Source organism: Fodinicurvata halophila, from assembly GCF_042651425.1.
Taxonomy (GTDB): domain Bacteria; phylum Pseudomonadota; class Alphaproteobacteria; order Kiloniellales; family DSM-21159; genus Fodinicurvata; species Fodinicurvata halophila.
This window is the reverse complement of the sequence record NZ_JBHSCW010000001.1, coordinates 1-53,369: the sequence shown is the minus strand read 5'-3', so window position 1 is coordinate 53,369 and position 53,369 is coordinate 1. Positions and strand designations below refer to the sequence as shown.

The 53,369-nt window shown below is 63.9% G+C and carries 56 protein-coding genes, 3 tRNA genes and 1 pseudogene (1 of these 60 running past the window's edge); 27 read left to right on the top strand and 33 right to left on the bottom strand.

Going from position 1 to position 53,369, the window contains the following annotated elements; all coding sequences use genetic code 11:
- The 3 genes from aroQ to ACFOW6_RS00290 all read right to left on the bottom strand — a co-directional run.
- Positions 1-384, bottom strand: partial view of a type II 3-dehydroquinate dehydratase gene (gene aroQ / locus ACFOW6_RS00300; protein WP_382419970.1) — the 5' portion only. The gene continues 63 nt to the left of window position 1, outside the view; 384 of the gene's 447 nt are visible here — the first part of the coding sequence; its start codon is at positions 382-384; the stop codon falls past the left edge of the window.
- An 86-nt stretch (positions 385-470) separates the two neighbouring features.
- Positions 471-1,106, bottom strand: coding sequence for a DsbA family protein (locus ACFOW6_RS00295; protein WP_382419968.1), 636 nt, complete (start codon positions 1,104-1,106; stop codon positions 471-473).
- A gap of 152 nt (positions 1,107-1,258) precedes the next feature.
- Entirely contained in the window at positions 1,259-2,641 is a 1,383-nt protein-coding gene (locus ACFOW6_RS00290; RefSeq protein WP_382419966.1) for a M48 family metalloprotease, read from the bottom strand.
- Here ACFOW6_RS00290 and ACFOW6_RS00285 point away from each other — a divergent pair.
- The gene (locus ACFOW6_RS00285; RefSeq protein ID WP_382419964.1) at positions 2,595-3,953 is read left to right on the top strand and encodes a gamma-glutamyltransferase; all 1,359 of its coding nucleotides are present in this window, start codon (positions 2,595-2,597) and stop codon (positions 3,951-3,953) included. The two genes, ACFOW6_RS00290 and ACFOW6_RS00285, sit on opposite strands and share 47 nt — an antisense overlap.
- A gap of 53 nt (positions 3,954-4,006) precedes the next feature.
- Here the strand turns inward: ACFOW6_RS00285 and ACFOW6_RS00280 are convergent, their stop codons facing one another.
- A complete protein-coding gene (locus tag ACFOW6_RS00280) occupies positions 4,007-4,618 on the bottom strand; it encodes a DUF938 domain-containing protein (protein WP_382419962.1) in 612 nt (203 codons plus the stop codon).
- 213 nt (positions 4,619-4,831) lie between these two features.
- Between ACFOW6_RS00280 and fdxA the strand changes: the two genes are divergently transcribed.
- From fdxA to ACFOW6_RS00260, 4 genes are all read left to right on the top strand, one after another.
- A complete protein-coding gene (gene fdxA, locus ACFOW6_RS00275; protein ID WP_382419960.1) occupies positions 4,832-5,170 on the top strand; it encodes a ferredoxin FdxA in 339 nt (112 codons plus the stop codon).
- 298 nt (positions 5,171-5,468) lie between these two features.
- Complete coding sequence (locus ACFOW6_RS00270; RefSeq protein ID WP_382419958.1) at positions 5,469-5,966, top strand: CarD family transcriptional regulator; 498 nt, start codon at positions 5,469-5,471, stop codon at positions 5,964-5,966.
- 141 nt (positions 5,967-6,107) lie between these two features.
- On the top strand, positions 6,108-6,929 hold the full coding sequence (locus ACFOW6_RS00265) for a hypothetical protein (RefSeq protein WP_382419956.1): 822 nt from the start codon (positions 6,108-6,110) through the stop codon (positions 6,927-6,929).
- A 124-nt stretch (positions 6,930-7,053) separates the two neighbouring features.
- A complete protein-coding gene (locus ACFOW6_RS00260) occupies positions 7,054-7,944 on the top strand; it encodes an RNA polymerase factor sigma-32 (RefSeq protein WP_382419954.1) in 891 nt (296 codons plus the stop codon).
- An 8-nt stretch (positions 7,945-7,952) separates the two neighbouring features.
- Here ACFOW6_RS00260 and ACFOW6_RS00255 read toward each other — a convergent pair whose 3' ends face one another.
- The 3 genes from ACFOW6_RS00255 to ACFOW6_RS00245 form a co-directional block, all read right to left on the bottom strand.
- Complete coding sequence (locus ACFOW6_RS00255; protein WP_382419952.1) at positions 7,953-9,170, bottom strand: YbfB/YjiJ family MFS transporter; 1,218 nt, start codon at positions 9,168-9,170, stop codon at positions 7,953-7,955.
- A 131-nt stretch (positions 9,171-9,301) separates the two neighbouring features.
- Entirely contained in the window at positions 9,302-10,786 is a 1,485-nt protein-coding gene (locus ACFOW6_RS00250) for a M48 family metalloprotease (RefSeq protein ID WP_382419950.1), read from the bottom strand.
- Positions 10,783-11,559, bottom strand: coding sequence for a thermonuclease family protein (locus tag ACFOW6_RS00245; RefSeq protein ID WP_382419948.1), 777 nt, complete (start codon positions 11,557-11,559; stop codon positions 10,783-10,785). Before ACFOW6_RS00245 ends, ACFOW6_RS00250 begins: the two co-directional genes overlap by 4 nt.
- A 195-nt stretch (positions 11,560-11,754) precedes the next feature.
- Here ACFOW6_RS00245 and pip point away from each other — a divergent pair, with 195 nt between their 5' ends.
- Entirely contained in the window at positions 11,755-12,705 is a 951-nt protein-coding gene (pip, locus tag ACFOW6_RS00240; protein ID WP_382419946.1) for a prolyl aminopeptidase, read from the top strand.
- 70 nt (positions 12,706-12,775) lie between these two features.
- A tRNA-Arg gene (locus tag ACFOW6_RS00235) sits at positions 12,776-12,852 on the top strand.
- A gap of 71 nt (positions 12,853-12,923) precedes the next feature.
- Here ACFOW6_RS00235 and ACFOW6_RS00230 read toward each other — a convergent pair.
- Positions 12,924-13,292: a cupin domain-containing protein gene (locus ACFOW6_RS00230; protein ID WP_382419944.1), complete on the bottom strand. Its 369-nt coding sequence runs from the start codon at positions 13,290-13,292 to the stop codon at positions 12,924-12,926.
- 60 nt (positions 13,293-13,352) lie between these two features.
- Positions 13,353-14,219 (bottom strand): polysaccharide deacetylase family protein, encoded by an 867-nt coding sequence (locus ACFOW6_RS00225; protein ID WP_382419942.1) that lies wholly within the window; start codon positions 14,217-14,219, stop codon positions 13,353-13,355.
- Between the two features lie 322 nt (positions 14,220-14,541).
- On the opposite strand from ACFOW6_RS00225, the gene ACFOW6_RS00220 reads away from it, so the two are divergent.
- On the top strand, positions 14,542-15,879 hold the full coding sequence (locus tag ACFOW6_RS00220) for a glycine cleavage T C-terminal barrel domain-containing protein (RefSeq protein WP_382419940.1): 1,338 nt from the start codon (positions 14,542-14,544) through the stop codon (positions 15,877-15,879).
- A gap of 20 nt (positions 15,880-15,899) precedes the next feature.
- Here the strand turns inward: ACFOW6_RS00220 and ACFOW6_RS00215 are convergent, their stop codons facing one another.
- Complete coding sequence (locus ACFOW6_RS00215; RefSeq protein WP_382419938.1) at positions 15,900-16,418, bottom strand: GNAT family N-acetyltransferase; 519 nt, start codon at positions 16,416-16,418, stop codon at positions 15,900-15,902.
- Positions 16,419-16,465: 47 nt separating this feature from the next.
- Here ACFOW6_RS00215 and arfB point away from each other — a divergent pair, with 47 nt between their 5' ends.
- The 3 genes from arfB to ACFOW6_RS00200 all read left to right on the top strand — a co-directional run bounded on the left by arfB (position 16,466) and on the right by ACFOW6_RS00200 (position 17,982).
- Positions 16,466-16,891, top strand: a complete 426-nt coding sequence (gene arfB / locus ACFOW6_RS00210; RefSeq protein WP_382419936.1) for an alternative ribosome rescue aminoacyl-tRNA hydrolase ArfB — start codon at positions 16,466-16,468, stop codon at positions 16,889-16,891.
- 90 nt (positions 16,892-16,981) lie between these two features.
- On the top strand, positions 16,982-17,605 hold the full coding sequence (locus tag ACFOW6_RS00205) for a class I SAM-dependent DNA methyltransferase (RefSeq protein ID WP_382419934.1): 624 nt from the start codon (positions 16,982-16,984) through the stop codon (positions 17,603-17,605).
- A gap of 89 nt (positions 17,606-17,694) precedes the next feature.
- Positions 17,695-17,982, top strand: coding sequence for a DUF2218 domain-containing protein (locus ACFOW6_RS00200; protein ID WP_382419932.1), 288 nt, complete (start codon positions 17,695-17,697; stop codon positions 17,980-17,982).
- 8 nt (positions 17,983-17,990) lie between these two features.
- Here ACFOW6_RS00200 and ACFOW6_RS00195 read toward each other — a convergent pair whose 3' ends face one another.
- The 3 genes and pseudogenes from ACFOW6_RS00195 to ACFOW6_RS00185 form a co-directional block, all read right to left on the bottom strand.
- Entirely contained in the window at positions 17,991-18,770 is a 780-nt protein-coding gene (locus tag ACFOW6_RS00195) for an ABC transporter ATP-binding protein (protein WP_382420998.1), read from the bottom strand.
- Positions 18,767-19,321 (bottom strand): FecCD family ABC transporter permease, encoded by a 555-nt coding sequence (locus ACFOW6_RS00190; RefSeq protein ID WP_382420997.1) that lies wholly within the window; start codon positions 19,319-19,321, stop codon positions 18,767-18,769. Before ACFOW6_RS00190 ends, ACFOW6_RS00195 begins: the two co-directional genes overlap by 4 nt.
- Positions 19,322-19,400: 79 nt before the next feature.
- Positions 19,401-19,670, bottom strand: a pseudogene (locus ACFOW6_RS00185) (iron chelate uptake ABC transporter family permease subunit); the annotation flags it as partial.
- Between ACFOW6_RS00185 and ACFOW6_RS00180 the strand changes: the two are divergent.
- Positions 19,626-19,805 carry a hypothetical protein gene (locus tag ACFOW6_RS00180; protein ID WP_382421013.1) on the top strand — a complete coding sequence of 60 codons (180 nt, stop codon included), beginning with the start codon at positions 19,626-19,628 and terminating at the stop codon, positions 19,803-19,805. The pseudogene ACFOW6_RS00185 and the gene ACFOW6_RS00180 sit on opposite strands and share 45 nt — an antisense overlap.
- Positions 19,806-19,809: 4 nt before the next feature.
- On the opposite strand, the gene ACFOW6_RS00175 is transcribed toward ACFOW6_RS00180, so the two are convergent.
- The 6 genes from ACFOW6_RS00175 to ACFOW6_RS00150 all read right to left on the bottom strand — a co-directional run bounded on the left by ACFOW6_RS00175 (position 19,810) and on the right by ACFOW6_RS00150 (position 27,417).
- Complete coding sequence (locus ACFOW6_RS00175; RefSeq protein ID WP_382419930.1) at positions 19,810-20,925, bottom strand: ABC transporter substrate-binding protein; 1,116 nt, start codon at positions 20,923-20,925, stop codon at positions 19,810-19,812.
- A 56-nt stretch (positions 20,926-20,981) separates the two neighbouring features.
- On the bottom strand, positions 20,982-23,111 hold the full coding sequence (locus ACFOW6_RS00170; RefSeq protein WP_382419928.1) for a TonB-dependent receptor: 2,130 nt from the start codon (positions 23,109-23,111) through the stop codon (positions 20,982-20,984).
- Positions 23,112-23,392: 281 nt separating this feature from the next.
- Positions 23,393-24,340 carry a FecR family protein gene (locus ACFOW6_RS00165; protein WP_382419926.1) on the bottom strand — a complete coding sequence of 316 codons (948 nt, stop codon included), beginning with the start codon at positions 24,338-24,340 and terminating at the stop codon, positions 23,393-23,395.
- 121 nt (positions 24,341-24,461) lie between these two features.
- Positions 24,462-25,064, bottom strand: a complete 603-nt coding sequence (locus ACFOW6_RS00160; protein ID WP_382419924.1) for a sigma-70 family RNA polymerase sigma factor — start codon at positions 25,062-25,064, stop codon at positions 24,462-24,464.
- A 135-nt stretch (positions 25,065-25,199) separates the two neighbouring features.
- Positions 25,200-26,444, bottom strand: a complete 1,245-nt coding sequence (locus ACFOW6_RS00155) for a CaiB/BaiF CoA transferase family protein (RefSeq protein ID WP_382419922.1) — start codon at positions 26,442-26,444, stop codon at positions 25,200-25,202.
- Positions 26,437-27,417: a hydroxymethylglutaryl-CoA lyase gene (locus tag ACFOW6_RS00150; RefSeq protein WP_382419920.1), complete on the bottom strand. Its 981-nt coding sequence runs from the start codon at positions 27,415-27,417 to the stop codon at positions 26,437-26,439. The genes ACFOW6_RS00155 and ACFOW6_RS00150 overlap by 8 nt, the downstream gene beginning before the upstream one ends.
- A 62-nt stretch (positions 27,418-27,479) precedes the next feature.
- On the opposite strand from ACFOW6_RS00150, the gene ACFOW6_RS00145 reads away from it, so the two are divergent.
- The 4 genes from ACFOW6_RS00145 to ACFOW6_RS00130 all read left to right on the top strand — a co-directional run bounded on the left by ACFOW6_RS00145 (position 27,480) and on the right by ACFOW6_RS00130 (position 31,235).
- Positions 27,480-28,217, top strand: a complete 738-nt coding sequence (locus ACFOW6_RS00145; RefSeq protein ID WP_382419918.1) for a GntR family transcriptional regulator — start codon at positions 27,480-27,482, stop codon at positions 28,215-28,217.
- 103 nt (positions 28,218-28,320) lie between these two features.
- The gene (locus tag ACFOW6_RS00140) at positions 28,321-29,289 is read left to right on the top strand and encodes a Bug family tripartite tricarboxylate transporter substrate binding protein (RefSeq protein WP_382419916.1); all 969 of its coding nucleotides are present in this window, start codon (positions 28,321-28,323) and stop codon (positions 29,287-29,289) included.
- A complete protein-coding gene (locus tag ACFOW6_RS00135) occupies positions 29,286-29,717 on the top strand; it encodes a tripartite tricarboxylate transporter TctB family protein (protein WP_382419914.1) in 432 nt (143 codons plus the stop codon). The genes ACFOW6_RS00140 and ACFOW6_RS00135 overlap by 4 nt, the downstream gene beginning before the upstream one ends.
- Positions 29,718-29,720: 3 nt before the next feature.
- A complete protein-coding gene (locus tag ACFOW6_RS00130) occupies positions 29,721-31,235 on the top strand; it encodes a tripartite tricarboxylate transporter permease (RefSeq protein WP_382419912.1) in 1,515 nt (504 codons plus the stop codon).
- Positions 31,236-31,244: 9 nt separating this feature from the next.
- Here the strand turns inward: ACFOW6_RS00130 and ACFOW6_RS00125 are convergent, their stop codons facing one another.
- The 3 genes from ACFOW6_RS00125 to ACFOW6_RS00115 form a co-directional block, all read right to left on the bottom strand.
- Complete coding sequence (locus ACFOW6_RS00125) at positions 31,245-33,011, bottom strand: TRAP transporter permease (RefSeq protein ID WP_382419910.1); 1,767 nt, start codon at positions 33,009-33,011, stop codon at positions 31,245-31,247.
- 188 nt (positions 33,012-33,199) lie between these two features.
- The gene (locus tag ACFOW6_RS00120) at positions 33,200-34,183 is read right to left on the bottom strand and encodes a TAXI family TRAP transporter solute-binding subunit (RefSeq protein ID WP_382419908.1); all 984 of its coding nucleotides are present in this window, start codon (positions 34,181-34,183) and stop codon (positions 33,200-33,202) included.
- Between the two features lie 165 nt (positions 34,184-34,348).
- Positions 34,349-35,074, bottom strand: coding sequence for a GNAT family N-acetyltransferase (locus ACFOW6_RS00115; RefSeq protein ID WP_382419907.1), 726 nt, complete (start codon positions 35,072-35,074; stop codon positions 34,349-34,351).
- Positions 35,075-35,367: 293 nt separating this feature from the next.
- Here ACFOW6_RS00115 and ACFOW6_RS00110 point away from each other — a divergent pair, with 293 nt between their 5' ends.
- Positions 35,368-35,694, top strand: a complete 327-nt coding sequence (locus ACFOW6_RS00110) for a hypothetical protein (RefSeq protein WP_382419905.1) — start codon at positions 35,368-35,370, stop codon at positions 35,692-35,694.
- Positions 35,695-35,713: 19 nt separating this feature from the next.
- Here the strand turns inward: ACFOW6_RS00110 and ACFOW6_RS00105 are convergent, their stop codons facing one another.
- Together ACFOW6_RS00105 and gluQRS are read right to left on the bottom strand one after the other, a co-directional pair.
- Complete coding sequence (locus ACFOW6_RS00105) at positions 35,714-36,340, bottom strand: PAS domain-containing protein (RefSeq protein WP_382419903.1); 627 nt, start codon at positions 36,338-36,340, stop codon at positions 35,714-35,716.
- 148 nt (positions 36,341-36,488) lie between these two features.
- On the bottom strand, positions 36,489-37,343 hold the full coding sequence (gene gluQRS, locus ACFOW6_RS00100) for a tRNA glutamyl-Q(34) synthetase GluQRS (RefSeq protein ID WP_382419901.1): 855 nt from the start codon (positions 37,341-37,343) through the stop codon (positions 36,489-36,491).
- A gap of 30 nt (positions 37,344-37,373) precedes the next feature.
- Here gluQRS and ACFOW6_RS00095 point away from each other — a divergent pair, with 30 nt between their 5' ends.
- The 3 genes from ACFOW6_RS00095 to ACFOW6_RS00085 all read left to right on the top strand — a co-directional run bounded on the left by ACFOW6_RS00095 (position 37,374) and on the right by ACFOW6_RS00085 (position 39,500).
- The gene (locus tag ACFOW6_RS00095; RefSeq protein WP_382419899.1) at positions 37,374-38,030 is read left to right on the top strand and encodes a DNA-3-methyladenine glycosylase family protein; all 657 of its coding nucleotides are present in this window, start codon (positions 37,374-37,376) and stop codon (positions 38,028-38,030) included.
- Between the two features lie 61 nt (positions 38,031-38,091).
- Positions 38,092-38,769 (top strand): alpha/beta hydrolase, encoded by a 678-nt coding sequence (locus tag ACFOW6_RS00090; protein ID WP_382419897.1) that lies wholly within the window; start codon positions 38,092-38,094, stop codon positions 38,767-38,769.
- Positions 38,770-38,942: 173 nt separating this feature from the next.
- Complete coding sequence (locus ACFOW6_RS00085) at positions 38,943-39,500, top strand: HNH endonuclease (RefSeq protein WP_382419895.1); 558 nt, start codon at positions 38,943-38,945, stop codon at positions 39,498-39,500.
- A 9-nt stretch (positions 39,501-39,509) separates the two neighbouring features.
- Here ACFOW6_RS00085 and ACFOW6_RS00080 read toward each other — a convergent pair whose 3' ends face one another.
- Genes ACFOW6_RS00080 through ACFOW6_RS00070 form a run of 3 tightly spaced genes read right to left on the bottom strand, consistent with a single transcriptional unit; the run spans position 39,510 to position 41,202 of the window.
- Positions 39,510-40,082: a demethoxyubiquinone hydroxylase family protein gene (locus tag ACFOW6_RS00080; RefSeq protein ID WP_382419893.1), complete on the bottom strand. Its 573-nt coding sequence runs from the start codon at positions 40,080-40,082 to the stop codon at positions 39,510-39,512.
- The gene (locus tag ACFOW6_RS00075) at positions 40,079-40,585 is read right to left on the bottom strand and encodes a disulfide bond formation protein B (protein WP_382419891.1); all 507 of its coding nucleotides are present in this window, start codon (positions 40,583-40,585) and stop codon (positions 40,079-40,081) included. The genes ACFOW6_RS00080 and ACFOW6_RS00075 overlap by 4 nt, the downstream gene beginning before the upstream one ends.
- A 29-nt stretch (positions 40,586-40,614) precedes the next feature.
- Positions 40,615-41,202 carry a YqaA family protein gene (locus ACFOW6_RS00070; RefSeq protein WP_382419889.1) on the bottom strand — a complete coding sequence of 196 codons (588 nt, stop codon included), beginning with the start codon at positions 41,200-41,202 and terminating at the stop codon, positions 40,615-40,617.
- A gap of 167 nt (positions 41,203-41,369) precedes the next feature.
- On the opposite strand from ACFOW6_RS00070, the gene ACFOW6_RS00065 reads away from it, so the two are divergent.
- Entirely contained in the window at positions 41,370-41,786 is a 417-nt protein-coding gene (locus ACFOW6_RS00065; protein WP_382419887.1) for a nuclear transport factor 2 family protein, read from the top strand.
- A gap of 16 nt (positions 41,787-41,802) precedes the next feature.
- On the opposite strand, the gene ACFOW6_RS00060 is transcribed toward ACFOW6_RS00065, so the two are convergent.
- Entirely contained in the window at positions 41,803-43,188 is a 1,386-nt protein-coding gene (locus tag ACFOW6_RS00060) for an aspartate aminotransferase family protein (protein WP_382419885.1), read from the bottom strand.
- A 204-nt stretch (positions 43,189-43,392) separates the two neighbouring features.
- Positions 43,393-44,367, bottom strand: a complete 975-nt coding sequence (locus tag ACFOW6_RS00055; RefSeq protein WP_382419883.1) for a threonine dehydratase — start codon at positions 44,365-44,367, stop codon at positions 43,393-43,395.
- Positions 44,368-44,454: 87 nt separating this feature from the next.
- Between ACFOW6_RS00055 and ACFOW6_RS00050 the strand changes: the two genes are divergently transcribed.
- Entirely contained in the window at positions 44,455-45,795 is a 1,341-nt protein-coding gene (locus ACFOW6_RS00050) for an aminotransferase-like domain-containing protein (RefSeq protein WP_382419881.1), read from the top strand.
- Positions 45,796-45,801: 6 nt separating this feature from the next.
- On the opposite strand, the gene ACFOW6_RS00045 is transcribed toward ACFOW6_RS00050, so the two are convergent.
- Positions 45,802-47,145, bottom strand: a complete 1,344-nt coding sequence (locus ACFOW6_RS00045; RefSeq protein ID WP_382419879.1) for a glutamine synthetase family protein — start codon at positions 47,143-47,145, stop codon at positions 45,802-45,804.
- A 115-nt stretch (positions 47,146-47,260) separates the two neighbouring features.
- Here ACFOW6_RS00045 and ACFOW6_RS00040 point away from each other — a divergent pair, with 115 nt between their 5' ends.
- Entirely contained in the window at positions 47,261-48,550 is a 1,290-nt protein-coding gene (locus tag ACFOW6_RS00040; RefSeq protein ID WP_382419877.1) for an NAD(P)/FAD-dependent oxidoreductase, read from the top strand.
- 56 nt (positions 48,551-48,606) lie between these two features.
- On the opposite strand, the gene ald is transcribed toward ACFOW6_RS00040, so the two are convergent.
- The gene (gene ald / locus ACFOW6_RS00035; protein ID WP_382419875.1) at positions 48,607-49,725 is read right to left on the bottom strand and encodes an alanine dehydrogenase; all 1,119 of its coding nucleotides are present in this window, start codon (positions 49,723-49,725) and stop codon (positions 48,607-48,609) included.
- A gap of 88 nt (positions 49,726-49,813) precedes the next feature.
- Positions 49,814-51,166 (bottom strand): aspartate aminotransferase family protein, encoded by a 1,353-nt coding sequence (locus ACFOW6_RS00030; RefSeq protein ID WP_382419873.1) that lies wholly within the window; start codon positions 51,164-51,166, stop codon positions 49,814-49,816.
- Between the two features lie 144 nt (positions 51,167-51,310).
- On the opposite strand from ACFOW6_RS00030, the gene ACFOW6_RS00025 reads away from it, so the two are divergent.
- On the top strand, positions 51,311-51,877 hold the full coding sequence (locus ACFOW6_RS00025) for a cupin domain-containing protein (RefSeq protein ID WP_382419871.1): 567 nt from the start codon (positions 51,311-51,313) through the stop codon (positions 51,875-51,877).
- Here ACFOW6_RS00025 and ACFOW6_RS00020 read toward each other — a convergent pair.
- The gene (locus ACFOW6_RS00020; RefSeq protein WP_382419869.1) at positions 51,874-52,767 is read right to left on the bottom strand and encodes a TrmH family RNA methyltransferase; all 894 of its coding nucleotides are present in this window, start codon (positions 52,765-52,767) and stop codon (positions 51,874-51,876) included. The two genes, ACFOW6_RS00025 and ACFOW6_RS00020, sit on opposite strands and share 4 nt — an antisense overlap.
- Before the next feature lie 161 nt (positions 52,768-52,928).
- Here ACFOW6_RS00020 and ACFOW6_RS00015 point away from each other — a divergent pair.
- From ACFOW6_RS00015 to ACFOW6_RS00005, 3 genes are all read left to right on the top strand, one after another.
- Positions 52,929-53,013 (top strand) — tRNA-Tyr (locus ACFOW6_RS00015).
- 45 nt (positions 53,014-53,058) lie between these two features.
- Positions 53,059-53,132, top strand: a tRNA-Gly gene (locus ACFOW6_RS00010).
- A 111-nt stretch (positions 53,133-53,243) separates the two neighbouring features.
- The coding region (locus tag ACFOW6_RS00005; RefSeq protein ID WP_382420996.1) for a GTP-binding protein at positions 53,244-53,369 on the top strand (126 nt) is incomplete at its 3' end.

Here is a 53,369-nt window from a genome sequence, read left to right as displayed (position 1 = left end):
GCAGATCACGCCTTCGGCCACCGCACTGATGTAGGAGTGGTGACGGAAGCTTTCGCGCCTATGGATATTCGAGAGATGAACCTCGATCAACGGCAAGCCCACCGCCGAGACGGCATCGCGAAGAGCGACGGAGGTATGGCTGTAGCCTGCCGGATTGAGAACGAGCCCCTGGGCCGAGTCGCGAGCTTCCTGGACCCAATCCACCAGTTCGCCTTCGCGGTTGGACTGTCGGCAGTCCACCGACAGGCCCAGGGCTTCGCCGCTGGTGCGGCAGAATTCCTCCAGCTCGGCCAGTGTCGTGCGCCCGTAGACTTCCGGTTCGCGCGTGCCAAGCAGATTGAGGTTGGGGCCATTCAGGACCAGGATATGCGGCAAGCGTGCCAAGAAGCTCTCCCACCCGAAAAATAGAGCGCGCAAGCGTTATCACGACCGCGCGGGCAGGGCAACTCTGACGCGTCGGGGCCGGCGACTCAGTCGGCCTGGTCCTCCAGCATGGATTCCAGCCGGTCCGCCGGCAGGGCACCGGGGATCACGGCTGAGGGCGTGACGAAGGTCGGCGTGGAATTGATGTTCAGATTCTCCGCCAGTGCATAGTTCCTGCGAAGTTCCTCGTCGATATGCGGGCTGCCCATGTCCTCGCGCAGTTGTTCCGTGTCCAGGCCGGCCTCTTCGGCGATGTCCATGATCCGGTTCTCATCGAGCTGCCCGCGATGCGCCATCAGGGCCCAGTGCAGCTCCTCGTAGCGATCCTGTTCGCGGGCCGCCAGGGCAGCGCGTGCGGCGGTCATCGAGGCCTGACCGAGAATGGGGAACTCCTTCATCACCAACCGCACCTCGGCGTTGCGTTCCAGCAGCTGCTGCAGGCCTGGCGAGGCTTCCTTGCAGTAGCCGCACTGGTAGTCGAAGAATTCCACCAGGGTCAGCTGGCCGTCCGGGTTGCCAAGCACCGGTGTGGTTTGATCGCGGAACAGCGCGTCCCGATTCTCCTCAAGTGCCTGCTGCCGGCTCCGCTGTGCTTCCTCCTGCTTTCGCGTCTCCAGAACCTCCAGGGCGCGCAGGATGATCTCCGGGTTCTCCAGAATGTAGTTCTCCACCACACGTTCCATGGCACTGCGTTCGGCCTCCGACAGCGGCGTGGAACTGTCCTGGGCAAGGCCGGAAGCGGGCAGGCAGAAAGCGAAAAGACCGGCGCTCAGCAGCGCGGGAATGGCTCTGAAAATGGTTTTTCTCCCGATGACTTTCCGTGGGGTCGGTTGGTTCAGTTCTGCTCGTCGGCGCGCCGTGAGGCCGCCTCGGACAGGTCGCTGGCACGCAGCCATGCCGGAGTGCTGTTGTCCAGGAGTTTCTTTGCGCGCTCGGCCTGGCCGACGGCTTCACGCCACTCGGCGCGGGCGTAGTTCATCTCGGCCAGGGCCAGGGCGGCGCGGCCCTTGTCACCCTGGCGCCCGCGAGCGATGGCCGTCAGGCGCCAGGCCGTGGGATTGTCGTCTTCCCTGGCCCTGACCTTTGCCAGGTTCTCGAGGGCGGCCTCATTCATCTCGGGGCGATCCAGGTGAACCTGGACCTGGGCCAGGGACAGCCGGATAAGCGGCTCCTCGGGCAGCAGTTCCGTGGCGGTGCGGTAGTCGGGCAGAGCTTCCTCAAGCCGCCCATGCTCCATCAGCATCTGGCCGCGCATCTCGTGAAAGAAGGCGTCGTTGGGATGCTCCTCGATCAGGGCGCCCATGCCATCAAGGGCACGCTCCAGTCGGCCGTTGCGGTAGTCGGAGATGGCCCGGGCATAGCGCGCCGGCACGGAGGTGTCGCTCTCGGGATAACGGCGCTGGACCCGGCGCTCGGATTCCAGAAAGCCGGACAGCTTGGCCCGCATGCGGGCATGCATCCGGGCCAGTTCGGGCTCGATGTCGCCGGCTTCGCCGGAGTATTCCCGAACGGCCTGCTCCAGGGCCCTGACACGGTCCCGGGTCATCGGGTGGGTACGCAGGTATGGTTCCTGGCTGCTGCTCATCAGGGCTTCCTGGTCTTCCATGATCTGCATGAAATCGAGCAGGCCCTGAGGGCTGTAGCCGGCACTGCGCATGTAGTCTATGGCTGCCTGATCGGCGGCGTTCTCCTGGCCGCGCGTGAAGGACAGCAGACCGCGCAGAGCCATGTCCTGGCCGATGATGCTGCCGGCCGCTGCGGCCCCGCTTTCGCCCGTGGCCAGGCCCGCCCCCAGGCCCAGCAGGGCGCCGGCAATGGCCTTGAGAGTGGCGTTGCGCACCTGGTCGCCGCGCGAGAAGGTGTGGCCTGCCGCGATGTGGCCCGTCTCGTGCGCGATGACGCCCATCAGCTGGGTGGGCTCTTCCGTACGCAGGATCAGCCCGGTGTTCAGGAACATCTTGCCGCCGGGCACCACGAAGGCGTTGAGTGTATCCTCCTCGATCAGGAATATCTCCAGGGTATTGGGATTCAGCCCTGCGGCTTGAAAGAGTGGCGTCGCAAAGGTACGCACGCTATGTTCGATCTCTGCATCGCGGATAACCGTGACGCCCTGGGCCCACGCCGTGGCGGACGTCCAGACCAACAATCCCAGAAGCAAGGCAAAGATCTTGATGAAACGCATCCGCTCGACCCGGACCACCGTTATTCCCTCGGACAAGTCTAGTAAGGCTCTGATCCCAACTCAACGCAAGTTGCGTGGCGGAATTGTGGCGCTTTGCCTCATCACGCTCACGGCCTGCGGTTCCGTTCAGGAACCGGGAGAACGCCAGGCGGTCGAAGGCTTTGCGGGACTGGTTGCGGCCGACGAACCGCAGGCTGCAGTGGTGGGCCGGGACGTTCTCTCGGACAATGGCAGCGCCGCCGATGCCGCCGTGGCCATGGGCTTTGCCATGGGCGCGACCATGCCGTCGCGGGCCAACCCCGGCGGCGGCGGTGTCTGTGTTTCCTATCTTGGCAGCGAACGCGATGCCGTCTCGGTGACCTTCCTGCCTCAGGCCTCCGGCGGGGCCACCCCGGCTCCGGCCATGAGCCGGGGACTGGCGCTGCTTCACGCGCTTCACGGCGCCACCAACTGGGAGGAGCTGCTGGTGCCGGTGGAGAACCTCGCCCGTCGCGGCGTTCCCGTCAGCCGGGCCTTCGCCAGGGATATCAATGAAGCGGCCGAGCAAATTCCCGAGGAGTCGCAGCTGGGACGCCTGCTGCGCCGCGAGGATGGTTCGCTGCTGCGGGAAGGCGACAAGCTTGTGCAGCCCGGCCTGGCCGGGCTGTTGGGCAACCTGAGGCGCCAGGGAGTCGGATACAGTGCCGGCAATACGCTGGCGACCCTGCTGGAGGACGCCGCAAACCGGGCGCAGCTGGACCTGAGCGCGGAGGCCGTACGTAGCGTACGCCCGCTGAGGGAGGTGCCGCAGGAGATCGAGGTCGACAACGACAAGCTGTTCCTGCCCGCCGGCCCCTTCGAGGACCGGCCCCTGCGCCAGCGGTTGGTCCGGGCGTTGAACGAGGGCGAAGCCAATGCCACGGCCTACAGGGGGCGTGACGTACCCTCGGCAGGTCTGGTCGTGGCCGATCGCTTTGGCAGTGCCGTGGCCTGCGAATTCTCCATGGGCGCCCTGTTCGGCAAGCAGGTGCTGCTGGAGGACAGCGGCATCATCGCTGCCGAACCGGTGCAGGGCGAAGCCCTGGATTCTCTGACAACAGCCGTCATCGGCAACCAGAACATACCGCGTTCACGGCTCGCACTTGCCGCGGGAGGCGGGGATTCCGCAGGTGCGGCCGCCCACGTCATCAGCGGCGTGCTCGAACGGGACGAACCACTGGATGCGGCACTCTCCGGCTTGCCGGGCGAAGCTCGCCGCAGCCTGATCAACGCCATCTACTGTCCCACGGGGGCCACGGGCTCCGGGTCGGGCAGCTGTCGCGTGGCGCGTGATGCCCACAGCGATGGCCTGTCCTTCCTGGTCCGCTAGGTGGGACGCGCCTTCTGGGGGCCGGCCACGGCCAGCTGTTCCCTGGCCGGTGTTCACGCCCTGCGGAGGATGACGGAGAGATTGTTGGCAGGCATCTCCACGGTTCTCTCATGGGTGAAGCCGCGCGCTTCGGCCTCCTCGCAGACCGTCTCCAGATCGCGCAGGCCCCAGAGCGGATTGCTCTGCTTCAACTGGGCATCGAAAGCGGCGTTGCTCTGGCTGGTATGGCCGCCCCCGCGCCTGTAGGGTCCATAGAGGTATAGGGGGGCAGCTCGTGGCAACAGCTGCGCCGCGCCCTCGAACAGCCCCAGGCAGGCCTGCCAGGGGGCGATATGGATCATGTTGATGCAGACAATGGCCTGCAGCCCACCTGTGTTGTCCAGTGTGGCGGGCCAGTCCGGGTCGCTCACGTCCACAGCACGCGGCGATTGGACGTTGGGCAGGCCGGCGTCGGCGAGGTGCTCGGCAATGCTGGCTCGGGCCTCTGGTGCGGGATCGCTGGGAATCCAGGTCAGAGCCGGGAAGCGACCAGCAAAGTGGATTACATGCTCGCCGCTGCCGCTGGCGACCTCCAGCACTTGCCCTGAGTCCGGCAAGGTCGTGGCCAGGACATCGGTGATGGGAGCACGATTGCGCAGTGCGGCTGGACTGTGCTGTTTGGTCATGCGGAGCAATATTCCCTTTGTTTTGAGTGTGAATATTGATTTTGAACAAGCAAATATCGTATTTTCTGGACAAGGGGGCTTGAGTGAACCCTGTGTTCGGGTAGAAAGAACCCCGATCTGTTTTGTGAGGTGTTTAGACGACGCCGCCTAGAGATTATATAAACGGATATCAGAGTAGCAGCGCGACCTCGGTCGCGACAGGAGAGAAGAAGCATGACCTACGTGGTGACGGAAGCCTGCATCAAGTGCAAGTACATGGATTGTGTGGAGGTTTGTCCCGTCGACTGCTTCTACGAAGGCGAAAACATGCTGGTCATTCACCCCGACGAGTGCATTGACTGCGGTGTTTGCGAGCCTGAATGCCCACCTGAAGCCATCCTGCCGGACAGTGATCCCGAAGCGGACAAGTGGCTGGAGCTGAACAAGGACTACAGTGAGCAGTGGCCGAACATCATAGCCAAGGGTGAAGCCCCTACCGACGCCGACAAACACCTGGGCGAGGAGAACAAGTACGAGAAGTACTTCACGTCGAATCCGGGTCAGAGTGAATAGCTCCGTCCACTCTGGAGCGCGTACGTGCGCTTCGCCATTTTGCAGGTGCGTTGTATTTTAGGGCTGAGTGTAGTATATTTGCAAAAGATGGTGGCCGCGTTGAGTGTGCCATTCTTTTTTGCAGACAGCTGAGCCTTTGATCCTGCATCTCGCTAACAGATAAGCCTGACGGCGGCAAGTACGTGTTTCCGCGTCCGGGCCCAATGCTTATTTGTCTGACGAAACGCCGGATACTCCTGGCCCATGGCTGTCGCTATGCGGTGTACCGCAAGCCGTTATACGGAGACAGAAGCGAAAGATGGCGAAGAAACTGGAGTTCTCGGCGGGTGATTTCGTGGTTTACCCGACCCACGGGGTTGGGCGCGTTCTTGAGGTCGAACAGCAGGATATTTCCGGATTCAAGGTCGAACTGATCGTGATCAAGTTTGAGCATGACCGCATGATCCTGCGTGTGCCTGTGGAGAAGGCGCACAAGTCGGGCCTGCGCAAGCTGTCTTCCAAGAAGATCATGGAATCGGCACTGACGACCCTCAAGGGGCGCAGTCGCGCCAAGCGCACCATGTGGAGCCGCCGCGCCCAGGAATACGAGGCGAAGATCAACTCCGGCGATCCCGTGTCCATTGCCGAGGTTGTCCGCGACCTGCACCGTGCCGACGACCAGCCCGAGCAGTCCTACAGCGAGCGCCAGATGTACCAGGCGGCGCTGGATCGGCTGGCCCGGGAGTTTGCGGCCCTGGAGCAGATCGACGAAGCCGCGGCGGCGGAAAGACTCGAGAGCATGCTGAAGGCGGCCTGAACCCGGCGTTCTGTTGCGGCATGATCGCTGCACCCCACCTTTGGCGCCGGAGCGAGATCTGTCCTGTGGATAGCTGCTCTCTGTGCAGTGGCCGGCGATGCTGATACCCTTGTCGCTGGGACCGAGTCGCGACAAGACAGCATGGCAAACAACGGCGGCGAGATGAGCAGCGGGCAGATTTTCGGGGAACTGAGCAATACACAGCGCGTCTGGGCCGTTGCTTCCATTCATGGCGAGGCGGAACGTCTGGTTGCCCTGCACGAGGCCCTGTGGCCGAGGGCAGAACCCGGAGATCGCCTGGTTTACCTGGGGAACATGATCGGTCGTGGCGCAGCCTGCGGCGAGACGCTGGATGAGTTGCTGGGGTTTCGCACGGCCTTCCTGACCCTGGAGCCGTCGATCGAGGAGCAGGTGGTCTTCCTGCGTGGCGGGCAGGAGGAGATGTGGCAGAAGCTGCTGCAGCTGCAGTTTGCCACCGATCCCCGTGCGGTCCTGGAATGGATGCTGCAGCAGGGCGTCGGCGCCACCCTGGAAACCTATGGGTTCGATCCAGAGGAGGCGCGTCGCGTGGCCGGCAGCGGAACGGTGGGCCTGACCCGCTGGACACAGTCGCTGCGTTCGCGCATCCAGTCCCGGCCAGGTCATTACGAATTCATGGGATCCATTCGCCGCGCTGCCTATACCGAAGATCACAGCCTGCTGTTCGTGCACAGCGGCTTCGATCCCTCGCGTCCCCTGGAAACCCAGCGGGACAGTTTCTGGTGGAGCAGCAACGGCTTCGCCACGCTGGAGGAGCCCTACAGCAGCTACAGGCGGGTCGTACGGGGCTTCGAGAAAAACCATCCCGGCCTGGTAATGGAGGATTATACCCTTACGCTGGATGGCGGCTGCGGCTTCGGTGGGCCGCTTCTGGCGGCCTGTCTGCTTCCCGACGGGCAGGTCGTGGACATGCTGGAAGTCTGACCCCCTCTTTTCCCGCGTCTACCCATTCTGCCTGCTTCTGCTGCCCGGTGTGATCCGGTCAGCTGTGTCTTGCGTAACGCAAATAAACAAAGGTGTACGCAAGAGACAGGCAAGGAAGGATCCCATGGCGCATTATGAAGACAGCCAGACTCAGCGCGCCGGTGCCCGCTTCATTCGTCGCAGCATGGCCGAGCCCATGCTGAGCCGCGAGCATGAATTCGAACTGGCCACAGCCTGGCGCAAGCGTCAGGACGAGGCAGCGCTGCACGAATTGATCCGCAGCTACATGCGACTGGTCATCTCCAGTGCCATGCGGTTTCGTCACTATGGACTGCCGGTCAATGATCTGGTCCAGGAGGGTTCCGTCGGCCTGATGCAGGCCGCGGCCCGTTTCGAACCGGAGCGCGAGGTCCGCTTTTCCACCTATGCGACCTGGTGGATCCGTTCGGCCATCCAGGATTACATCCTGCGGAACTGGTCGATCGTGCGCACCGGCACCACGGCGTCCCAGAAGGCCCTGTTTTTCAACCTGCGGCGCCTGCGCGCCCAGATCGAGGAAGCCAGCGGCACAAGCCTGGACGATACAGGGCGCAGCAAGATTGCACGCGACCTGAAGGTTGCCCTCAGTGACGTTGAATCCATGGAACTCCGGCTGTCCGGAAGCGACCAGTCGCTCAACGCCACCCTGAACGACGAGGAGGAGACGGAGTGGCAGGACTTTCTGGCGGACGACCGCGCAGGTCCGGAGGACAGCACGATGTATGCCCTCGATATCCAGCAGCGTTCACGCTGGCTGAGCGAGGCTCTCGAGTGCCTGGACCAGCGCGAGCGGGCTATCATCGAGGCCCGTCGACTGGCTGAGGATGAGGATGTCGTGACCCTGGAAACCCTGGGTCAGCGACTGGGCGTCAGCAAGGAGCGTGTGCGCCAGCTCGAGAACCGTGCCCTCGGCAAGCTCCGCGCGGCTGTCCTGGATTACAGCCGTGCCCCCCGCGAACTCATGCAGGCGAGCTGACGGCGACTTCAGGCAGAGGATCCCTCGCCCTTTCCATGCAGGTGGTACGACAGGCGACTGGCCGCGAGCGCCAGCAGCAGGGCGATGGCCGCAATGAGGAACAGCAGGCGGAAATCTCCGTCGCTGCGTGCAAAGAGCCAGGAAAAGCCATACCCGCTGGCCGCCTGGCCGAGAGCGAAGGTGACCGTGGCCAGGCTCCAGGCGTGGCCGTGCAGCAAGGGCTCGGAGAGATGGGCGCGGGTCTGGCCCAGGACCAGCGTGACGCTGCCGGTGACTGCGGCGCCGGCGAGCAGGCTTGAAAGCGCCAGCGCTGGAATTGTGTGATTGATGCAGAGCAGACCCACGGTCGCGATGTTCAGTAACAGCAGGCAGCGCAGCGATGTGCCGAACCCCATCAGGTCGGCAAGGCGCCCGGAGACCAGTGGGCCCATCAGGGCACCGAGACCGAAGATGGCCCAGTAGATGCCGGCGATGAATATCCCCTGGTCCAGGCCGCGGGCGATGAAATCGGCCAGGAAGACCATGTGTGGCACCAGGCCGATGGCGATCAGGCCGTAACTGGCATAGATGGCCAGCATGTCGCCGCGCAGGATGGAGCGCCGGTTCGAAGCTGGCTTTGTCTTTTCGCCGGAATCTGGAACCCGGTCCCGCGGCCACCAGGTCCAGGAGGCCAGGGTGGCGCCAAGCGAGAGCAGGGCCAGTCCGAACCAGGTGGCGGGCAGCCCCTGGGTCAAAAGGGCGGGCACCAGGGTGCCGGAGAGCATGATGCCCAGGCCGACACCCGTGAAGACCGCGCCCGAGACGAGGCCGCGCAGGGCCGGCGGGCTCTGGGAGAGAGCGGCGGGGGCCGCCAGGACCATAAGTGCGCCGCCGGTCAGCCCGGACAGCAGACGCCACAGGAAGTACCAGGCAAAGGACAGGGGAAAGGCACTTGCCGCAAAGGCCAGTGTGGCCAGGAGCATGAGCGCTCTCAGGGCCGTAGCCGTGGAGCAGTAGGCGACCAGTCGCTGGCCGCAGATGGCTCCCAGCAGGTAGCCGGCCAGATTCGCGGCCCCCAGGTAGGCGGCCTGTCCGGGGTCGAACCAGCCGGCCTCGATGATGGCCGGGAACAGTGGCGCATAGGCGAAGCGGGACAGCCCGATTCCCACCAACACGGCCAGGAAGGCTCCCGCTATGGCCTTCAGCGCCTCCTTCTCCAGGGATACCCGAAGGCGCAGGCTGGACATGAAATCTCCCCTCTTGCCCTGCCGTCACATCGGCAGAGGTTCGTCATCAGGAGATTTCACCGTCCTTCGACCTGTTCCGCAAACGCTTTGCCTGCTCGAAAAACGGATGGCTGCCATGTGCCTGCGCGGCTTCAGTCCTCCACCACGATCTTGACCTGCTCGCCGGCCCGCAGACGATCGTTGGGTCCCAGTCCGTTCAAAACCCGGAAGCGGGCCTCGCGATAGTTTTCGAACGGCAGGCGTTGGGCGATGTCGGCAACGCTCTCGCCTGAGCGCACCTCGTGGATACGCAGGCGATAGGGGCGCAGGGAATTGGCCTCACTCTGGCTCAGGCGCCGGAAGCTGTAGGTGGTTTCGCGCAGTCCCCGCGAGAGTTGGTTCGTGCTTTGCGGCGGAGTCACGAACATGAAGCGATAGAGCTCATTGCCGTCGTAGCGGATGGCCACCAGCCGCAGGTCGCGGGGGCCCTGGTTGGTGTTGGCGCGGGCCACGCCCGTGGCGGCCTGCATGCCGTTGATCTCCAGTGTTTCCACCTGCTGCAGCCCCACGCCGGACGCCCATTCCCGGGTCAGGTAGTCCTGCATGGAGCCGCCCCTCTGCTGACGGGCGCCGTCAAAGATAATGCCTGCCCCGTTCGGGCCGCTGGCCACCACCTTGTCGCTGCTGTTCTGAAGGTGAAATCCTTCCGGTACGGTGAAGGTGATGCGCAGCTCTGGATGGGAAAAGCGGCGCCCGCGAATGAAGCCTTGGTCGGGACTGTCGCCGTAGAGCATGCCGTCGATCTTCGAGAGATAGAGATCCCGCTCGAGCATGGGGTCCTGAGGCGTGGTGACCCCGGCCCGAGCTGCTGCCTGCTCCACGCGTTCGGCCGTACGCGGGTGGCTTTGCATGATGTCGAACTCGTCGGCGGATCCACCGCGGCCGGCCATTTCCGCCTGAAGGCGGCTGTTCTGCAGCAGCGAGTTCAGGAAGGCGCTGGAGGCTCGGGTGTCATAGCCGGCCCGGGCCAGGTAGCGGATTCCCAGGGTGTCGGCCTCGAATTCCTGTTCCCGGCTGTAACTCTGGATCATGGCGGCGGAGACGGGGGCGGCGGCCTGGGCCGCTTCGCCGCCCAGCAGGACAGCCAGGCCCAGCTGCGCCGCACCGGCCAGCACGGACGACCCTTGGCGCTCTGCGGCATGGCGGGCGGTCACATGGCCAATCTCGTGGCCGATCACGCTGGCCAGCTCAGCCTCGTTGTTGGCCAGTGCCACCAGCCCGCGTGTGACGTAGACGTAGCCGCCGGGCAGGGCAAAGGCGTTGACATCCGGGCTGTCGATCACCGTGAAGGTGAAATCCAGGTCCGGCATTTCCGAGGTGCGGGCCAACAGATTGCCGATGGAACTGACGTACGCGTTCAGCTCCTGATCCTCATAGGTGCCGCCGAATTGCTCCTTGGCTTCCTCGTGCATGTCGCGACCCATCTCGCGCTCACGCTCCTGGGTCAGGCCGCCGGTGAATATCTGCTCGCCCGTCGCCGGTGCGGTCTCGCACCCCGCCATGGCGGGCAGTGCCAGGACCAGGAACAGTCCGGCAAGCCATTTTCGCGGATGGCGGGGTGGGGTCTTTTCTGTCATTCCAGTACCTCGATCTGTTCGGGATAGCTCAACTCGATCATGGGACCATTGTAGGAAACAAGCCATCCCCTGACCCGCAGCCGCCGCTCCTGGAGCCTGTTCAACGGACCGCTTGCCTCTTCGAACTGCGCAAGTCTCTCAGGATCGAGATAGATCGTGAAGTCCTCGCGCCAATCCGCACCGAAATTGATATAGCCGCGCCCCCGGACCTGCGCCGTTTCCTGCACCTGTCCCTCGACCAGGCGCCAGCGGCCCACGGCCTCGCCGGCGGCTTCATGGGACAGGGGGGCCAGTTGCGGCAGATGCCACATGCCGCGACCGGCCCGCCGGGCCTCGTCCTCCAGGGCCAGCAGCTCGGCCTGTCCCGCGCGCCGGGCCGGCGCGCCCTGGACGACGGCCAGTCCTTCCCGGACCAGGGCCCCTTGCAGCCAGGTTTCCGGACTGTCCGCCAGGAATACCTGGCCAGGACGATGGCCGTGCCGGTCCCTGGGAATTTCCGTATCGACCAGCCTGAGGGAGTGGCCTTGTGCGATCGTGCGCAGCAGGGCCAGGGCCTGCTCCTGCCATGGTTCGGCTTCTGCTTGCGTCGCCAGGACTGCGGCCGGTGGCAGGATCCCCGCCAGCAGCACTGTCTCGCCCGAGGCAAGTTCCAGCGTGAAGTCCGGGCGGATGCCCTTGGCTTCAAGCGAGGTGGAAACAGGCGTGTCCTCTGCACGACCCTGGAAGGGGACAGCGAGTACGGCCAATAGGAGGAAGGTGAAGAGTGTTCGCATGAGCTGTATTCCGGGGTATGAATTCGGCAAGATTACAGACTCTTGCGTTTCGGGGTAAGCTTGCCGTTTCCGGGCGCTCGGAACCATGGGACGCTACAGGCGGTGTTCAAAAGCGATACCTGCGTTATAAGGGGGATCCTGTCCGCCGGACGCATCTGTCGACCGGTCCCATGAACAAGCAAAGAAGCGGTGAGCATGACGGATCTGGATTTTTTCCCTCCCATCGAGCCCTATGACAGCGGTTACCTGAAGGTCAGCGACCTGCACGAGATCTATTGGGAGCAGTCGGGCAATCCCGACGGCCAGCCCGTGATCTTCCTGCACGGGGGGCCGGGGGCCGGCGCCTCTGCCACTCATCGTCGCTTCTTCGATCCCAAGCACTATCGCATCGTCATCTTCGACCAGCGCGGGGCCGGTCGCTCGCGCCCCCTCGGTGAGGTGGAGGAGAATACAACCGCTCATCTGATCGCGGACATGGAGCGCCTGCGCCAGATGCTCAAGATCGAGACCTGGCAGGTCTTCGGCGGTTCCTGGGGCTCGACCCTGGCGCTGGCCTATGCCGAGACCCATCCCGAGCGCGTGCGGGCCCTGGTGCTGCGCGGCATCTTCATGTGCCGTGAGAGCGAGGTGAACTGGTTCCTCTATGGCCTGCGCTCTTTCTTTCCCGATATCTGGGACAAGCTGGTTTCCCCCTTGGACGAAGAAGAGCGCCAGGACATCCTGCGTGCCTATCACAAGCGCTTGATGCACCCGGATTCGGCGGTTCACATGCCGGCGGCGCGTGCCTGGAGCACTTACGAGGGCAGCTGTTCCACCCTGTTGCCCAGTCCGGAGACCGTAGCCGCCTTCGGACAGGACACCATGGCGCTGGGCCTGGCGCGCATGGAGGCGCACTATTTCCTCAACGGCGTGTTCCTGCCACCCAATTCCCTGCTGGACAACGTGGATCGCATCCAGGACATCCCCGGCACCATCGTGCAGGGTCGATACGACTGCGTCTGTCCGCCGGTCACCGCCTTCGAACTGCGTGATGCCTGGCCCAAGGTGGAGTTCGTGCTGATCCCCGATGCCGGCCACTCGGCCATGGAGCCGGGCATCCGTAAGGCCCTGGTGGCGGCGACGGAGAAGTACAAGGACCTGGCCTGATGGGGCAGGGCGGTAAGCCTGAATAGCGTGCTTGGGCAAGCGCGTTGGCGCTGCTATAAAACCCTCAAGTGGCCCCGTAGCTCAGCCGGATAGAGCACAGGATTCCTAATCCTGGGGTCGCAGGTTCGAATCCTGCCGGGGTCACCATTTCTCAGGTCCGTTCCGGACACATGGTTTACAGTTTCTCCGGCACGAACGGACCGGACAACAGGCGCCCCTCAATCAAACCTGAGGACGCTCGAGCCCACCCAGCCCGGTAGCTGGTCGGGGCGGGCTGGGGCGAAGAGCTCGTAGTAGACGCAGCCTTCCGGGCCGGTCCCGATGGCGGCGTGGTGCGAGCCGGCGGGAAAGAACACCATGTCGCCGGCAGTGGCCTCGAATTCCTTGTCGTCGACGCGCAGCCAGACACTGCCTGAGACCATGATCAGCATCTGTTCGTTCTCGTGCCAGTGGGTCTTGCCGTCGAAATGGGCATCGGGCTGCGTCTCGACCTTCACGGCCGACATCTTGTCGCCGCAAATCGCCTTGCGTTCGGATCCCGCGCGCATCCCGGGGATTTTCGGCAACTTGCTCCAATCGATCAGCATATCCTGTTCCTCTTCCTGTGCTCTCTACAATGCCTTCAGGCCGGCGCCGTGCAGCCGGCGTCAAAGGTGCTGTCGGACCTGTTCGGCAATCTGGCCGCGGGTCGTCAGCCAGATGTCGTCACGTTCGGCACAGCGCCGGGCCAGCTCGCCGTAAGCCCATGCTCCCGCCGGCCGGCCGTAGCAATGGGTATGCACCAGCACGTCGAGGATCACCGTGTCGTCGCGCAGCTTCAACAGAGCCTCCAGGCATTCCTCGAAGTTCTCGATGAACTGCTGCGGTGTCCGCCCGAAGCGCATGGAGTGGGACAGATCGTTGAAGTCGGTGCACAGGGGAATGGCGAGAAGCTCGCCGTCCGGCAGTTCCTCGACATAGGGCAGGTCGGCATCGAGGGCATCGCCCTGCCATTCGTAGCCGTGTTTCGCCAGGCGCCGCCTGGTCTCCACACCCGCCGTGGCGCGCGGGCTGATCCAGCCCTTGGGCCGGGTGCCGGTCACCTGTGTCAGGAGGTCCGTCGTGCGTTGGATATAGTCCTCATCCGCTTCGGCCGTCAGCGTGGCTGGTATTAGGTCCTGGGCGTAGCCGTGCGCCACGATCTCGTGGCCGGCGTCCGAGACCGCCTTGACCTGGGTGGGGTCCCGTTCGGCGAGAACACCCGATGCGAAGACGTTGGCACGCACGCCGGCGCGGTCCAGCATGCGCATCAGGCGGTGAATGCCCGCATTCGCGCCGTAGCGGCCGTAGCTGTCGGCATTTGGGTCGAACATGCCCGCCGGTAGGGGGTTTCCCATGGGGCCCACTCCCGAGCTCTGTCCGGGTGACCAGGCCTCGTAGGCGATGTTGAAGACGACCGCCACGTTGCGCTGGCCCGGCCAAAGCAGGTTCGTGGGAGCAGTCCGGATACGCGGTTCTTCCATCACAGCTGACATGCTCTGGTATTCCCTTATGACGAATTATCTTTTCGCACCCAGTCTAGGGACCGAAGCAGCCTGCCGCAACAAAGCGCCCATCCTTCGTTGAGCAGCGCCAAGGGGTTCCTTGCACGAGAGGCATATCAAGCATCTGTCGCTGTCGGCATTGCGTGGGGAGGGCCTTGTTTCCACGTGTGACTCATGGCCGTCGCCCCTGAGCACACAGGCGGCGTTCCGCAGGCACCCTCTCGGTTGTGAAGGCCCTATAGTCCTGGAAGGATCTCGGCGTCAGGTCCTGCTGTGCCGATAGGTGCAACCGAGGACAGAAAGGAGCGTGCATATGTCTCCGACCACTCCGCCCACCCACAAGAACCGCATCCATCCGAACGTGCCGGCCATCGATCAGTCCGATCGGATCGTGCCATGCAACCTGAGGCAGTCCGGTCCGACGCCGGTGCAGATGCTGATCTCGACGCGTGTGCGCAAGTCACCCTTCTGGCACCTGTCCATCGAGGCCGGGGCCTGGCGCGCCACGGTCTACAACCGCATGTACCATCCGCGCGGCTATGTGCGGCCTGAGGACGGCGGCGCCATGGCGGAGTACGACGCCCTGGTCAATCGCGTTACCTTGTGGAATGTGGCGGTGGAGCGCCAGATCCAGGTGAAGGGGCCCGACGCCGAGGCCTTCGTGAATTTCGTCATCACCCGGGATGCCACCAAGATCCAGCCGATGCGCGGCAAGTACTGCATCCTGTGCAACGAGAAGGGCGGTATCCTGAACGATCCGGTTCTGCTGCGCCTGGCCGAGGACGAATTCTGGTTCTCGATCTCGGATTCCGATCTGCTGCTCTGGCTTCAGGGCGTGAACCTGGGTCGGCGCTGGGACGTGGATATTGCCGAGATCGACGTGTCACCGCTGCAGGTGCAGGGCCCCCTGTCCGAGGAACTGATGACCGAGCTGTTCGGCAGCGGCGTCGGGCAACTGCCCTACTACGGCCTGATGGAAACGGAGCTGGCCGGCTGTCCCGTGGTGGTCAGCCAGACCGGCTTCACGGGCGAGAAGGGCTATGAGATCTATGTCCGCAACGCCACGGAAGCGGCCGAGGCCGTCTGGTATGCCATTCGCGGGGCCGGCGCCAGCTATGGCCTGCGTGTGATCGCCCCCGCACACCACCGGCGCATCGCCGCAGGTATCCTGTCCTGGGGCCAGGACATGGACGCGGAGACCTCGCCTTTCCAGGTAAATCTGGCCTATCAGGTGCCGCGCAAGAAAACGGCCGAGTACATCGGCAAGCCCGAACTGGAGCGCCAGCGCGCCGAGATCGATGCGGGACGCTATCCCTTCGCGCTCAAGCTTGTCGGGATGAAGCTAGGCGGCCATGCCATCACCGACTACGCGTCCGACTTCTGGCTGATCCAGAACAGCGCGGGCGAGCGTGTCGGCTATGTCACCTCGCCCTGGTGGTCGCCGGAGCTGGAGACCAACATCGCGTTGGGCTATGTCCCCTGGGACCTGACGGAGCTGGGCACGGAACTTAAGGTGGAGGTGCCTGAAGCCTACAGTGAGGTCTCGGGCCAGCCTGTGGAGGCGGTCGTCACCGAGGTGCCCTTCCGCCCCTCGAAGAATCCGAGCGCACGCGAGCGGGCGAAGGCCGAGGGCCGGGACTGGGCCTACTAGCCCCGGCTCGCGTGTTCGCCTCAGCCGTCGAAGACCAGCAGGCATGCCCTGCCCTCGTCTGTGTCCACCTCGCCCCGACTCCGGAATCCTGCGGCAAGGCAGGCACGGCGGGCGCGCAGGTTGCGCACGTCGGGGTCGATGGCGACCGTGGGAGCGCCGGTGGCCCTGAGCTGAATCGCACGCCGGCGCAGGAAGGCGCTGCCGTGACCCCCGCCGAACATCTCCGGACGGCCAATGAAGCAATCGAGGCCGCGGCTGCCCTGGGGCAGGGCGGTCAGGTGCGGTTGCGGCCAGCGGTGTATCGCATAATCCTGGATATAGGCATACGGGCGACCTTGGAAGGTCACCAGGTTCATGACCATGCCGGGTTCGTCCAGGTCGGAGGCCAGCAGGCTCAGCTGTTCGGCCGGATCGCCCCACCAGCGGCTGACCTGAGGCAACCGCAGCCAGTGGCCGAGCATTGGCATGTCCGAGCGCTGGACAGGCCGGAATGCATAGGCGTCGCTGTCATCGCGGTTGTGGACTGGGCTTTCCTGCATGATGACTCCAGAATAGCAGGTTCCTGAGCAAGTAGAAGGTGCAGGGTATGAGCCACCTGAAGGTGACGGGGCGAATCTCGATTCCTGAAACGGAGCTGGAGGAGAGCTTCATCCAGGCCTCCGGCCCCGGTGGGCAGAACGTGAACAAGGTGGCCACGGCCGTGCAGTTGCGCTTCGATGTGGCGCACTCGCCCAGCCTGCCTGAAGAGGTTCGCCAACGCGTGATGTCCCTGGCCGGTCGGCGGTTGACCCAGGAGGGTGAACTGTTGATCGAAGCGCGGCGATTCCGCACGCGTGAGCGCAATCGCCAGGATGCGCGCGAGCGCCTGGTGGCCCTGGTGCAGAAGGCGGCGCAGCCGCCGAAGCCGCGGCGCCAGACCCGGCCGCCTCTGGCCAGCAAGCGCAGGCGCCTGGAGAACAAGAAGGCGCGTGGCGCCGTGAAGCGTGCCCGTACCAAACCCGTGGACGAGTAGGCGGGCAGGGCCGGGGCGGTTTGCCAATGCCGGGCCTTTTGCCTATGGTCGCGTGCTCATCGGCCACCATGAAGAGGACAAAGGAAGCTCATGAGCGAGAACAATCCGCTGCTGCGCCGCGTCTATGCCCTGGACGGCGACAAGGAGGAAACCCGCCGCGTCTATGCCGAATGGGCCGAACAGTACGACCGCGATACTCTGGACGGGATGGGCTATGTGGCGCCCGGCCTGGTGGCCAAGGAACTGTCTGGCCTGGTCGCCAGGGACGCGAAGGTCCTGGATGCAGGCTGCGGCACCGGCCTGGCCGGCGTGGAGCTGAAGAAGCTGGGGTTCGGCGATATCGACGGCATCGACCTGTCCGGCGAGATGCTGGAGGTGGCCCGCGAGAAGGGTGCCTATGACAAGCTGGCCGAAGCGGACATGACCGTTCCGCTGGAAATCGCCGACGACAGCTATGACGCCGCCATTTCGGTCGGCGTGTTCACCAGCGGCCACGTCAAGCCGGAGGCCCTGGACGAGTTGGCCCGCATAACCCGGAAGGGCGGGCAGATCGTCGTGACGGTGCATGAGAAGGTCTGGGAGGCCGACGGCTACCCGGACTACCTGGAGGACATGGAAAAGCGTGGCCTGGTCAGCATCAAGGCGGTGAAGGAAGCGCCCTATCACCGCAAGGAAGGCTACAGCTGCCAGATCTGCATCCTGGAAGTGCTCTGACGGATCGATCGAAGGGGACCTGATCAGAGCCTCCCCGACTCGCCTGAAGCCCCTGCCCAGAGGCAAACGCAACAATCAGGATTTGACGCATGCCCAGTTCCGAAGCCCGCGTTCGCACGGAAAAAGCCGGCCGCTATCTCGATCAGCTCTGCAAGCATTTCTCTCACAAGATTCCTGCCCAGTGGGAGGCGAGCAGCGGCAGGCTAGAGTTCGATATGGGTACGTGCCGTATGGAGGTGGAGAGGGAAGCACTCGTTCTCTGTTGCGAGGCGGAAGATCAGGCTGATTTGCAGACGGTCAAGACTGTCGTAGGGGACCATCTTGTCCGTTTCGCCTGGCGCGAGGACTTGGCGATTGAGTGGAGTAACGGGCCCTAGAGGCGGAACTAGCCCGAGAGCGGCCGCACCACATGGATGCGCAGCCGGCCCTCGGCATCGTCCGACACCTCCGCTTCCACGCGATAGAGTTGGGCCAGGTTGGCGGCAGTCAGCACCTCTCTGGGGGTGCCGGCGGCCAGCACGCGCCCTTCCTCCAGCAAGACCAGGCGGTCGCAGTAGCGCGCCGCCAGATCGAGGTCGTGCAGGGCGGCGATGGCGATTCCTCCATGTTCCGTTAGCCGGTCGCGCACGAGATCGAGGACGATCATGCGCCAGTAGAGGTCCAGGGCCGAGGTGGGCTCGTCGAGCAGCATCAGCTCCGGATCGCGGATCAGGGTCAGGGCGAAGCCGACCAGCTGCCGCTTGCCACCGGAGAGGGTCTGCAGGGGAGACAAGGCCAGCTCGTCGAGGCCGAGGCGGAGGAAGATCGCCTCGATGTGCGCCGCCAACTCGCGATCGGAGAACTCCAGGTTCAGAGCCCGTGCCGTGCTCCACATCAGTTCGGTCGGCAGCAGGGCCGAAGGTGCCGGCGGCATTTGCGGCATGGTGGCAACCTTCGCATACCAGTCGTCCCGGCCAATCGCGCTCTGGTCCCGGCCGTCGAGGCGGACCGTGCCCGAGGCCGGCATCTCTCGCGCCAGGCAGCGTATCATCGTCGACTTTCCCGAGGCATTGGGCCCGAGGATGCCGAGGATCTCTCCGTCAGCCAGGGCGGGCAGGGTGACCTCGAAGAGGACCTGCTTGCGTCCGTAGAGCGCGCAGAGTTTCTCCACCTCGAATCCGCTCATGGCTGCCTCCTCTGCCGTGCCAGAAGCACCAGGAACAGTGGCACGCCGACCACGGAGGTGAGGATGCCGACGGGAATGATCACACCGGGCAGCAGCGACTTGGAGAGGAAGGAGGCGGCGGAGAGCAACAGGGCTCCGCAGATCGCCGCACCGGGCACCAGCATGCGGTGGTCTTCGCCAAGCAGCATGCGGGCAATGTGAGGGCCGACCAGGCCGATGAAGCCGATGGTTCCCACGAAACAGACCGCAAAGGCCGCGAGCAGCGAAACGCGAAGGATCGTCCAGGTCCTGAGACGCGCAACGTCCAGACCTGTGCTGCGTGCATAGGCCTCGCCGCCGCGCAGGAGCGTCATTTGCCAGACCTGGCGCAGGCTGAATGGCAATACGGCAAGAAAACACGTGCTGACGATGGCGACCTCGAGCCAGCCGGCCTTGGTCAGGTTGCCGATCGACCAGAACACGATCTGCTGGGTGGCCTCGGCTTCGGCAATATACTGAAGCGCCGCCGTCAGGGCATTGCAGAGAAAGACCAGGGCAATGCCGAACAGCACGACGATCTCCCGCGCCCCCCCCGGTGATCCGCACCACCGCTAGGATGAGCAGGCCGGAGGCGAGGGAAAAGACCAGTGCCAGCAGCGGGAGCACTGCGGTGATCGGCAGGAACGCAAGTGTCGGCGCCAGCACGATGGCGATGCTGGCCCCCAGCATCGCCGAGGAGGAAACGCCGAGCGTGAAGGGGCTGGCCAGAGGATTGTCGAGGATGGTCTGGGTCTCGATGCCTGCGAGGCCCAGAGCCGCGCCAACCGCCAGCGCAATCACCGCATCCGGCAGGCGCACGTCCCAGAGAATGATGCGGTGGCGCAACTCCAGGCTTGCGGGGTCGAACAGGCCGCCCAGCACCTGCCCGAGGCCGAGCTCGGCCGGACCGGCCTGAAGGTCGAGTGTGAAGCACAACAGCAGCGCCAGGGCGAGCAGCAGCAGCGTCACGCGACGCCGTTGAGTGACTTGGCCAAAACGGTGGTGAAGCGCGTTTGAGGGCTCACTCATTCCCGACAGTCGCAAAATAGGTCCCCTGGAGCTCGAATGGCAGATAGGTTTCGAAGATCTGCTCCAGCGTCGCCTGGGGATCGAGCTCGGCGAAGCGCTCCGGATGGATCCAGTGGGCGAAGGCTTCGAGGACGACGATATTGAAGGGCGAGTTGTAGAAATTGTGCCAGACACTGTGGGCGCGGCCCTCGCGCACGGCGTCCAGGGCCTGGAATTCCGGCGTGTCGAGATAGCGCTTCAGACTGTCGCGGGCCATCTCCGGCGTGAATCCGGCACCGAGCCCGACCGGCTCCTTGTTCGACTGGTATTCCGACAAGGTGCCCGACGCCGTACCGATCCACACTTCAGGGTTCTCGGTCAGCAGGAACTCGGCCGTGTGCTGTGCCGTCGGGCCCGGGGCCACAGGGTCGGAAATATTCCGGCCGCCGGCAAGGCCGACAAAAGGCCCGAGCATACCATCCGCCATTCCCCAGCAGCAGGGAAAGCGGCCGGGATGGACTTGCAGGAAGACGCTCGGACGGCGCTCGAGTCCGGAAAGCCCCTGCTCGATGCCTGTGCGCCTTTCACGATAGAAGTCGGCATAAGTGGCGGCGCGGTCCTGGACACCGAAGACTTCGCCGAGCAACTCGATCGACGGCAGTGTGTTGTTCAGGGGGTCAAGGCGGAAGTCTATGAAGATCACGGTAACCCCCGCCGCCTCGAGCTGGGAGATCAGCTCGGCGCTATCCGTACCCGGACCGTGATCGCCAAGGCCGAAGATTGCCACCTGTGGCCGCAGGTCGATGATCCGTTCGACGGAGACGCTTTCCGCGCTGCGGGTGCCGAAGAGGGGGATGTCGCGAGCTTCGGGAAATTTCCGGAAGAGCTGGCGCTCAAGCTCCGGCTGGGTATGGCCATAGCCGGACATCATGCCGACCAGTCCCTCGACGGGCGCTTCCGGCCGCAGCAGGGCCATCAGCGAGATGTAGCGCCCCTCACTGATCACGAAACGCTCAACCGGCCGTTCGATGCTCAGACTGCGCCCCGCGAGGTCGATCACCTCGATCGGATCGGCCGAGGCCGGTCCCGCGAAGAAAACGAGAGCCAGCGCCATCTGGACCCGTCTCATGCACCCCTTCAACATGACATTCTCTCTGCTCCCTCTGCGGGCAAGCGGACGCCCGCCTAGAACTGTAGCCGTGTGCTGAGAATGAAGGAGCGGCCCGATTCATACAGCGGAACCACCGTCGAGAAATCCTGGCCGTATGTGGCGCGGTCCGCATAGGTCTCGTCGAAGAGGTTCTTGACGTCGAGCCGGAGGGTCATGAAGTCGGCGAATTGCGGCCGATATTCGTTGAAGATATTGACAACCCGATAGGCGTCCATCGCCTGGCCCGTGGACTCCTTCGTATCCTCGTTCCTGAGCGCGAGTTCCACGTTACCTCCGACCGTGACCCCTATGTCGTCGAAGCTGTGCGCGGCCTCGATGTCGATGATTCGGCCGAGGGGGGCTCCGAAATACTGGGAGGAATAGGAGGTGGCAGGTTGACCGTCCAGGCTTATCTCGCTGTCCGTGAAATTGGCGCGCACGAAGCCGGGACCCCAAGTGTATCCGGCACCGAAACTGTATCCCTTGGTGTCGAAGTCGATGGTGCTGTTGGACCCGTCGCCAGGTGGGTTGTAGCTTGGATCGCGGGCATCGTCGAAGTAGCTGCGGAAGATGCCGGCGTTGAAGGTGAAGCCTTCATGGGCGATCTCGAACCCGGCAGTGAAGTTTTCTGCACGGACGGGGTCTATGCCGTCGCCATAGTTCCAATCCGGGTTCATGATGAAATTCTCGGCAGGGGCAATGCCCCCCCATATGTTGGAGTATCCGGCGCGCAGGGTCAGGTAATCCGTGACATCGAAGGCAGCGGAGATGTTGCCGCTGAGGCCGATGTTCTCGAAGTCGCTGCCGTCGACACCCTCGAACCACTGGTGATCGACTCGGCCGCCGAAAGACAGGCGCAGGGGCTCAAGGAGCTCGAGCCGGGCCTGGGCATACATGCCAACGTTGGTGGCCTGCTCCTCGGCATCATACGTCGGGTCCTTGTAACGTGCGGTCTTGTCGTAGAAATCGGAGCCCACCGTGACGGTGTTGTCCCCCTCGAAGTTGAAGTCGTTCTCAACCTTGCCGGAAAAGCCGCCGGTGGTGCCGACACTGCCGTATGGCTCCGGAACTCCGATCTCCGAATCGCTGTAGGAAAAGACCACTTCCGGATCCCAAAGACCGGCGGCTTCCGGCATGGAGTAGTTGAAGACATAGTTGCGGCTTTTCAGATTGTACTCGCGGACCACCGGAGCGGGATTCCCGATGAGGCGGCCGATGTTCGCACGGTAAGGGCGGTCGGCATCATCGTGGGTTTCCTGGGCGGAGAGTTCGACTCGATGACCGCTGTCCGATTCGTAGGCGGCCTTGGTGAGGTAACTGAAGAAATCGGTTTCGGTCCCGTAGACGCGATCACCGTTGCCGGCATCGTAATCGTCACCTATGCCGTATTTGAAATAGCCAAGCGCCTCGAAGCCCTCGGCCCGGCCATAAGCCGAAATGCCGTTGGTGAAGACGTTGCCATTGGTGTTGAAGCTACTGGTGGCGAAGCCGCCGATGCTGCGGTCCGGCGCCAGCACGTCGTCGACATCGACGGTCTCGTAGACAATGGCGCCACCCAGGGCGGCCGGACCGGAATCCGCGGAGGCGACGCCGGGCTCGACCCGCACCTGCTTCAGCAGGCTCGGGTCGATCAGGTTGTTCCCATTATGGTGGAACACCGTGTTGTTCTGGGACGATCCGTCGAGGGTAACGGCCAGATTGTTCTCTTCGATGCCGTTGACGTACACCTTCTGGGAGGCCGGGATCGCGCCGCCAACCGAGACAGAGGATTCGCCTGCATAGACGTCGCGCATGGTCGAGGGATTGCGGCGTTCCAGGTCCTGCTGGCCGATGTAGATCGAATTCGCGCGATCTGCCGCGCCGAAGAATTCGTCCGCAAAGTTGGTGGTTTCGACCGTGATGGTGTCGAGCATCATGCCTGAATCGGGGTTTTCCGCCTGCTCGAAGATCACGGCGCCCTCATCCGTGATCTCGTAGGCGAGGCCGGTTCCTGCAAGCAACTGGCGCAGGGCCGTATCCGCTCGCATGGAGCCGGAAACGCCGGACGTTGAAACGTCGCGCACCAGGTCGCCGCGCACCGAGACCTGCATGCCCGCCTGTTCGCTGAACAGGGGCAGAGCGTCAGGCAGGGATTGTTCTGGTATGTCGAAATTACGCATCTCCATGGTTTCGGTTGGGCTCTCCGACGTCGTCTGTGCGTCGGCTGTCCCTGCGCACGCGATCGCCAGCACGCAAGCCAATGCGCAGCTCTTGAGCTTCACTCTGCTCCAACCCAAGCTCGACGGTTCACTGCAAGCCATGTTTCATCCCCCATTATTGCTTCGTGCGCAGCTCGCTTGCGCCCGTTATTGCAACTACGACGCAACTGCAGCCCTATGTAAGGGACGCCATGGCTTTGAGGGTTTTCAAATTTTCTTTGAAAAAGTGCCGAGAGGGCCTGTTGGGATCACTCCGAAAGTACCACGACCCAAGGCGTGAACTCCTGCAATTCCGCATCCTGGGCGCTGGCGATGGCGCGCAAGGCCGAGATCGGATCGGCGAGGGTGTAGACGCCGGTCACGGACTGCCGTGCCAACTCCTCGCTGGGCAACAGGACCATGCCGGAATGATAGCGGCGGAGCAGGGAGACGACCTCGGCGACGCTGCGGTCCTTCGCAATCAGGCGCCCGCTTCGCCAGGCGGCAATCTGGTCGGGCGGGATATGGCCTCGTTGCTGGGCACTGTTGGCGGCCAGGCGCAGCCAGTCACCCGCCTCCAGCTGTTGTGCCTCGCTTCCGCTTTCCAGGCGGCTGACTTCGACCTCGCCTTCCTGCACGGCGACCGTGGTGCTTTCATCGGCCAGTTGGATCTCAAAGGTGGTGCCGATAACGCGGGCCTCGACGTCTTCGGTGACGACGTGAAAGGGGCTATCGGGTGCCCCAGCAACGTCAAAGTAGGCTTCGCCCGCAAACAGGCGGATCACGCGGCGTTCGTCATCGATGTCGACCGCAATGGCGCTTTCGGGACCCAGGTGCAGGTTGCTGCCATCAGCGAGTTCTATTCGCCTGTCCTCTGCAGTACCGGTGGTGTAGTCGGCGTCGTAAGGAGGCGCGGCGTCGATGACGACGAAGACCGCCAGCGAAGCGGCGATCCCGGCACCGGCGAGGCCAAGCATGGCTCTGCGGGAGATCGCATTGCGCCGTTTCGGTGCATGTTCCGCTGCGGCCAATCCCGGCATCGGGCTTGTGTGCCCAAGCAGTTCGTAGGTCCGGGAGATCTCTTGCCAGTCCCGCTGGTTTTCGGCATCGGCGGCTAGCCATGCGTTGAAGTCGGCACGCAGCTCTGTGTCTTCCGGAGATTCCCGCAAGGCAATCAGCCATTCGCTGGCGGTTTCAGGCTGCCTCCACTCCGTCATCTCTCTCTGTAGCTCCGCATTTCTCGACTTCCGTATCTTCGCTCAGTACTTGCGCAGACCGGAACGATCTCGTGTCTTGTTGATTAGACGTTCGGGGCGTCCGGAAACTCAAAAATTGTCTCTACCTTTTCCGATACAGCCGTTCCCGGCAGTGTTCCAGGCCCTGCACGACGAGGCTGTGTGCCAGGCCAACCGAGATGCCGAGTTGGGCCGCGATCTCTTTCAAGGTGGCTTCGCCGAAGCGATGCATCTCCAACGCGACACGAGTCCGCTCGGGCAATTCCGCCATGGCTTCGGCGAGGATCCGCAGTTCCTGCTTGCCGCTGGCTTCGCTTTCCGGGCTGGGCTTCTCCTCTGATACCACATGGAGCAGACTGCTTTCCCCCGCCTCCTGCCGGGTGCATTCGCGCTGCAGGCCACGCTGCAGGTCGTGGCATAGGTTGCGTACGATGCGATAAAGATAGGCGAGAGGCTCGGAAACCGACCGCTCCTCTGCTGCTGCGTTGAACTTCAGGTAGGCTTCCTGCACCACGTCCTCGGCGTGCCCTCGGTCGCCGAGGATTCGGCTGGCGTAGTTCACCAACTCGCCTCGATGCGTCAGGTACAGTTTGAGGAATTCGGAATTGCGCGGCACCGTGGGCTCGCTGATGAAGGCCACCTTGCCGCGCTTGCACGCAGGTGGCACAGTGTTCAGACAGAAATTGAGAATGATTTCTATTATCACTCTATTGCTGTTCGACGGGAATTTCAAGAACCTATACATGGGGTGATCTGCGCACGAGTGTTCCGGGAACAGTGACCTGGCGCTGCAAGCGAGTTTGCCACCTCGGAGTACGCAGGGACCCTTGCAGGGAATGAATTACTCGTTCGTGCCCAGTGATATCCGGCGCTTGCCCAGGGTGACCACGCCGTCCTGCTGGAGGGCGGTAATCTCCTCGGATGAGAAACCACTCTGCTGGAGGATGGCCTGGGTGTCGGCCCCCAGTTCCGGCGGCGGCTGGCGCACCTCGCAGGGGGTGCGGTTCAGCTTCACGGGGAAACCCAGCATGCGGATCGGACCATAGCCCGGCTGGTCCACGTCGATGACCATCTTCTGGGCCTGTACCTGCGGGTCAGAGAAGGTTTCGGCCAGGTTCAGGACTCGGCCGCAAGGCACGCCCGCCTTGTTCAGGCGGTCAATCCAGACGGCCTGAGCCTCCTTCGATATCTCTTCGTCCAGCAGGACCTGCAGCTCATTGCGCCGCGCAAAGCGTTTCTCGTTATTGTCGTAGCGCGGATCCTCCATCAGATGGCCCACACCAACGGCATCGAGGAAGCGCTTCAGGATGGTGTCGTTGGAAGGGGCAACCGCGATCTCGCCGTCCGAAGTCTTGAACAGGCCGTAGGGAGCGACCAGCGGGTGGTTGTTGCCGGTGCGCTCCGGCAGGTTGCCGGTGGCCAGGAATTCCGAGGCCAGGTAGGCCATCATGCTGATGGCGCCGTTCACCATCGCGGACTCCACGTGCTGGCCCTCGCCATTCAGGTCGCGCGCGCGCAGGGCGCTGACGATGCCGAAGGCGCAGTAGAGGCCGGCCACAAGGTCAGTGATCGGCTGCGCCGTGCGCATGGGGTCCTCGCCTTCCGCGCCGTTGACACTCATCAGTCCGCTCATCGCCTGGGCAATGAAATCGAAGGCCGGGCGGTCCACATAGGGGCCCGTGCTGCCGAAGCCGTTGATGTTGGCCGTGACGAGGCGCGGGTTGAGCTCCTTCAACCGGGCCTCGTCAAAGCCCATGCGGGCCAAGACGCCGGGGCGGAAGTTGTCGACCATGACATCGGCGTCCTGGATCAGGCGGGCCAGGACGTCCTTGCCCGCCTCGCTGTAGAGGTCGAGCACGATCGACTTCTTGTTACGATTGAAGGCGGCGAAATACCAGGAAAAGCCGTTGGGCATGGCACCCTGTTCGCGCACCGGGTCGCCCTTGGGCGGCTCGATCTTGATGACCTCGGCGCCCATGTCGCCCAGCATCATGCTGCAGAAGGGGCCGGAGAGGACGCGTGTCAGGTCCAGGACGCGAATGCCCTCGAGTGGCGCCTTGGCAGGGGACGCGGCGTCTTCACCCATTAGCCCGCGCATCGGCTGTCGCAACGCTGCCCGTGTCGTGCAGTTCCAGCCGCGGGCCGGCCTTCATGACCTGGCCCGGCAGGCTGCGGCCGATCATCTGCTCAGTCCGGCGGGAGACGGCGATCAGGCGTTCCAGGTCGATGCCGGTCTCAACACCGCTCTCGTGCAGCATGTAGACCAGGTCCTCGGTGCAGATGTTGCCCGTGGCCTTGGGCGCGAAGGGACAGCCGCCCAGCCCGCCGATGCTGGCCTCGAAACGCGTGATGCCTTCCAGCAGGCCGGTATAGACACAGGCCAGCCCGACACCGCGGGTGTTGTGGAAATGCAGGGCGATGTCCGCTTCCGGAACATGGGTCTTCAGGGCCTGGCAGCGCTCGCGCACGATGGGTGGTGTCGCCATGCCGGTGGTGTCACCCAGCGAGATCTTCGTGATGCCCATGTCGCGGTAGGCCCTGGCAACATCCACCACGTCCTCCACGGCCACATTGCCCTCGAAGGGGCAGCCGAAGGCGGTGGCAATGGCGCCGTAGACCTGGACGTCTGCCGGTTCGGCGATGCGGCAGATTTCCCGGAAGCCTTCCAGGGAGGTCTCGCGCGTCCGGTTGACGTTCTTGAGGTTGTGGCTTTCCGAGGCCGACATGAAGACCACCATGGCGTCGATACCGGCCTCCACCGCGCGCTGCGCGCCCCTGGCGTTGGGCACGAGCGCGGTCAGGACGGCGCCCTTGCTGCGATCGATACCGGCCATGACTTCGGCCGCATCCTTCATCTGCGGCACGGCACGCGGCGAGACGAAGGAGGTGACCTCAAGGTGTCGGACGCCGGCCTCGATCAGGCCGTTGATCAGTGCAACCTTCTGCTCGGTATCGATCCAGGTACCTTCCGACTGCAGGCCGTCGCGTGGCCCCACGTCGACAACCTCGACCTTGTCGGGAAAACCGGGGATCGCAGTGCTGTCAGATGATACCATCATGAGCTTTTCACAGCTGTTGCCTTGGTCGACCAAAGCGGTATACCATTTGCTCTGGAGGGTCAATGAAGGAAGCCGAACAACAGCTTGCACAGCACTCCGGGGAGGATGAAGGGGCACCGTCCGCGCGCAACCTTGGTCGGCTTGCGCATTCACGCATCCGCGCCGACATCCTGTCGCTGGGACTGGCCCCGGGCGAGGTGGTTTCCGAGCGCGGCTTGCAGGGCGTCTACGGGATTTCCCGTACACCGATCCGCGAGGCGCTGGCCGCCCTGATCCGCGAAGGGCTGGTGGTGCGCACGGCCCGCGGCTACGCCGTGGCCCCATTCGATCTGCGCGAACTGCGTGAGATCTTCGACTACCGTGAGATTGTCGAGGACGCAGCCGTTCGCCTGGCCTGTCGCAATGCAACGCCACAAGAATTGGACGACCTGCAGAAAACCGTCGACCGCGGGCTTGCCGCCTTCACGCCCGATGACTGGTTCGAGGCCGGGCTGGATGTGCATGTCCGCATTGCCGCGCTGTCGTGCAACCGGTTCCTCTGCGAGGCGGTGCGCGATACAGTGAACCGGACCCTGCGGCCGCGCTGGTTGCTGGCCTCTTCCGAAGAGGCGCGCGAGGCGGCCCATCGTGAGCACAGCGAGATCGTCGACCTGATTCGCCGCCAGGAAGAAGAGCCTGCCGCACGAGCGATCCGCCTGCATGGGCGCGACGTGCGTGACAGGATCCTGAGCGCGATCAGCGACTCTCGCCGGATATTCGGAGCCCGGGCCTTTGCGGAGCCGGGCAGACAAGGGGACTGACCCCGGAGGACGGGGCAGGGGGCGCGCACCGGTTTCCGGAAAGCGGCTGAAAGATGTCCTGCCATGGAGCAGGGCGAATAACAGAAAGCTTGGGAGGAACAACATGACAGCCATATCCAAAGTGCTTGGCGCCGCGGTGGTTTTCGCATCCCTGGGTGCTTTCCAGGCACAGGCCGCGGAGTGCATTGCTCCGGCGGATCCCGGCGGCGGCTGGGATTTCACCTGTCGCACGGTCGGCAAGCTGCTGCATGACCTGGACCTGGTGGACGAGCCGGTCCAGGTGACCAACATGCCCGGCGGGGTCGGGGCGACGGCCTATGCCAACGTCATGTCGAAACGCGCGGACGATGAGTCCCTGCTGGTGGCCACCTCGACGGTGGGCATCACGCAGATTGCCCAGGACAAGTATCCGGCGGGCACCGACGTGATGCGCTGGATCGCCATGCTGGGTACCGATGTGGGCGTCCTCGTGGTGCCGGCGGATTCCGGGCTGAAGGATCTGGACGACCTGACCGACTCCCTGAAGGAAGATCCGGGGTCGGTGACGACGGCAGGCTCTTCAGGGGCCGGCGGCTGGGATCACATCCGCCTGTTGATGGTGGCGGAATCGGCCGGGATGGCGCCGGAGGACTACAAGCAGATCCGCTGGGTGCAGTTCGACGGCGGCAGCCCGGCGGTGACCCAGATGCTGGGCGGACAGATCGATCTGGTTGCCACCGATCTCGGCGAGATCGCCGGTTTTGTGGAATCCGGCGATATCCGGATCCTGGCGGCACTTTCGGACGATCCCATTCCGGCCTTTCCCGATGCTCCCACAGCCATCGAGCAGGGCTACGAGGTGACCGGCTATAACTGGCGCGGCTTTTACACCGGCGGCGAGGTCTCCGACGAGGCCTATGACAGCTGGGTGGAACGCCTGTCGGACCTCTACGAAAGTGAGGAATGGAAAGAAGCCGCCCGGAGCAGCGGGTTGGTGCCTGTCTGGCGTGGCGGTGAGGAATTCGAGACCTATGTGAACGAGCAGGCCGAGCAGATGAACAAGATCTCGCGGGAGATCGGGGTCATCGAATGACAGATCGCATCGTCGGCCTGGTTATCCTGGCCGCCGCGATCTGGTACGGACTGACCGCAGGTACCTATGAGGCGAGCTTCGGCGATCCTCTGGGGCCTGCGGCCTTTCCCGTGATGCTCTCCGTGCCGGTGGCGGTGCTGAGCCTGTTCCTGCTGGTCCGTCCCGACGCCAATCCGGCCTGGGCGAAAGGCGCTCCCCTGCTGCGCCAGGTGGCCGCCGTCTGCATCCTGGTCAGCTATGCCCTGGCGCTGGAGCCGCTGGGGTTCCTGCTGGTCACCTTTGCGGCAGTGGCCCTGCTGTGCCGGCTGCTGGGCGGCCGATGGGGCAGGTCCGCGGTGTCGGGTGTGGCAATCAGCCTGCTGCTCTTCGTGGCCTTCGACCAGGTGCTGGGCCTGCCGCTTCCCGCCCTGCCCGAATTCGTGAGCTGACGCATGGAAACCCTGCACCTGCTGGCCGACGGCTTCGCCGTGGCGCTGACGCCGACCAACCTGATGCTGGCGCTGCTCGGTTGTTTCCTCGGCACCCTGATCGGCTCCCTGCCGGGACTGGGCCCGGTGAATGGCGTAGCCATCCTGATTCCCGTCGCCTTCTCGCTGGATCTGGATCCGACTTCGGCGCTGATCATGCTGACCTGCATCTACTACGGCTGCATGTACGGCGGGCGCATCTCCAGCATCCTGCTGAACATCCCGGGCGACGAGCCGGCCATCATGACCACGCTGGACGGCTATCCCATGGCCAAGGCGGGCAAGGCCTCGGAGGCTCTGGCGATTTCAGCCGTCGCCTCGTTCATTGGCGCCACCTTCGCCACCATAGGGCTGACCCTTTTCGCGCCGATGCTGGCCAGCGTGGCCATTCATTTCGGACCCAGCGACTACTTCGCGCTCTATGTCATGGCGTTCGCCACGATTGGCGGTATTACCGGGGTCAATCCCTTCAAGACCCTGATCGCTGCCTTCCTGGGCCTGATGATCGCTGCAGTGGGCCTGGATCCGGGCACTGGCGTGGCGCGCTTCACCTTCGATTCCTTCCATCTCTATGACGGCTTCGATCCGATCGTGGCCATCGTCGGCCTGTTCGCCATCAGCGAGGTGCTGATGTACCTGGAAAGGATGGATCAGCTGCAGGGCAAGATGGTGCCGCTGGGCCGTGCAATCCCGAAGCTAAAGGATATCCTGTCCGGTGGCTGGGCCTATATGCGCGGCTCCGTGATCGGCTTCGTCTCGGGTGTCCTGCCGGGGGCAGGCGCCTCGCTGGGCGCCTTCCTGTCCTACATCGCCGAGCAGCGCTGGAGCGACAAGAACGGCTCGTTCGGCAAGGGCGATCCGAAGGGTGTGGCAGCTCCCGAGGCCGGGAACAACTCGGCCTCCGGTGGCGCGCTCATTCCGATGCTGACGCTGGGCGTGCCGGGCAGCGGAACGACGGCGGTCATGCTGGCGCTGCTGCTCTCGCTCAACATCCAGCCCGGCCCCCTACTGTTCGAGCGGCAGCCGGACATCGTCTGGGGCCTGATCGCGGCCCTCTATATTGCCAACTTCGTGCTGCTGCTGCTGAACATCCCGCTGATCAGCTTGTTCACGCGCATGCTGAGCATGCCCCAGTGGCTCCTGATGCCCTTCGTGGTGATGGTCAGCTTCATGGGCGTCTATTCCATCAGCCACTCGACTTTCGACCTGCTGGTCATGGTCGGCTTCGGGATCTTCGGCTACATCCTGCGCAAGATCGGGGTGTCCCTGGTACCGATCATCCTGGGGCTGCTGCTGGGCGCGGAGATGGAAAACAACCTGAGACGTGCATTGTCGATCTCCGACGGTGATTTCCTGATCCTCTTCCAGAGTCCGATCGCCCTTGCCCTCTACGCCTTCACGGCCGTTATGCTGGGGCTGTCGTTCTATCTGGCCTTCCGCAAGAACCAGCGTGGGGGAGAGGCCAGGCAAGACGAGTAGGCCGTTGCCTCAGATTCCCCAGAGGAAGAGCAGCGCCAACCCGATCGCCAGGGCGAAGGGCCGCAACCAGGCGCGCCCGGGCTGGCCGATGGCACCGTAGCTGCAGAACATGAGGGCGATGCCCACCTTCAGAGTGGCCGCGAAGGCCGTCAGCGGGTCGACCCCTAGCTGGAGCAAGCCCGGATTGAAGATGAATCCCAGCGGCACCAGGAAAAGCCCGAGGCCCAGAAGCATGGCCTTGCCGGCCACCGGCAGCCAAGGCGTTTCGGCGATGCCCGCGGCGATGAAGACGTTGCCGCAGACCGGCGGCGTGATGGTGCAGAGCAGGGCGTACCAGAAGACGAAGAGATGGGCGTAAAGCTCCGGTACGCCCGCTTCGACCAGGGCCGGCCCGGCCACCGCCACACAGATGATGTAGGCCGCCGTGGTCGGCAGCTCCATGCCCAGGATCAGGCTGGCCAGCGCGGTCAGCAGCAGCACGGCCCAGAGCTGGCCGCCCGAGGCGGAGAGAATCGTGGAGGTCAGCTTGACCCCCAGGCCGGTCATGTTGAAGACGCCGACGATGATGCCGGCGCAGATGATGATCGAGGCAATGACCGCGATCTGCTTGGCAGCACTGACGAGCGCAATCTCGGTGCGCTTCAGCCAGCCCGTGATGGACAGGCTGCCGTCCTCGTTGAAAAACAACAGGACCCAGGCAGCCGCGGCAGCAAAGACGGCGGCAAAGGAGATGGTGTAGTCGGTGAAGGCCAGCGCCCCGATCAGGATGCCGAAGGGCACCAGGAAGAAGGGCACCGTCTGAGCCACGCGCAGCCAGCCGGGCATCAGTTCGCGCGGCAGGGCCTGCAGGTCATAGCGCAGGGCGAAGACATGGACGCCGGCCCAGGCCGCCACGAAGAAAAGGAAAGCCGGCAGTGTGGCGGCCACCATGATGTCCGTGTAGGGCATGCGCAGCAGCTCGGCCATGACGAAGATGCCTGCCCCCATGACCGGCGGCATGATCTGGCCGCCAGTGGATGCCACGGCCTCGACGGCGCCGGCCAGTTGCGGCGGGTAGCCGCGCTTCTTCATGGCAGGAATTGTGACCATGCCCGTGGATGCGGTGTTGGCCGCCGCGACACCGGAGATCGTGCCGTAGAGGGCGGAGGAGACCACCGCCACCTTGGCGGCACCAGCGCGCAGGCGCCCGGCAACCTGGGTCGAGAAGGCCATGAATCCGGCGCCGGCCTGGCCCGCCGAGATGAAGGCGCCGACGATGATGAACAGGGAAATGGTGGTCACCGAGATCCCGGTCAGGGAGCCCCAGAGGCCGCCTTCCGTTATGGTCAGCGTGCCGAGGAAGTAGTCCGGCGGCATGCCGGCATGGCCGAACTTGCCGGGGATGTATTCGCCGAAATAGCCGTAGAGCAGGACGATCATGGCCACTGTCGGCAGGACCGCCTTGATGGCGCGGCGTGCCATTTCCAGCACGGTGAGCAGCAGGATCAAGGCCATGGCCATCTGCAGGCTGCCTTCCAGGGCGCCGTACTGACGGATCAACTCTTCCCGGTCCAGCATGATATAGGCGCAGGAGAGCAGGCCGGCCGCGCCGATCAGGCCGCCGAGCCAGCGGCCCGTTGCGGTTTTCGCCGTGCCGGCACCCAGGAAGAATATCCAGACCACGGCCAGGGCCATGTGCATCGGCCGGGAAACCAGGTTGGGAACCAGCCCGGAAAAGGCGATGTAGAGATGAAAACCGACGGTCAGGAATGCAAAGCCCAGGAGAACCCAGCGCATGATGCTGCTGGAGGAGTGGCTCTCCGAAGTATTTTCTGCAGGGGAGTCTTGGTCCGGCACGGGCGAAACTCTGTTGGAAAAGGACTGGGAGCTGCAGGCCCGGAGTCTCCCTCGGGCCCGAACGTGACCCGGCCCTGCAGGGCAGGTGCCGCTGCAGGGCCGGGGCGTTCAGCTGTTCCGGAAACGGCTCAGCGCATGGAGTCGGGAATCTCGATCCCGGCCTCCTCGTAATAGCGCAGGGCGCCTGGATGGATCGGCGTGCCCATCTGGGCCACCAGGTCCGGTGTCACGCCTTCCCACCAGGGGTTCTCGTCGACGAGGGCGTCGCGCTGCTCCCAGAAGGACTTCACCACCTGATAGGCGGTGTCGTCGTCCATGTCGGTGGTGCCGAAGGCGCCGACGGGAACGGCCACGGTTTTCACCGGCTCGTCCTGTCCGTCATAGGTCCCTGCAGCGATGGTGATGGGACCGGACAGCGGATCCTCGGCGAAGATCTTCTCGCGCTGCTCGTCGGTGAAGCTGAGGATGTTCACGTCCATCGTGGTGGCCAGTTCCACCAGCCCCGGCACGGGATGCGAGGAACAGGTGGCGTAGCCGTCGACCCGGCCGTTGCGCAGGGCGTCCGGCGCATTGTTCAGCTCGACGTTCGAGAATTCCATTTCCTCGCCCAGGCCCAGCAGGCCGAGCACGGCCTTGGTGCGGCCTTCGCAGAAGGTTCCGGTGCCGCCGGGAATGAAGTTCTTGCCAGCAAGATCCTCGATGTTCTCGATACCGCTGTCCTCGCTGACCACGAAGTGGACCGTGATGAAGGGAACGGCGAACAGGGTGCGGATACGGTCGTAGCCCTCCTCACCCTCGAAATCGCCTTCCCCGGCGCGTGCAGTGTCCAGCAGGCTGGGTGGCGTCGTGAAGAGGAAGGCGCCGGAACGACGGGCAGCTTCCTTGACGTTCTGGACCGAGCCCTGGCTTTCCTCGACGGTCGGCTGGATCTGGCCGTCCGTGGCATCCTCGAGCATCTCGGCCAGCTGCACCATCATCACGTAATAGGACGAGGTGGAGGAGGCGGACTTGAGGGTCAGGCGTGTCTGGGCTTCGGCGCCAGCCGAAAGAAGGCCGGCGGTGGCCCCCAGGGCAAGCGCAAAGGCCGTGGTCTTGAGCGCATTGAGTCTCATAAGAATCGTTTCCTTGTTTTTTGAACTGGGGCCGAAGCGCAAACGGCAAACGGCCCTCCCTGTCAGTATGGCGATCCCCATGGCAGGAGAGGCGCGCAGCTTACCTCAGGCGACAGCCACGAAAAAAGCCGTTTCTTGAGCCGGCAAGCCATTCTGCGGCCGGGCTCAGCGCTTCATGAAACGGGATAGCGGTTGTTTCTGCCGGCCCTGAGTGTCGAAGTTGGCTGGTTCCAGCCAGCTTTCCAGGGCCTGACGTATGGCTGGCCAGTCCTTGTCGATGATGGCGTACCAGGCCGTATCCCGGTTGCGGCCCTTGTAGACCATGGCCTGCCGGAAGATGCCCTCGAAGGTGAAGCCGAGCCGTTCGGCTGCGCGGCGCGAGGGGGCGTTGAGGCTGTCGCATTTCCATTCGTAGCGGCGATACCCCAGTTCGTCGAAGGCACGGCGCATCATGAGGTACATGGCTTCGGTCGCGGCTGCCGTCTTCTGCAGGCGCGGCGACAGGCTGATGTTGCCGACCTCGATCACGCCCATGTCGGGCACGATGCGCATGTAGCTGGCAACCCCCAGCGCCCGGCCGCTATCCAGGTCGACGATGCTGTGGAAGAAGGGATCGTCCGAATCCTGGCAGATCGACAGCCAGCGATCGAAGGCCGCGCGGTCAGCGAAGGGGCCGGACGCCATGTAGGTCCAGATCCGTCCGTCGTTGTTCTCTGCAAAGGCCTCGAAAAGGTCATCGCCGTGCTGCCGGGCATCCAGCGGCTCGACCCGGCAGAAGCGGCCTTCCATTGGGCGGCGTGGTGGGAACGGGCGCGGCGTCCAGTTCTCAAGCGGGGCGCCGATCGGCTGTCCCAGTTCGTTGTAGCGGGGGGCTGTGGCTTTGTCGCTCATTCTGTCGTTTTCCGTTGGTTCGTCCTGACGACCGGAATGTGAGGCCATCGGGCTGTCCGGAAAAGGGCCACTTCGCCTGAAGCGGGGGAGCGACTGCGGAAAGCAGAGGGAGGGCAATACGGAACGCGCTGAGCCGTGCTCGACTCCTTGACCGGAGCGGATGCTTCTGCTTATGCTTGCAACATGACGTATCCGGTTTTCATAGCAGATCGGCGAATTATTCGCCCGGCGCCGTAACGGTAGCCGGGACCTGAAGATATCGCTGACTTTTCTGCTAGACCGGAGTTCTTCCAATGACATCCGCTGTTGTGGCTTCCCAGGTTGCGGGAGCACCTGCCTCTGAAGGGCCTGAAGGCCGAACGGAGAGAGAGCCTGTTTTCTGTTTTTCCGTCCTGGGCGAGGCCGATCCAGGCTTGATGTCGCGTGTGCTGGAACTTTTCGCCAAGCGCAGCCTGGTTCCGCTGCGCTGGCACAGTGACCGGATCGGTCCCGAGCAACGGGAGCTTTCCATGGATTTCCAGGTGGGCGGGCTGACTCCGCATCTGGCGGACTACATCGCACGCTGCCTGCGCCAGATCCACGGGATCCGCACGGTTCTGATCTCGGAAAAGAGTATCTGAAGCCAGCCTTGCTTGGGCCTCAGGACAGAGCCGGTGTCATGCCGGGCAGGGTCAGATCACTCGGCCTGGCCTCGACCTGGAAGGAGATGCCGGCCGGTGGCGCCTTTTCCATGGCCTGGCTGCCCACGGTTTCCACCGTGGCAAGTGTCAGAGCACAGTCGGCTTCGATGCCGCTCGTGCTCAATGGCAGGATCAGCCTGCGGAAGGGCAGGAACTCTCGTCCCGGCAAGGCCAAGCGTCCGGTATAGAAGATCGGCATCCCGCTGTGCAGGCTGCGGTCGAGTATCTTCGTGCGACTCTTCAGATGACGTTCTGGCAGGAACTCGTCCAGACAGCGGCCCGTGGTTTCCATGTCCAGGGCCTCGACCATGGCTGTTCCGGACAGACGGCAAAGATAGCGCCCATTCTCCTGACGCGCATGAATCTGGATGAAGGGCAGCAGGGCCGGGATCTCCACAGGGTCAATATCGGTCTTGCGCGGCACCCCGGATCCCCGCTTGCTGCACCAGTAGTCGAGTAGCCTGATGAAACGGGCATGGGGAAGCGATTGCCGGAAGAAGCTGTTACTCTCCTCTGGCATGCTGTCGGAATAGAAGACCGCCGGGTTCCTGCCCGAATTCCAGTGCAGGTTTCGGAAAGGCCACATCAAGGTCATGTGCCTGCCCCCTAAAAGCTCAAATGCAAGACAAATACTAGTCTATCCGAGATTCAGTATCCAGTATATAATTAAATCAGAATGATATGAAACTTTCTTGTCACCTGACTTGCATGTTTCCTTGCAGCCTGGTGAGGGTTCAGAGCATTGAAAAACCAAGCCTTTGCCGGATGCTCTCCGGGCTGTGCCCCGCTATACGCAGGTTCTGGAGCGATAGCGCATCGTGCCGTTTGGCCAGGCGCTGACCGCTTTCATCGAGGATCAGGCGGTGATGCAGCCATTCCGGTTCCGGCAGGTCGAGCAGGACCTGCAGCAGCCTGTGCAGGTGGCTGGCCATGAAAAGGTCCTCGCCGCGCGTCACCAGCGTGACCTCCTGACGGGCATCATCCACGACCACGGAGAGGTGGTAGCTGGTGGCAATATCCTTGCGGGCCAGCACCACATCGCCCAGCAGATCAGGCTGCGCCTGCTGTCGACCGGCAGCCCGGTCGAACCAGGTCAGCGGCGGCGTGCGTCTCAAAGCCTCGGCCATGTCCAGACGCCAGGCATATGATTCTCCGGCTGCCAGGCGTTCGTCCCGCTCGCTCCGGGAAAGCCTGCGGCATGTCCCGGGATAGAGGGGGCCCTCCGGGCCGTGTGGCGCCCGGTCACTCTGTGCGATCTCGGTGGTGATCTCGCGACGCGTGCAGAAGCAGGGATAGAGCAGCTCTTTGGCCCGAAGTGTCTCAAGGGCCCTGCCGTGCTCCGACAGATGTGCGCTCTGGCGCTCGACCGGTTCCTCCCACACCAGGCCAAGCCAGCCCAGATCCTCCAGTATGCCGCCCTCGAATTCGGGACGGCAGCGGCCGCGGTCGATATCCTCCATGCGGATCAGGAAGCGCCCGTCCGGGCCGGCCTGTTCAGCGGCGAACAGTGCGGCATGGGCATGACCGAGATGCAGCCGACCGGTGGGAGAGGGGGCAAAGCGCGTGGTTTCCGACATGGGGGCGGACATAGCCTCTCCGAAGGGTTAAAGTCCAGTCGCATGACACAGCTGATGATCCAGGATGATACTTCCCTCAAGCACGCCCTGCAGGAGCTGGCCGAGACCGACAAGGATGTGGCGCGCGCGCTCTCGGAGGCCGGGCTGCCTCCGCTACGCTACCGGCCGCCGGGCTTTGCCACGCTGCTTCGCATCATCGTGGCCCAGCAGGTTTCGCTGGCTGCGGCGGCCACGATCTGGAGCCGCCTGGAAACCGCATGCCAGCCCCTGGAGCCGCGGCGGCTGCTGCAGCTTGGCGACGAGGACCTGAGGGCAGCCGGGCTGTCGCGCCAGAAACAGGGGTATGCCCGCTCGCTGGCGGAGCTGATGGCAGCAGGTGAGCTGGACCTCCAGGTCCTGGAGGAGCTGGATGACGAGGCCGCCGTGGCCCACATCACGCGGGTCAAGGGCCTGGGGCGCTGGTCGGCCGAGGTCTACCTGCTGTTCTCCCACGGTCGCCCCGATGTCTGGCCGGCCGATGATGTGGGCCTGATGATCGGCATGGAACGCTTGAAAAGATTGCCTGAAAGACCGACGGTGAAGGATATGCGGGTGCTGGGGGAAGACTGGCGCCCCTATCGCGCTGCAGCGGCCAGGCTGCTCTGGCACTATCGCCAGTTCGCCAGCGAAACGACAGGCGGGACGGACACCCTGCCCTGAATCAAGCCCGGAGGGCGGCGCGCCTGCCGGACAAACAACACACCAACCCGGAGTTATCTCAATGTCTTCAGCTATCTCCCTCGACGGCCCGCGCAGCGAGCCCGCGAACGGCGAAGCGCCGGAGAAACTTGTCATTCTGCTGCACGGGCTGGGCGCCGACGGGAACGATTTGATCGCGCTGGCACCCCTGTTCAGCCAGATCCTGCCCGAGGCGGCCTTCGTGGCTCCCAACGCACCGGAAGCCTGCGACATGGCGCCGTCGGGCTATCAGTGGTTCAGCCTTCAGGAACGCGAGCCACAGGCCTTGCACAAGGGCGCTGAGGCGGCGCGGACCTCGCTCGACGCCTTCATCGATCAGGAACTGGAACGTCACGGCCTGGAGGAAAAGGATCTTGTGGTCGTCGCCTTCAGCCAGGGCACCATGATAGCGCTCTATACCTGCCTGCGGCGTCCCAACGCCTGCGCCGGCATCGTCGGGTTCTCCGGCCTCCTGATCGACAACGGCCGTCTCGACGAGGAGATTCGGAGCCGTCCGCCAATCATGCTGATCCACGGGGAGGAAGACCCGGTGGTGCCGTTCGAGTGCATGGATGCTGCGGAGAAGACCCTGAGCGCCTGCGGCGTGCCGGTACAGACCCATGCCCGTCCGGAACTGGAGCATGGAATCGACCAGGACGGCCTGGTCATGGCGGCCGGATTCCTGCAGGCCGTTTTCGACAAGGAACTGGAGCAGGGATAACCGGCGGAGACAGGAAGGCCTGAGGAGCCGAATCCCAAATATGACATGGACGTTAAGTTTTCCACGGGCTTGGGCACAATATCTTGTGGCTTTTCTCAAATACCGCTATGTAAGAACATGTCTATGGGGATGTGACCCCCATTGAGTATGTTGAAACAGGTGGGAGTGGGGACGTGGCTTCGGCCGAAAGTTACCCATCTTTGGTTCTGAACGCGGATTTCCGTCCGCTCAGTTATTTTCCACTGTCTCTCTGGTGCTGGCAGGACAGTATCAAGGCCGTGTTCCTGGACCGGGTGAACGTCCTGTCGGAGTACGAGCACAAGGTTTCCTCGCCCACCTGTTCCATGCGTCTGCCCAGCGTCATTGCACTCAAGGAATACGTTCACCTGGACCGCCGACCGGCCTTTACCCGGTTCAACGTCTTCCTGCGCGACCGCTTCGAATGCCAGTACTGTGGCGACCGGCTGCCGGCTGAGGACCTGACCTTCGATCATGTCACCCCGCGCTCGCGCGGCGGCCGCACCACCTGGGAGAACGTGGTGACAGCCTGCCAGAGCTGTAACCTGATCAAGGGCAACCGCATGCCGTTCGATTGCGGGATGGTCCCGCTCAACGAGCCGGAACCGCCGAGCACGCGAACGTTGCAGCAGAATGGCCGGGCCTTCCCGCCCAATTTCCTGCACGAAAGCTGGAACGACTTCCTGTACTGGGACAGCGAACTGGAGGCTTGAGGCGGCCGCTCAGAACCGCTTGCTGAGCCAGATGGCCAGACGCGAGCCGGTCTTGATCGCAGCACTCAGGGCCTCGTAGCCAGGAGTCTGTTCGGCTTCGTGATCCAGGCCGATGTCCCGGTGTTCCAATTCCTCGGCACGGAAGCGGTCGATGGTCTGCCTCAGCTCCTGTTCCTCGGTCTCGTCGGCCAGGTCCTCGGACTGTTCGGCATAGTGCTGGTCGATGACCTCCTCGACAGCGACCGTACAGGCCATGGCCGCCTTCTCCCCCATCATGGCGGTGGCGGCGCCAAGGGCGAATCCGGCCATGTGCCACACCGGCTGCAGCAGGGTCGGCCGCACTTGCCGTTCGGGCAGCATCTTCTCGAAGGTCTGGAGGTGTTCGGCCTCCTGCTCCCACATGTGGCGGATCACGGGGGCGCTGGGACTGTCCGAGAGAACGGCAAGCTGTCCTTCGTAGATGCGTCGCGCCCCGTATTCCCCGGCATGATTGACGCGCAGCATGCTCTCCAGGCGGTCCCTGCGCGTGGGATCGCCCGGCAGCGGTGGACGGCGACGGGGCTTGTCCGGATTCTCGCTCATGACGCTCTCCTCTTTACCAGACCGGGGCCGAGCAGAGCGACGGCCGCCAGTCCCAGCGACAGGATGAAATTGTAACCTGCCATGGAGATACCGAACAGGGACCAGGCAACTTCGTCACAGCGCACGACAGGTGTCGCCAGCAGGGCGTCACGGAGTTCCTCTCGCGACTGGGCGGCGTCCAGTGCGGCGGTGGTGCAGCCGCTGGGCCCCTGCCACCATCCCTGTTCGATGCCGACGTGATAGGCGGCCAGACCGGCCCCGGTCAGGAGGGCAAGCCCGGCCAGAATCATCAGTGGCCGATGTGCGCGCTTCGGGACCAGCAACGCTGCCAAGGCCAGCACAAGGGCTGCCACATGGGCATAGCGCTGGTCGTGACAGAGTGCGCAGGGCAGGTAGCCGAAGCCGTATTGGAAGATCAGGGCCGCGGCCAGGGCCAACGCGCTGCCCAGGGCCACGACGAGGGCCGGCAGGCGAAAGGCGGAAAGGGGCAGGCGATCGGACATGGTTTAGAGATAGGCTCGCGACTCGGACATCAGAAGAGGTAGCGTACAGCAATGAAGCCGCCAAACAGCAGGATGAAGAAAAGAGCCGCCAATTGCGGCAGGTACTTTTCCACGAAACGTCGGATCGGCGGCCCAAAGTACCAGAGAAGCACGGCCAGCAGGAAGAAGCGGGCGCCGCGCGAAACCACCGAGGCCACCATGAAAACCACCGGGTCGAGGCTGGTGACGCCGCTGGCGATCGTTATGACCTTGTAGGGAAAGGGGGTGAAGCCGGCCCCGGCCACGATCCAGGCCCCCCATTCGTTGTAGGCGGCGGCGAACTCCGCGAAATCCTCGAGATAGCCATAGAAGGCCAGAATCGGCTCACCCAGGCTTTCAAACAGCGACGCTCCAATGGCATAGCCGGCCACCCCGCCGAGCACGGACCCCACCGTGGCTGTGGCGGCAACGGCCCAGGCCCGGCTGCGACAGGCCAGAATCATGGGCAGGATCAGGACATCGGGGGGAATGGGAAAGACGGAAGCCTCGATGAAGGCGACCAGGAAGAGCACCACCATCGCGTCGCGACGCGCGGAAAGGCGCAGGGTCCAGTCATAAAGCTGTCGCAGAGGCCGCAAGGAAAGAGTCCGATCACAGAGCGGGTGAAGCCAACACCGCTTTCTCCTATCAGGCTGTTTGCACTACGGCAACAATCCCCCACCGTGTTTTAAACCAGCGCATGGTTGAGCGATTCCTTCGCTTCGGGGATAGTAGGTCCATCTAGAACCTGCGCCCGGATTGCCCGATGCCGCATCGCCGCGAAGCCGTGCTGTTTGCCAACGAGGCCTTCTACCTGGCCTTCAACAATCGTGACCTGATGGCAATGGCCGACCTGTGGTCCAGCCAGCATCCCGTCGCCTGCATCCATCCCGGATGGGACCAGCTGCGCGGACGGCACGATGTGCTGGCCAGCTGGGAGGCGATCCTGGAGGGCGGCAAGGCGCCGGACGTGAGATGCCGGGGCGCCGATGTGCACTTCTACGGCACGCTTGCTGTCGTTGTCTGCTACGAGGTCATAGAGGACATGGTTCTGGTGGCGACGAACATCTTCGTCGAGGAGGACGAGAGCTGGAAAATGGTCCAGCACCAGGCAAGTCCCTGCCAGAATCCTCCGGATGACCTGGGCGAGGGACGGCCGGGCGAGGAACCGACCCTGCAATAGCGCCACCGGTTTCCCGTCAGGCCCGGCCCAGCTCAGCGGCCGTCCGGTCAAGGCTGGCGCGCAGTCCGTCGACCAACTGGTCGATCTGGGACATCTCTATGATGAGCGGCGGACTGAAGACCATTGTGTCGCGCACGGCGCGCAGGATGATGTTGCTGGCGAAACAATGGTCTCGGCAGATCTGGCCGGCCGTGCTCTTGTCGTCCCAGCGACTGCGGGCCTGCTTGTCCTTCACGAGCTCCACCGCCCCGATCAAGCCCTCGCTGCGGACCTCGCCCACCAGCGGGTGATCCAGAAGCTCCTGGAGCCGGGCCTTGAGGTGCGGTCCGGTTTCCTCGTGGGTGCGGCGGACGAGGTCCTCCTGTTCCAGAAGGGAGATGTTGGCCAACGCCACGGCGCAGGCCGCGGGATGGCCGGAATAGGTGTAACCGTGCGCGAACTCGCCGCCTTGCTCGATCAGCTTGCCGGCGATGTGCGCACTGACCATGACGGCGGACAGTGGCAGGTAGCCCGAGGTGATTCCCTTGGCGAGCGTCATCATGTCGGGTTCGATGCCGAAGCGTTCGCTGCCAAACATATGGCCCGTACGCCCGAAGCCGCAGATGACCTCGTCGGCCACCAGCAGCACATCGTACTTGCGGCAGATGCGTTGCACCTCCGGCCAGTAGCTTTCCGGCGGCATGAGCACGCCCCCGGCGCCCATGATCGGCTCGCCGATGAAGGCGGCCACGGTCTCAGGGCCCAGTTCCAGGATCTTCTCCTCGACGGCGCGGGCGGCCTGCAGCCCGAATTCCTCGGGGGAGAGGTCGCCCCCGAAATCGTACCAGTAGGGCGGCGTGACATGATGGAAGCCCTCGAGCGGTAGGCCGTAGCCCTGCTGCATGGGTTTCATGCCGCCCAGGGAGGCCGAGGCCATGGTGCTGCCGTGATAGGCATAGGTCCGGCTGATGAAGTTGCTTTTTTCGGGTTTGCCGGCTTTCTGCCAATAGAAGCGCGCCATCCGCACCACGCTGTCGTTGGATTCCGAGCCCGAGGAGCCATAGAACACATAGTCGAGATCGCCCGGGGCAAGTTCCGCCAGCTTCTCTGCCAATTCCACGGTTGGAGGCGTCGCCGTCTTGAAGAAGCTGTTGTAGTAGGGCAGTTCCAGCATCTGGTCATAGGCGCTGCGTGCCAGTTCTTCGCGGCCGTAACCGAGGTTGACGCACCACAGGCCGGCCATCCCGTCGAGGATTTGCTGGCCCTCGGAATCATAGAGATGCACGCCTTCGCCGCGCACGATGATGCGGCTGCCGCCATCGCGGGTCTTTAGCGTCCTGTAGTCGGAAAAGGGGTTGAGGTGATGCCTGACGTCCAGGTCGCGCCAGCGCGCAGTGGAATTGCGGTTCAGTTCTTCGGTCATGGGTCCGGTTCTCCGTTGGAAGGGGGTATCGGGCGGAAAACCGGCACCTTACGGATTGTAGTCGATCCGGGCGCAGAGAATAAGCAGTTCGGAAAGGCGGGTACGGGGACTGACGAAGGCCATCCTGATTGTCCAGAACTCACATAGAAGCGCGAGTATGCCCCGGCCCGCACAAAGATGCAAAGGGCTGCGTCGGCACCGCTGTCATGCGGCGCGCGGCGTTTCCTCCCGCGAAAGCAGGCGCACCAGAAGGTCGCGCGCGATATTGCCGCCTGAGAGCACCACGCCGACCTTCTTGCCGGCCAGCCTGTCGCGTTCCTGAAGCGCGGCGGCCAAGGGAGCAGCGCCGGCTCCTTCGGCCAGGTTGTGAGTATCGGTGTAGTAGGCGCGAATGGCGTCGGCGATTTCCTCTTCCTCGAGGGTGACCATGCGTTCGGCGCCGGCGCGGACCATCTCCAGCGCTTCGTCCATGGGCTGGCGGCAGGCCATGCCGTCGGCCAGGGTTTCCGCCTTTTCGGTGGAGATTACGCGGCCGGCTTCATAGGAGAGCGCATAGGCCGGTGCCCCCTTGGTGACGACGCCGACGATCTGTGTCGAGAGTCCCATCAGGTCGCGTGTGCGGATCAGGCCGCAGATGCCCGAGCCCATGCCGATGGGGGCGTAGACGACGTCCAGGTCCGGTTGGGCCGCAAAGAACTCCTTGGCATAGGTGGCGACACCGGTAACGAGGTGTGGGTGGAAGGAGGGCACGCTTTCCAGGCCTTCGCGTTCGGCCAGCTCGGCGGCCACGGAGCGCGCCTCGTCGAAATCCTTGCCGGATTCTACCAGTCGGGCGCCGAGTGCGCGCATGGCGGCATTCTTTTCCGGACAGTTGCCTTCCGGGACCACGATGGTGACTGAGATGCCGTGCCGCTGTCCGGCGAAGGCCAGGCTCTGGCCGTGGTTGCCGCGGGTGGCGCTGACGATCCCCTTCAGTGGTGCGGCCGAGGCCCGCCGGTTCTTCATGTAGACCAGACCGCCGCGGATCTTGAAGGCGCCGACCGGTGTGTGGTTCTCGTGCTTGACCCAGAGTTCGGTCCCCAGGCGCGCGGAGAGCTGCGGCCAGCAGATCTGCGGCGTGGGCGGCAGGGCCTCCCGCACGATGGTTTCGGCTTGATCGAGATCGGCCGCGGAGAACATTCCGGTTTCCTTCATCCGTTCATGAGCTTGACCTTCACACTGCGGTGGGTAATTGTATGGGTCAACAGATATATTGTATGGGTTACAATGTGGACACCGAGACTCGAGGGACGGAACAGCGTCAAGTACCTGGCGATCGTCGAGGCGTTGTCGGATGCCGTCACCCAGGGCGAGCTGAGACCGGGCGACCGTTTGCCGCCACAGCGCGACCTGGCCTGGCGCCTCGATGTGAATCTCAGCACAGTCACCCAGGCCTATCGCGAGGCGGCCCGCCGGCACCTGGTGGGCGGGGAGGTCGGGCGCGGCACCTATGTCCTGCCGGAAAGCCGAGAGGCCACACTGTTCAAGCTGAAAGAACCGGACAGCCGCCATGGCCTCGATCTTTCCACCAACGTACCAGCGCGCCAGCCGGGAAACCGCGACCTGGAGGGGGCTCTGCAGGAGCTGATTGCGCGCGGAGATCTGGAAACCGCCCAAGGCTATCACGAACCCCGCCTTCTGGAGCGGGCAGGAGTGGCAGGCTCGCAGTGGCTGGCACAACGCGGGCTGCAGGTATCGCCCGCAGCGGTCGTGCCTTGCGCCGGGGCGCAACAGGCCCTTGCCGCGGCGTTGCAATCCATTTGCCGGCCGGGGGATTCCGTCCTGGTGGAGGAACTGACCTTTCCCGGCATGAAGGCCGTTGCCCGGCAACTGCATTTGCGACTGGTCCCGGTGGCCATGGATTCACAGGGCTGTACGCCGGAGGCGCTGGCCCGAGCCGCCGAGGCGAGTGACGCCCGGGTCGTGGTGCTGGTGCCCCTGTTGCAGAATCCAACCGGCGCCCTGGCCGGCGCCGAGCGCTGCCGCAGCCTGGCGGAAGTCATAAGGCAACGCGGGCTGACCCTGGTGGAGGACGACGTCTACGGGGCGCTGACCGATCGCCCTCCGCTGTCGGGTTATCTGCCGGAGCAGTCCCTGCTTGTAACCAGTCTGTCCAAGGCCGCTGTGCCCGGCGTGCGCTTCGGCATGATCGCGGGGGCGGCTTCGCTGATCGCGCCGTTACGCGAAGAGACGCATGCCACGACCTGGCTGCTCTCGCCCCTGGCCCTGGAACTGGCCTGCCTGTGGATTGCGGACGGGACGGTGCAGCGCCGTTTGGAGTGGCAGAAGGGCGAGATGACGGCGCGCTGGAAATTGGCCCGGCGGGTCCTCCCGATGGGAGCGGAGCTGCCGGCGGCCCCGCATGTTTGGTTGCCGGTAGCGGGGGATGCCGAAGCCATGGCCGAGCGCTGCCGACGCCGGCAGGTCGAAGTGGTGGCCTCGCGCACTTTTGCGGTACGTCGGGAGGTGCCCCAGGGATTGCGGCTCAGCCTGACCACCCCAGCGACCCGCGCCGAACTGCAGGAGGCCCTGAGCCGGGTGGCCGAAGTGTTCGCGGAAACAAGCTGAATCGGCTCAGACGTTCTGCAGCAGGTGCTCGCGTTCCCAGGAGGAGATCACCTGCTGATAGGCATCCAGCTCGGCATCCTTGACGGCGGAAACGGCGGCCACGAACTGGTCGCCCAGCACGTTCTTCAGGCCGCGATGCGAGGAAAAGCGGTTGAGGGCATCATAGAGGGTGCGCGGCAGGGTATGGGCCAGTCGATAGGCGCTGCCCTCGATGGGGGCGCGTGGCGTAAGCTTCTCCTGCATCCCGAGGTATCCGCAGGCAAGCGATCCGGCCAGCGCGAGATAGGGATTGGCGTCTGCGCCCGGCACGCGGTTCTCCACCCGTCGGTCCTGGACTCCGGAATGGGGCACGCGCAGGCCGACTGTCCGGTTGTCATAGCCCCAGTGGGTGTTGATGGGGGCATCGGTGTCGGGCATGAGCCGCCGATAGGAGTTCACGTAGGGCGCAAACAGCGGCATGGTGGCGGGAAGGTAGCGCTGCAATCCCGCGATATACTCCTGGAAGAGGCGGCTGTCCTTGCCGTTCTGGTTGGCGAAGGCATTACGCTTCGTCTTCATGTTGAGCAGGCTCTGATGGATATGCATCGAGCTGCCGGGCTCACCCTGCATGGGCTTGGACATGAAGGTCGCATAGACATTGTGGCGCAGCCCGGCCTCGCGAACCGTGCGCTTGAACAGGAAGGCCTGGTCCGCCTGCAGCAGGGCCTCGCCGTGGTTGAAATTCATCTCCATCTGGGCCGCCCCGGCCTCGTGGGTCAGGGTGTCGATGTCGACTCGCTGGGCATCGCAGAAGTCGTAGACCTCCTCGAACATGGGGTCGAATTCGTTGACGGCGTCCACGCCATAGGACTGGCGCGAGGTTTCGCGACGCCCCGAGCGGCCGATCGGCGGCTGGAGCGGATAGTCGGGATCGTCATTGCGGTCGACCAGGTAGAACTCCAGTTCCACCGCGACCTGAGGCAGGTAGTTCTTGGCCTGGAAGAGCTTCAGGACCCGCTTGAGAACATGGCGGGCGGCAAACGGCACCGGCGTGTGGTCGAAGTAATAGGGATCGCAGATGACCTGGGCCGTCGGCTCCTCGTACCAGGGGACCAGCCGCATGGTCTCTTCGTCGGGCACCAGATAGACGTCCGAAGTGGCTGGGTTGGTCACTCCGTCGTTTTCGGGATAGCTGCCGGTGACGGTCTGGACGAAGATCGATTCCGGTACGCGCAGGCCATTGCTACGCAAACCCTTTATGAACTTGCTGGCCGGCAGGATCTTGCCGCGGGCAATTCCGGCCATGTCGGGCACGAGGCATTCGACTTCCTCGATGTTATTCTCCTGCAGGAAGTCTTCTATGAAGGACATGATGGGAACTCTGTCTGCTTGAGGCTGTGGAAGAAGGGCTGCCCGGAGAGCGTGTGGGCGACCCTGTTGTTCGCCATGATTGTTTTTTCGTCCGTTAAGGGTCAGAACGTATCTTATGAAACACGAGGATGCCATCGATTCCTATTACCGCGCGAGCCTGAGCGTACCGCCGCTGCGGCCGAGCCTGCAGGAGTCCGTGCAGGCGGATGTCTGCGTGATCGGGGGCGGATACACTGGATTGAGCACGGCCCTGGAACTGGCCGAACGCGGCCTGGACGTGGTTCTGCTCGAGGCACGCAGTATCGGATGGGGTGCCAGCGGGCGGAACGGAGGACAGGTCTGTTCCGGGTTCTCGGCCTACACCGACAAGCTCGAGGCCGCGGTCGGTCGCGAAGACGCACGGCGGCTCTTCGACATGGCCGAGGAAGCCAAGACGATCATCCGGAACCGCGTTGAGACGCATGATATCGCCTGTGATCTGAAGTGGGGCTATTACCTGGCCGCGGAACGGCCCCGCGAACTTCGGGATGTCGAGGCCTGGCAGGAGGATTGGGCTAGGAACTACGACTATCACCAGCTGAAAGTGGTGCCGACTGCAGAGGACTCGCGCCGCCATGTCAACAGCCCGCTCTATATAGGCGGAATCCATGATGCCGGTGCCGGTCACCTGCACCCCCTGGCCTACTGCCTGGGATTGGCGCGTGCCGCCGAAACGGCCGGTGTGCGGATCTTCGAGCAATCCCCCGTGTCCCGCATCAAGCGCGGGGCCAGTCCCGGCGCACAGACGGAGAGCGGCCCCGAGGTCCACGCGAAGTTCCTGGTGATGGCCTGCAATGCCCATCTGGGCCAACTGGTGCCGGAATTGGCCCGGACCATCATGCCGGTAGGCACATACATGGCGGCCACACCGCCTTTGGGAGAGTCGCGCGCGGCCGAGCTGATCCCAACCGACGAGGCCGTCGCGGACCTGAAGTTCGTACTGAACTACTACCGGCTTTCCGCGGATCACCGTTTGCTGTTCGGGGGACGGGTCAGCTATTCCACAATGATGCCGCCCGACCTGCCGCGGGCCATGCGCCGGTCCATGCTGCGCGTCTTTCCGCAGCTGGCGGAGGTCGATTTCGACTATGTCTGGGGCGGTTATGTGGCCATCACCATGGATCGGGCGCCGCATCTGGGACGACTGGACGAGACCGTCTATTTCGCTCAGGGCTATTCCGGCCAGGGTGTGAGCCTCAGTGCGATCGCCGGACGTGTCCTGGCCGAGGCCATCAGCGGCCAGGCCGCTCGGTTCGATATCTTCGCGCGCCTGCCGCACCAGCCGTTCCCGGGCGGGCGGTTCCTGCGCACGCCGATGCTGGCACTGGCCATGCTCTGGTACCGCCTGCGCGATCTCATGCCGTAAGAAAGAGCCCGGCCGCATCCTGCGGACCGGCCTCGATCCCGTAATCGGCAGTGGTGTCAGATACCGATAGCTTCCTGGGGGCGGACGGAAGACATCCCGTGTGCCTCGGCCACCGCGGCGTAGGTGATCTGGCCATGGGCCACGTTCAGGCCCTGCATCAGGTGTTCGTTCTCGGCAAGCGCCCGCTTCCAGCCCTTGTTCGCCAGGGCAAGCGTGAAGGGCAGTGTGGCGTTGTTCAGTGCCTGGGTCGACGTGCGCGCCACGGCACCCGGCATGTTGGCCACGCAGTAATGCACCACGTCGTCCACCAGATAGGCGGGATTGTCGTGGGTGGTGGCCTTCGAGGTTTCGAAGCAGCCGCCCTGGTCGATGGCCACGTCCACCAGCACGGTGCCGGGCGCCATCTCGGAGACCATCTTGCGGGTCACCAGCTTGGGGGCGGCGGCACCGGGCACCAGCACGCAGCCGATCACCAGGTCGGCCTCCACGCAGTGGGCCTCGATGGCGTCGACGGTTGAATAGATCGTGTTGAGCCTGGAATCGAAGATGGTGTCCAGTTCGTTCAGGCGCTCCAGGGACTTGTCGATTACGGTCACCTCGGCGCTCATGCCCATGGCCATGCGCGCCGCATTCATGCCGGAAACGCCACCACCCAGGATCACCACCTTGGCGGGATTGACCCCCGGGACACCGCCAAGCAGGACGCCCTTGCCCTGTTGCTCCTTCTCCAGGCAATGCGCGCCCACCTGGACGGACATGCGCCCGGCGACTTCGCTCATCGGCGCCAGCAGGGGCAGGCGGCCGTGACGGTCGGTCACCGTTTCATAGGCGATGGCAATGCTGCCGGAGTCGAGCAGGCCCTGGGTCTGGGTCAGGTCGGGGGCCAGGTGCAGGTAGGTGAAGAGCACCTGATCCTCGCGCAGCATCTTGCATTCCTGAGGCTGCGGCTCCTTAACCTTGACGATCATCTCGGCCTTTTCAAAGACCTCCGCGGCCGTGCCAACGATGCTGGCGCCGGCCTCGGTATAATCCTGGTCGGGGAAGCCGATACCGTCGCCGGCCCCGCTTTCCACCAGGACCTGATGGCCGTTGTGAGCCAGTTCGCGGACAGAGGTCGGTGTCAGACCGACGCGGAATTCCTTCGTTTTGATCTCTCTGGGGACACCAACCAGCATGGCCGTTCTCTCCATTCTTCAGTGGTAGACACGTTCAAATAAAGATGTCCCGGCCGCTGGGCCGGGACATCGTGGTGGAAAGTCCTCGTCAATCGAGGTTTTCCAGAACCTCGCGCAGGGTCGTGTACATCTGGTCGATCTGAGGCTTGTCGACGATCAGCGGCGGCGAAAGCGCGATGATATCGCCAGTCACGCGGATCAGGAGGCCCTTCTCGAAGCAGCGCTTGAAGGCTTCGTAGCCGCGCGCCCCTGGTGCTCCGGGACGCGGCTCCAGCTCGATTCCGGAGATAAGGCCAAGGTTGCGCAAGTCGATGACATGGCGCGTGCCCTTCAGGGAGTGCACCGCCTCCTCCCAGTAGGGGGCGAGCTCGTTGGCCCGTTCGAACAGCCCTTCCTCATTGTAGACGTCGAGTGTGGCCAGACCAGCAGCGGCGGCAACCGGGTGACCCGAATAGGTATAGCCATGGAAGAGCTCGATGGTATTGCCGCTCTCGTCCGCCCAATCCATGAAGGCGTCGTAGATGCCCTTGCGGCAGATCACGCCACCCATGGGGATCACGCCGTTGGTCAGTCCCTTGGCGCAGGTGATGATGTCGGGCTTGACCCCGAAGTATTCCGTGGCGAAAGGCTTGCCGAGGCGCCCGAACCCGGTGATCACCTCGTCGAAGATCAGCAGGATGCCGTGGCGGTCGCAGATCTCGCGCAGGCGCTTCAGGTAGTCCTGCGGCGGGATCAGGACGCCGGTGGAGCCGGCCACGGGTTCCACGATCACGGCGGCGATGGTACTGGCATCATGCAGTTGAACGATGCGCTCCAGTTCGTCGGCCAGATGGGCACCCCATTGCGGCTGGCCGCGGGTGAAGGCGTTGTGCTCGAGGTTATGGGTGTGCGGCAGGTGGTCCACGCCGTTCATGAGCGGGCCGAAGAACATGCGGTTCTTGACGATGCCGCCCACGGAGATGCCGCCGAAGCCGGTGCCGTGATAGCCGCGCTCGCGTCCGATCAGGCGCGTGCGCGCCGCATCGCCGCGCACCCGGTGATAGGCGAGCGCGATCTTGAGTGCGGAGTCCACGGCTTCCGATCCGGAATTGCAGAAGAAGACATGCTCGTAATCGCCCGGCAGCATGGAGCGGATGCGCGAGGCGAGCTCGAAGGGCAGGGGATGACTGACCTGGAAGGAGGGGGCGTAGTCCAGGTGGGACACCACCTGCTGCACGGCCTCGACGATCTTCTCCCGGCCGTGGCCGGCGTTGCAGCACCACAGGCCCGCCGTTCCGTCCAGTATCTCGCGACCGTCCGCGCTGGTGTAGTGCATGCCCTTGGCCGAAGTCACCAGCATGGGATCCTTCTTGAACTGCCGGTTCCAGGTGAATGGCATCCAATAGGGCTCAAGGTTGTTCGGAGTGGCATCCGCATTGACGTTCAGAGCTGTGCCATCCATGACGATCCTCCATCTCGGATACAGAATTGGCGGCACGATAGCATGATAAGGAAAATTGACAAAATAACTTTCAGACCCATGATATCCTGGGAATGTCATTCGATACGTTAAATATATTTAACGATCTAAAGCGGAGCCCCGACGATGCACGGACTTGAGGATGACGATCCCGGCGTCGGCCAGCGCCTCAGGAATTTCAGGCAGATGCACAATCTGTCCCAGCGTGAGCTGGCCAAGCGTGCCGGGGTCTCCAACGCGGTCATCTCGCTGATCGAGCAGAACAAGAGCAGCCCCTCGGTGGGCATGCTGAAGAAGGTGCTGGCCGGCATTCCGATCAGCCTCGCCGATTTCTTCAGTCTCGAGCAATCGCCGCGCAGCCGCATCTTCTATCGCGCCGACGAACTCTTCGAGATCGCCGGGGGCGACATCAGCTATCGTCAGGTCGGTCGGGACCTGCGCGGGCGCGCCATGCAGGTCCTGCATGAACGCTACGCGCCCGGGGCCGATACCGGAGAAGCCCTGTTGCGCCATGACGCCGAGGAGTCGGGCGTGATCATCCGCGGGGAACTGGAGGTGACGGTGGGAGACCAGCGTCGGGTCCTGAAGACCGGGGAGGCCTTCTATTTCGACAGCCGCGTGCCCCACCGCTTCCGCAATCCGGGCGAGGAGACATGCGAAGTCATAACGGCCTGCACGCCGCCCAGTTTCTAGCCAGAGGTCTCTGCGTGCCGATTTTCCGCGCCGCGCGCGAGCAGCTCATAGAGGGCAACGGCCGCGGCATTGGAGACGTTCAGGTCCTGCAGGCTGCCTGGGGTCGGCAGGCGGACCAGCAGGTCGCAGCGTTCGCGGGTCAGGCGGCGCAGGCCTGCGCCCTCCGCCCCCAGGCACAGGACGAGACGTTCCGGCAGATCGGCCTCCGGCAGCGGCGCGCTGGCTTCTGAAGCCAGTCCGAAGACCCAGAAACCTGCCTCTTTCAGCTGGTCCAGGCTGCGCGCCAGGTTCGTGACCTGTATATAGGGAACGCTCTCGAGGCCGCCGCTGGCAGACTTGGCCAGGGTGCCGGTTTCCGCCGGGGCATGCCGTTCGGTGTTGAGCACCGCCAGGCCGCCGAAGACGGCCGCCGAACGGAGTATGGCGCCAACGTTGTGCGGGTCGCTTACCTGGTCGAGGGCCACAAGCACTTGCCGCCCCGGGGGCAAGCCGTCCAGGAGCTCGTGCAGATCCGGGGTGGAGAGAGGCGCGGTCAGCAGCGCTATTCCCTGATGCACGGCGCCGGGCGGAAGCAGGGCCCCCATCTCGTCCCGGTCGAGCTGTTCGGGTTCCGGCAAGCGTAATTCGGGCCGCTCGAAAAGCCCGGCCAGTTGCTTGGCCTGGCCGGGTTCCGGTTCGCCCGAGAGGACCAGCCGGTGGCACTGCCGATGCGGGTTTCCCAGGGCCGCCAGACAGGCATGCCAGCCATACAGCCAGAGGCCGGATCGCGGTTTCGAGTCGCGTTGCCGCGACGGGGTGCCTCTCTCCTGCCGGCGGGGCTCTGGGCGCTTGCCGTGCTGGGTCCGCGAGGGGTTGGTATCCGGTGAGAGTTTCTTGCGTTTGCGGCTCATGGGGCCTACTATCAGCCCTAACTTACAGCATGACGCAAGGTTCTTAATCCATCCTCGCCGGAGGGCAGGGGCGGACGGGAATCTTTCGTCATGTTTACGGTTGACAGGCGGTCTATGAATCAACATAGATCACCGCTCTATCGTGTGCCCGGCGATCCTTCGGAGGAGTGCCCGAGTGGTTAAAGGGGACGGACTGTAAATCCGTTGGCTTCGCCTACGTTGGTTCGAATCCAACCTCCTCCACCAACCTGGCCGGAGCACATAGATAGAGAAGTGGCGGTCGATCCGTGTGCGGGTGTAGCTCAATGGTAGAGCCCCAGCCTTCCAAGCTGGTGGTGTGGGTTCGATTCCCATCACCCGCTCCAGTTCGGTCCGCGGTTTTCCCGGGTCAGGCCCTGCCTGCCGAAGCAATCGAAGGCCCACGTTCGGTCTATACAGGAAACAAGCGAATCGGATAGCAGAAAGTCTGGATTAAGATGGCGAAGGCGAAATACGAGCGGACGAAGCCGCACTGCAACATTGGGACGGTTGGTCACGTTGACCATGGAAAGACGACGCTGACGGCTGCGATTACGAAGGTCATGGCGGAGTCTGGGACGGGC

What these genes read in the sequence shown, in the direction of transcription:
- ACFOW6_RS00175 (WP_382419930.1), bottom strand. Translation starts at nt 20,925, where the DNA reads ATGAGACGGGTCCAGATGGCGCTGGCTCTCGTTTTCTTCGCGGGACCG.
- ACFOW6_RS00065 (WP_382419887.1), top strand. Translation starts at nt 41,370, where the DNA reads ATGCCGCATCGCCGCGAAGCCGTGCTGTTTGCCAACGAGGCCTTCTAC.
- ACFOW6_RS00075 (WP_382419891.1), bottom strand. Translation starts at nt 40,585, where the DNA reads ATGTCCGATCGCCTGCCCCTTTCCGCCTTTCGCCTGCCGGCCCTCGTC.
- fdxA (WP_382419960.1), top strand. Translation starts at nt 4,832, where the DNA reads ATGACCTACGTGGTGACGGAAGCCTGCATCAAGTGCAAGTACATGGAT.
- ACFOW6_RS00170 (WP_382419928.1), bottom strand. Translation starts at nt 23,111, where the DNA reads ATGGAGATGCGTAATTTCGACATACCAGAACAATCCCTGCCTGACGCT.
- ACFOW6_RS00105 (WP_382419903.1), bottom strand. Translation starts at nt 36,340, where the DNA reads ATGTGGCCTTTCCGAAACCTGCACTGGAATTCGGGCAGGAACCCGGCG.
- ACFOW6_RS00225 (WP_382419942.1), bottom strand. Translation starts at nt 14,219, where the DNA reads ATGTCAGCTGTGATGGAAGAACCGCGTATCCGGACTGCTCCCACGAAC.
- ACFOW6_RS00285 (WP_382419964.1), top strand. Translation starts at nt 2,595, where the DNA reads ATGAAACGCATCCGCTCGACCCGGACCACCGTTATTCCCTCGGACAAG.
- ACFOW6_RS00110 (WP_382419905.1), top strand. Translation starts at nt 35,368, where the DNA reads ATGACATCCGCTGTTGTGGCTTCCCAGGTTGCGGGAGCACCTGCCTCT.
- ACFOW6_RS00055 (WP_382419883.1), bottom strand. Translation starts at nt 44,367, where the DNA reads ATGTTCTCCGCGGCCGATCTCGATCAAGCCGAAACCATCGTGCGGGAG.
- ACFOW6_RS00020 (WP_382419869.1), bottom strand. Translation starts at nt 52,767, where the DNA reads ATGAGCCGCAAACGCAAGAAACTCTCACCGGATACCAACCCCTCGCGG.
- ACFOW6_RS00295 (WP_382419968.1), bottom strand. Translation starts at nt 1,106, where the DNA reads ATGGAACGTGTGGTGGAGAACTACATTCTGGAGAACCCGGAGATCATC.
- ACFOW6_RS00165 (WP_382419926.1), bottom strand. Translation starts at nt 24,340, where the DNA reads ATGACGGAGTGGAGGCAGCCTGAAACCGCCAGCGAATGGCTGATTGCC.
- ACFOW6_RS00200 (WP_382419932.1), top strand. Translation starts at nt 17,695, where the DNA reads ATGCCCAGTTCCGAAGCCCGCGTTCGCACGGAAAAAGCCGGCCGCTAT.
- ACFOW6_RS00060 (WP_382419885.1), bottom strand. Translation starts at nt 43,188, where the DNA reads ATGACCGAAGAACTGAACCGCAATTCCACTGCGCGCTGGCGCGACCTG.
- ACFOW6_RS00095 (WP_382419899.1), top strand. Translation starts at nt 37,374, where the DNA reads ATGACACAGCTGATGATCCAGGATGATACTTCCCTCAAGCACGCCCTG.
- ald (WP_382419875.1), bottom strand. Translation starts at nt 49,725, where the DNA reads ATGCTGGTTGGTGTCCCCAGAGAGATCAAAACGAAGGAATTCCGCGTC.
- ACFOW6_RS00145 (WP_382419918.1), top strand. Translation starts at nt 27,480, where the DNA reads ATGAAGGAAGCCGAACAACAGCTTGCACAGCACTCCGGGGAGGATGAA.
- ACFOW6_RS00270 (WP_382419958.1), top strand. Translation starts at nt 5,469, where the DNA reads ATGGCGAAGAAACTGGAGTTCTCGGCGGGTGATTTCGTGGTTTACCCG.
- ACFOW6_RS00080 (WP_382419893.1), bottom strand. Translation starts at nt 40,082, where the DNA reads ATGAGCGAGAATCCGGACAAGCCCCGTCGCCGTCCACCGCTGCCGGGC.
- ACFOW6_RS00125 (WP_382419910.1), bottom strand. Translation starts at nt 33,011, where the DNA reads ATGCGCTGGGTTCTCCTGGGCTTTGCATTCCTGACCGTCGGTTTTCAT.
- ACFOW6_RS00205 (WP_382419934.1), top strand. Translation starts at nt 16,982, where the DNA reads ATGAGCGAGAACAATCCGCTGCTGCGCCGCGTCTATGCCCTGGACGGC.
- ACFOW6_RS00230 (WP_382419944.1), bottom strand. Translation starts at nt 13,292, where the DNA reads ATGCTGATCGATTGGAGCAAGTTGCCGAAAATCCCCGGGATGCGCGCG.
- ACFOW6_RS00140 (WP_382419916.1), top strand. Translation starts at nt 28,321, where the DNA reads ATGACAGCCATATCCAAAGTGCTTGGCGCCGCGGTGGTTTTCGCATCC.
- ACFOW6_RS00155 (WP_382419922.1), bottom strand. Translation starts at nt 26,444, where the DNA reads ATGGGTGAAGACGCCGCGTCCCCTGCCAAGGCGCCACTCGAGGGCATT.
- ACFOW6_RS00245 (WP_382419948.1), bottom strand. Translation starts at nt 11,559, where the DNA reads ATGCGAACACTCTTCACCTTCCTCCTATTGGCCGTACTCGCTGTCCCC.
- ACFOW6_RS00120 (WP_382419908.1), bottom strand. Translation starts at nt 34,183, where the DNA reads ATGAGACTCAATGCGCTCAAGACCACGGCCTTTGCGCTTGCCCTGGGG.
- ACFOW6_RS00135 (WP_382419914.1), top strand. Translation starts at nt 29,286, where the DNA reads ATGACAGATCGCATCGTCGGCCTGGTTATCCTGGCCGCCGCGATCTGG.
- ACFOW6_RS00040 (WP_382419877.1), top strand. Translation starts at nt 47,261, where the DNA reads ATGAAACACGAGGATGCCATCGATTCCTATTACCGCGCGAGCCTGAGC.
- ACFOW6_RS00250 (WP_382419950.1), bottom strand. Translation starts at nt 10,786, where the DNA reads ATGACAGAAAAGACCCCACCCCGCCATCCGCGAAAATGGCTTGCCGGA.
- ACFOW6_RS00195 (WP_382420998.1), bottom strand. Translation starts at nt 18,770, where the DNA reads ATGAGCGGATTCGAGGTGGAGAAACTCTGCGCGCTCTACGGACGCAAG.
- ACFOW6_RS00090 (WP_382419897.1), top strand. Translation starts at nt 38,092, where the DNA reads ATGTCTTCAGCTATCTCCCTCGACGGCCCGCGCAGCGAGCCCGCGAAC.
- ACFOW6_RS00130 (WP_382419912.1), top strand. Translation starts at nt 29,721, where the DNA reads ATGGAAACCCTGCACCTGCTGGCCGACGGCTTCGCCGTGGCGCTGACG.
- arfB (WP_382419936.1), top strand. Translation starts at nt 16,466, where the DNA reads ATGAGCCACCTGAAGGTGACGGGGCGAATCTCGATTCCTGAAACGGAG.
- ACFOW6_RS00025 (WP_382419871.1), top strand. Translation starts at nt 51,311, where the DNA reads ATGCACGGACTTGAGGATGACGATCCCGGCGTCGGCCAGCGCCTCAGG.
- ACFOW6_RS00280 (WP_382419962.1), bottom strand. Translation starts at nt 4,618, where the DNA reads ATGACCAAACAGCACAGTCCAGCCGCACTGCGCAATCGTGCTCCCATC.
- ACFOW6_RS00030 (WP_382419873.1), bottom strand. Translation starts at nt 51,166, where the DNA reads ATGGATGGCACAGCTCTGAACGTCAATGCGGATGCCACTCCGAACAAC.
- ACFOW6_RS00255 (WP_382419952.1), bottom strand. Translation starts at nt 9,170, where the DNA reads ATGTCCAGCCTGCGCCTTCGGGTATCCCTGGAGAAGGAGGCGCTGAAG.
- ACFOW6_RS00265 (WP_382419956.1), top strand. Translation starts at nt 6,108, where the DNA reads ATGGCAAACAACGGCGGCGAGATGAGCAGCGGGCAGATTTTCGGGGAA.
- ACFOW6_RS00220 (WP_382419940.1), top strand. Translation starts at nt 14,542, where the DNA reads ATGTCTCCGACCACTCCGCCCACCCACAAGAACCGCATCCATCCGAAC.
- gluQRS (WP_382419901.1), bottom strand. Translation starts at nt 37,343, where the DNA reads ATGTCCGCCCCCATGTCGGAAACCACGCGCTTTGCCCCCTCTCCCACC.
- ACFOW6_RS00045 (WP_382419879.1), bottom strand. Translation starts at nt 47,145, where the DNA reads ATGTCCTTCATAGAAGACTTCCTGCAGGAGAATAACATCGAGGAAGTC.
- ACFOW6_RS00215 (WP_382419938.1), bottom strand. Translation starts at nt 16,418, where the DNA reads ATGCAGGAAAGCCCAGTCCACAACCGCGATGACAGCGACGCCTATGCA.
- ACFOW6_RS00260 (WP_382419954.1), top strand. Translation starts at nt 7,054, where the DNA reads ATGGCGCATTATGAAGACAGCCAGACTCAGCGCGCCGGTGCCCGCTTC.
- ACFOW6_RS00150 (WP_382419920.1), bottom strand. Translation starts at nt 27,417, where the DNA reads ATGATGGTATCATCTGACAGCACTGCGATCCCCGGTTTTCCCGACAAG.
- ACFOW6_RS00050 (WP_382419881.1), top strand. Translation starts at nt 44,455, where the DNA reads ATGTGGACACCGAGACTCGAGGGACGGAACAGCGTCAAGTACCTGGCG.
- pip (WP_382419946.1), top strand. Translation starts at nt 11,755, where the DNA reads ATGACGGATCTGGATTTTTTCCCTCCCATCGAGCCCTATGACAGCGGT.
- ACFOW6_RS00115 (WP_382419907.1), bottom strand. Translation starts at nt 35,074, where the DNA reads ATGAGCGACAAAGCCACAGCCCCCCGCTACAACGAACTGGGACAGCCG.